This window comes from Pseudomonas sp. GM60 (genome assembly GCF_000282415.1).
Taxonomy (GTDB): domain Bacteria; phylum Pseudomonadota; class Gammaproteobacteria; order Pseudomonadales; family Pseudomonadaceae; genus Aquipseudomonas; species Aquipseudomonas migulae.
The window spans coordinates 1-57,671 of record NZ_AKJI01000008.1 but is presented as its reverse complement, the minus strand read 5'-3'; the positions used below and the strand labels follow the sequence as shown (position 1 = coordinate 57,671).

General features: G+C 59.1%; 43 protein-coding genes and 1 tRNA gene (1 of these 44 running past the window's edge). 22 read left to right on the top strand and 22 right to left on the bottom strand.

Annotated features, from left to right (window positions below; all coding sequences use genetic code 11):
* From nusA to PMI32_RS0128580, 7 genes are all read left to right on the top strand, one after another.
* Nucleotides 1–283 carry the 3' end of a transcription termination factor NusA gene (nusA, locus tag PMI32_RS27255; RefSeq protein ID WP_008024459.1) on the top strand. 1,199 nt of this gene lie to the left of the window's left edge, so only the last 283 of its 1,482 coding nucleotides appear in the window; its start codon lies beyond the left edge, outside the window; its stop codon occupies nucleotides 281–283.
* A gap of 27 nt (nucleotides 284–310) precedes the next feature.
* Nucleotides 311–2,839, top strand: a complete 2,529-nt coding sequence (gene infB, locus PMI32_RS27260; RefSeq protein WP_008024457.1) for a translation initiation factor IF-2 — start codon at nucleotides 311–313, stop codon at nucleotides 2,837–2,839.
* Between the two features lie 159 nt (nucleotides 2,840–2,998).
* The gene (gene rbfA / locus PMI32_RS27265) at nucleotides 2,999–3,400 is read left to right on the top strand and encodes a 30S ribosome-binding factor RbfA (protein WP_008024456.1); all 402 of its coding nucleotides are present in this window, start codon (nucleotides 2,999–3,001) and stop codon (nucleotides 3,398–3,400) included.
* 3 nt (nucleotides 3,401–3,403) lie between these two features.
* Complete coding sequence (gene truB / locus PMI32_RS27270) at nucleotides 3,404–4,321, top strand: tRNA pseudouridine(55) synthase TruB (protein ID WP_008024455.1); 918 nt, start codon at nucleotides 3,404–3,406, stop codon at nucleotides 4,319–4,321.
* A gap of 117 nt (nucleotides 4,322–4,438) precedes the next feature.
* Nucleotides 4,439–4,708, top strand: a complete 270-nt coding sequence (gene rpsO, locus PMI32_RS0128585) for a 30S ribosomal protein S15 (RefSeq protein WP_003177875.1) — start codon at nucleotides 4,439–4,441, stop codon at nucleotides 4,706–4,708.
* Between the two features lie 196 nt (nucleotides 4,709–4,904).
* A complete protein-coding gene (gene pnp, locus PMI32_RS27275; protein WP_008024453.1) occupies nucleotides 4,905–7,010 on the top strand; it encodes a polyribonucleotide nucleotidyltransferase in 2,106 nt (701 codons plus the stop codon).
* Nucleotides 7,011–7,149: 139 nt separating this feature from the next.
* Nucleotides 7,150–7,225, top strand: a tRNA-Thr gene (locus PMI32_RS0128580).
* 7 nt (nucleotides 7,226–7,232) lie between these two features.
* On the opposite strand, the gene PMI32_RS27280 is transcribed toward PMI32_RS0128580, so the two are convergent.
* Entirely contained in the window at nucleotides 7,233–8,270 is a 1,038-nt protein-coding gene (locus PMI32_RS27280) for a hypothetical protein (protein ID WP_008024452.1), read from the bottom strand.
* Nucleotides 8,271–8,586: 316 nt separating this feature from the next.
* Here PMI32_RS27280 and PMI32_RS27285 point away from each other — a divergent pair, with 316 nt between their 5' ends.
* Complete coding sequence (locus PMI32_RS27285; protein WP_008024451.1) at nucleotides 8,587–8,892, top strand: DUF6388 family protein; 306 nt, start codon at nucleotides 8,587–8,589, stop codon at nucleotides 8,890–8,892.
* Nucleotides 8,893–9,018: 126 nt separating this feature from the next.
* Here PMI32_RS27285 and nadC read toward each other — a convergent pair whose 3' ends face one another.
* Complete coding sequence (nadC, locus tag PMI32_RS27290; RefSeq protein ID WP_008024450.1) at nucleotides 9,019–9,867, bottom strand: carboxylating nicotinate-nucleotide diphosphorylase; 849 nt, start codon at nucleotides 9,865–9,867, stop codon at nucleotides 9,019–9,021.
* 360 nt (nucleotides 9,868–10,227) lie between these two features.
* Between nadC and PMI32_RS27295 the strand changes: the two genes are divergently transcribed.
* The 5 genes from PMI32_RS27295 (at nucleotide 10,228) to PMI32_RS27315 (ending at nucleotide 16,807) form a co-directional block, all read left to right on the top strand.
* On the top strand, nucleotides 10,228–12,438 hold the full coding sequence (locus tag PMI32_RS27295) for a DUF1631 domain-containing protein (RefSeq protein WP_008024448.1): 2,211 nt from the start codon (nucleotides 10,228–10,230) through the stop codon (nucleotides 12,436–12,438).
* A 64-nt stretch (nucleotides 12,439–12,502) separates the two neighbouring features.
* Nucleotides 12,503–13,063 carry a 1,6-anhydro-N-acetylmuramyl-L-alanine amidase AmpD gene (gene ampD / locus PMI32_RS27300; protein WP_008024447.1) on the top strand — a complete coding sequence of 187 codons (561 nt, stop codon included), beginning with the start codon at nucleotides 12,503–12,505 and terminating at the stop codon, nucleotides 13,061–13,063.
* The gene (ampE, locus tag PMI32_RS27305) at nucleotides 13,060–13,896 is read left to right on the top strand and encodes a regulatory signaling modulator protein AmpE (protein WP_008024446.1); all 837 of its coding nucleotides are present in this window, start codon (nucleotides 13,060–13,062) and stop codon (nucleotides 13,894–13,896) included. The genes ampD and ampE overlap by 4 nt, the downstream gene beginning before the upstream one ends.
* A gap of 250 nt (nucleotides 13,897–14,146) precedes the next feature.
* Complete coding sequence (locus PMI32_RS27310) at nucleotides 14,147–16,177, top strand: methyl-accepting chemotaxis protein (protein ID WP_008024444.1); 2,031 nt, start codon at nucleotides 14,147–14,149, stop codon at nucleotides 16,175–16,177.
* Nucleotides 16,178–16,417: 240 nt separating this feature from the next.
* Nucleotides 16,418–16,807, top strand: coding sequence for a hypothetical protein (locus PMI32_RS27315; RefSeq protein ID WP_008024442.1), 390 nt, complete (start codon nucleotides 16,418–16,420; stop codon nucleotides 16,805–16,807).
* Here PMI32_RS27315 and PMI32_RS27320 read toward each other — a convergent pair whose 3' ends face one another.
* Nucleotides 16,808–17,584, bottom strand: coding sequence for a TatD family hydrolase (locus PMI32_RS27320; protein WP_008024440.1), 777 nt, complete (start codon nucleotides 17,582–17,584; stop codon nucleotides 16,808–16,810).
* Between the two features lie 3 nt (nucleotides 17,585–17,587).
* Nucleotides 17,588–18,583 (bottom strand): catabolite repressor/activator, encoded by a 996-nt coding sequence (gene cra, locus PMI32_RS27325; protein WP_008024438.1) that lies wholly within the window; start codon nucleotides 18,581–18,583, stop codon nucleotides 17,588–17,590.
* Nucleotides 18,584–18,865: 282 nt separating this feature from the next.
* On the opposite strand from cra, the gene ptsP reads away from it, so the two are divergent.
* From ptsP to PMI32_RS27340, 3 genes are read left to right on the top strand one after another with little or no spacing between them, the layout of a single operon-like run.
* Nucleotides 18,866–21,727, top strand: a complete 2,862-nt coding sequence (gene ptsP, locus PMI32_RS27330) for a phosphoenolpyruvate--protein phosphotransferase (protein WP_008024437.1) — start codon at nucleotides 18,866–18,868, stop codon at nucleotides 21,725–21,727.
* A complete protein-coding gene (pfkB, locus tag PMI32_RS27335) occupies nucleotides 21,727–22,668 on the top strand; it encodes a 1-phosphofructokinase (RefSeq protein WP_008024435.1) in 942 nt (313 codons plus the stop codon). The genes ptsP and pfkB overlap by 1 nt, the downstream gene beginning before the upstream one ends.
* 11 nt (nucleotides 22,669–22,679) lie before the next feature.
* Complete coding sequence (locus PMI32_RS27340; protein WP_008024433.1) at nucleotides 22,680–24,419, top strand: PTS fructose-like transporter subunit IIB; 1,740 nt, start codon at nucleotides 22,680–22,682, stop codon at nucleotides 24,417–24,419.
* Nucleotides 24,420–24,640: 221 nt separating this feature from the next.
* Here PMI32_RS27340 and PMI32_RS27345 read toward each other — a convergent pair whose 3' ends face one another.
* On the bottom strand, nucleotides 24,641–24,892 hold the full coding sequence (locus tag PMI32_RS27345; protein WP_008024432.1) for a bacteriocin immunity protein: 252 nt from the start codon (nucleotides 24,890–24,892) through the stop codon (nucleotides 24,641–24,643).
* Nucleotides 24,889–26,223, bottom strand: coding sequence for a pyocin-S2/colicin E7-DNase domain-containing protein (locus PMI32_RS27350; protein ID WP_008024430.1), 1,335 nt, complete (start codon nucleotides 26,221–26,223; stop codon nucleotides 24,889–24,891). Before PMI32_RS27350 ends, PMI32_RS27345 begins: the two co-directional genes overlap by 4 nt.
* A 387-nt stretch (nucleotides 26,224–26,610) precedes the next feature.
* Here PMI32_RS27350 and PMI32_RS27355 point away from each other — a divergent pair, with 387 nt between their 5' ends.
* A complete protein-coding gene (locus tag PMI32_RS27355) occupies nucleotides 26,611–28,152 on the top strand; it encodes an alkaline phosphatase D family protein (RefSeq protein ID WP_008024429.1) in 1,542 nt (513 codons plus the stop codon).
* A gap of 80 nt (nucleotides 28,153–28,232) precedes the next feature.
* Here PMI32_RS27355 and PMI32_RS27360 read toward each other — a convergent pair whose 3' ends face one another.
* Nucleotides 28,233–30,758, bottom strand: coding sequence for a PepSY domain-containing protein (locus PMI32_RS27360; protein ID WP_008024427.1), 2,526 nt, complete (start codon nucleotides 30,756–30,758; stop codon nucleotides 28,233–28,235).
* A gap of 238 nt (nucleotides 30,759–30,996) precedes the next feature.
* The gene (locus PMI32_RS27365; RefSeq protein WP_008024426.1) at nucleotides 30,997–33,255 is read right to left on the bottom strand and encodes a TonB-dependent receptor; all 2,259 of its coding nucleotides are present in this window, start codon (nucleotides 33,253–33,255) and stop codon (nucleotides 30,997–30,999) included.
* Between the two features lie 205 nt (nucleotides 33,256–33,460).
* On the opposite strand from PMI32_RS27365, the gene PMI32_RS27370 reads away from it, so the two are divergent.
* On the top strand, nucleotides 33,461–34,141 hold the full coding sequence (locus tag PMI32_RS27370; protein WP_008024424.1) for a Fe2+-dependent dioxygenase: 681 nt from the start codon (nucleotides 33,461–33,463) through the stop codon (nucleotides 34,139–34,141).
* On the top strand, nucleotides 34,138–34,905 hold the full coding sequence (locus PMI32_RS27375; RefSeq protein ID WP_008024422.1) for a tetratricopeptide repeat protein: 768 nt from the start codon (nucleotides 34,138–34,140) through the stop codon (nucleotides 34,903–34,905). The genes PMI32_RS27370 and PMI32_RS27375 overlap by 4 nt, the downstream gene beginning before the upstream one ends.
* Before the next feature lie 169 nt (nucleotides 34,906–35,074).
* On the opposite strand, the gene PMI32_RS27380 is transcribed toward PMI32_RS27375, so the two are convergent.
* The 5 genes from PMI32_RS27380 to PMI32_RS27400 all read right to left on the bottom strand — a co-directional run bounded on the left by PMI32_RS27380 (nucleotide 35,075) and on the right by PMI32_RS27400 (nucleotide 40,332).
* Entirely contained in the window at nucleotides 35,075–36,238 is a 1,164-nt protein-coding gene (locus tag PMI32_RS27380; RefSeq protein ID WP_008024420.1) for a type III PLP-dependent enzyme, read from the bottom strand.
* A 646-nt stretch (nucleotides 36,239–36,884) separates the two neighbouring features.
* Complete coding sequence (locus tag PMI32_RS27385) at nucleotides 36,885–38,039, bottom strand: osmoprotectant ABC transporter ATP-binding protein OsmV (protein WP_008024418.1); 1,155 nt, start codon at nucleotides 38,037–38,039, stop codon at nucleotides 36,885–36,887.
* The gene (locus PMI32_RS27390) at nucleotides 38,036–38,689 is read right to left on the bottom strand and encodes an ABC transporter permease (RefSeq protein ID WP_007900392.1); all 654 of its coding nucleotides are present in this window, start codon (nucleotides 38,687–38,689) and stop codon (nucleotides 38,036–38,038) included. Before PMI32_RS27390 ends, PMI32_RS27385 begins: the two co-directional genes overlap by 4 nt.
* 12 nt (nucleotides 38,690–38,701) lie before the next feature.
* Nucleotides 38,702–39,595 carry a glycine betaine ABC transporter substrate-binding protein gene (locus PMI32_RS27395; protein ID WP_008024416.1) on the bottom strand — a complete coding sequence of 298 codons (894 nt, stop codon included), beginning with the start codon at nucleotides 39,593–39,595 and terminating at the stop codon, nucleotides 38,702–38,704.
* A 20-nt stretch (nucleotides 39,596–39,615) separates the two neighbouring features.
* Nucleotides 39,616–40,332 (bottom strand): ABC transporter permease, encoded by a 717-nt coding sequence (locus PMI32_RS27400; protein WP_008024415.1) that lies wholly within the window; start codon nucleotides 40,330–40,332, stop codon nucleotides 39,616–39,618.
* Nucleotides 40,333–40,912: 580 nt separating this feature from the next.
* Here PMI32_RS27400 and PMI32_RS27405 point away from each other — a divergent pair.
* From PMI32_RS27405 to PMI32_RS30205, 3 genes are all read left to right on the top strand, one after another.
* A complete protein-coding gene (locus tag PMI32_RS27405; protein WP_008024413.1) occupies nucleotides 40,913–42,496 on the top strand; it encodes a peptide chain release factor 3 in 1,584 nt (527 codons plus the stop codon).
* Between the two features lie 350 nt (nucleotides 42,497–42,846).
* Nucleotides 42,847–43,092 carry a hypothetical protein gene (locus tag PMI32_RS27410; RefSeq protein WP_008024411.1) on the top strand — a complete coding sequence of 82 codons (246 nt, stop codon included), beginning with the start codon at nucleotides 42,847–42,849 and terminating at the stop codon, nucleotides 43,090–43,092.
* Nucleotides 43,093–43,290: 198 nt separating this feature from the next.
* The gene (locus PMI32_RS30205; protein ID WP_008024410.1) at nucleotides 43,291–44,574 is read left to right on the top strand and encodes a hypothetical protein; all 1,284 of its coding nucleotides are present in this window, start codon (nucleotides 43,291–43,293) and stop codon (nucleotides 44,572–44,574) included.
* 228 nt (nucleotides 44,575–44,802) lie between these two features.
* Here PMI32_RS30205 and PMI32_RS27415 read toward each other — a convergent pair whose 3' ends face one another.
* The 9 genes from PMI32_RS27415 to PMI32_RS27455 all read right to left on the bottom strand — a co-directional run bounded on the left by PMI32_RS27415 (nucleotide 44,803) and on the right by PMI32_RS27455 (nucleotide 57,456).
* A complete protein-coding gene (locus PMI32_RS27415; protein WP_008024408.1) occupies nucleotides 44,803–45,783 on the bottom strand; it encodes a peptide ABC transporter ATP-binding protein in 981 nt (326 codons plus the stop codon).
* Complete coding sequence (locus PMI32_RS27420) at nucleotides 45,783–46,751, bottom strand: ABC transporter ATP-binding protein (RefSeq protein ID WP_008024406.1); 969 nt, start codon at nucleotides 46,749–46,751, stop codon at nucleotides 45,783–45,785. Before PMI32_RS27420 ends, PMI32_RS27415 begins: the two co-directional genes overlap by 1 nt.
* A 10-nt stretch (nucleotides 46,752–46,761) precedes the next feature.
* Nucleotides 46,762–47,685 carry an ABC transporter permease subunit gene (locus tag PMI32_RS27425; protein WP_008024403.1) on the bottom strand — a complete coding sequence of 308 codons (924 nt, stop codon included), beginning with the start codon at nucleotides 47,683–47,685 and terminating at the stop codon, nucleotides 46,762–46,764.
* A 10-nt stretch (nucleotides 47,686–47,695) separates the two neighbouring features.
* Nucleotides 47,696–48,706 (bottom strand): ABC transporter permease subunit, encoded by a 1,011-nt coding sequence (locus PMI32_RS27430; RefSeq protein ID WP_008024401.1) that lies wholly within the window; start codon nucleotides 48,704–48,706, stop codon nucleotides 47,696–47,698.
* Nucleotides 48,707–48,780: 74 nt separating this feature from the next.
* Nucleotides 48,781–50,376, bottom strand: coding sequence for an ABC transporter substrate-binding protein (locus PMI32_RS27435; protein ID WP_008024399.1), 1,596 nt, complete (start codon nucleotides 50,374–50,376; stop codon nucleotides 48,781–48,783).
* A gap of 77 nt (nucleotides 50,377–50,453) precedes the next feature.
* Nucleotides 50,454–51,887, bottom strand: a complete 1,434-nt coding sequence (locus PMI32_RS27440; RefSeq protein WP_008024397.1) for an OprD family porin — start codon at nucleotides 51,885–51,887, stop codon at nucleotides 50,454–50,456.
* 173 nt (nucleotides 51,888–52,060) lie between these two features.
* A complete protein-coding gene (locus PMI32_RS27445; RefSeq protein WP_008024394.1) occupies nucleotides 52,061–53,662 on the bottom strand; it encodes an ABC transporter substrate-binding protein in 1,602 nt (533 codons plus the stop codon).
* A gap of 308 nt (nucleotides 53,663–53,970) precedes the next feature.
* Nucleotides 53,971–55,596 (bottom strand): ABC transporter substrate-binding protein, encoded by a 1,626-nt coding sequence (locus PMI32_RS27450; RefSeq protein ID WP_008024393.1) that lies wholly within the window; start codon nucleotides 55,594–55,596, stop codon nucleotides 53,971–53,973.
* 258 nt (nucleotides 55,597–55,854) lie between these two features.
* Nucleotides 55,855–57,456, bottom strand: a complete 1,602-nt coding sequence (locus PMI32_RS27455) for an ABC transporter substrate-binding protein (protein ID WP_008024392.1) — start codon at nucleotides 57,454–57,456, stop codon at nucleotides 55,855–55,857.
* Nucleotides 57,457–57,671: the final 215 nt, after the last annotated feature.

Here is a 57,671-nt window from a genome sequence, read left to right as displayed (position 1 = left end):
TGACGAAGAAACCGTCAACGAGCTTCGCGCTCGTGCCAAGGATCGTTTGTTGACCAAAGCCATCGCTACTGAGGAAAAGCTGGCAGACGCCCATCCGGCCGAAGACCTGCTCTCGCTTGAGGGTATGGACAAGGATTTGGCGATGGAACTGGCGGTGCGCGGCGTAATTACCCGCGAAGACCTGGCCGAGCAGTCTATTGACGACCTGCTCGACATCGACGGCATTGACGATGATCGTGCCGGCAAGTTGATCATGGCCGCCCGAGCCCACTGGTTCGAGTAATTAGGCGCGGCCTGAGGAGAGAAGTGCATGACGCAAGTCACGGTGAAACAACTGGCCGATGAGGTCAAAACACCGGTAGAGCGCCTGTTGCAGCAGATGCGTGAGGCAGGTCTGCCGCACACCGCCGCCGAAGAACATGTGACTGACAGTGAGAAGCAATCTTTGCTGACTCACTTGAAAAGCAGCCACAAGGCGAAAGTGGAAGAACCACGCAAGATCACACTGCAGCGTAAAACCACCAGCACCCTGCGTGTTGCTGGCAGCAAAAGCATCAGTGTTGAAGTCCGTAAAAAGAAGGTTTTCGTACAACGCAGCCCGGAAGAAATCGAAGCCGAGCGCAAACGCGAACTGGATGAACGTCGCGCAGTAGAAAATGCTGCTCGTCAGAAGGCTGAAGAAGAAGCCAAGCGTCGCGCCGAAGAAGAAGCGCGTCGCCAGCCTGCTGCTGCGCAAACCGCTACCAACGACGCTGTTGCAGCGCCGGTTGCCGTTGCCGAGCCAGTGCGTGAAAGCGCTCCGGTGGTTGCAGCTGCTCCAGCTCCGTCTGCTGATGTTCGCAACAAGCAGAACGAACAGCGCCGTCCGGACAAACCACGTGCCGACGATAACAATCGTCGTGGCAGTGGCGATGGTGAGCGCAAAAACGCTCCGCATCGTGCTTCGGTTAAAGAGAAAGCGCCTGCTCCACGTGTTGCGCCACGTACTACCGACGAAGAAAGCGATGGCTTCCGTCGTGGTGGTCGCGGCAAGGCCAAGCTGAAGAAACGCAACGCTCACGGTTTCCAGAGCCCAACCGGCCCTGTAGTGCGCGAAGTGAAGATCGGCGAGACCATCACTGTTGGCGATCTTGCCCAGCAGATGTCGGTCAAGGCTGCTGAAATCATCAAGTTCATGTTCAAACTGGGTACCCCAGCGACCATCAACCAGGTACTGGATCAGGAAACTGCCCAACTGGTTGCCGAAGAGCTGGGCCACAAAGTGACCCTGGTCAGCGACACCGCCCTGGAAGATTCCCTGGCCGAGTCCCTGAAGTTTGAAGGTGAAGCGTTCTCCCGTGCTCCGGTCGTGACCGTAATGGGCCACGTTGACCACGGTAAGACCTCGCTGCTCGACTACATCCGTCGTGCCAAGGTTGCTGCTGGCGAAGCCGGCGGTATCACCCAGCACATCGGCGCGTACCACGTTGAAACCGAACGCGGCATGGTCACCTTCCTCGACACCCCTGGTCACGCCGCGTTTACCGCCATGCGTGCTCGTGGTGCCAAGGCGACCGACATCGTGATCCTGGTGGTTGCAGCGGACGACGGCGTGATGCCGCAGACCGTTGAAGCCGTTCAGCACGCCAAGGCTGCCGGTGTTCCGCTGGTTGTAGCTGTGAACAAAATCGACAAGCCGGGCGCCGATCTCGATCGCATCCGTAGCGAACTGTCGGTTCACGGCGTGACTTCGGAAGAGTGGGGCGGCGACACCCCGTTCGTATCGGTTTCGGCGAAAGTCGGTACTGGCGTGGACGAGTTGCTCGAAGCTGTTCTGCTGCAAGCTGAAGTTCTCGAACTGAAAGCAACTCCGTCGGCTCCGGGTCGTGGCGTTGTGGTTGAATCGCGTCTCGACAAAGGTCGTGGCCCGGTTGCAACCGTTCTGGTTCAAGACGGTACCCTGCGCCAAGGCGACATGGTCCTGGTCGGTTCGAACTATGGCCGTGTACGTGCCATGCTCGACGAGAACGGCAAGCCAATCAAAGAAGCCGGTCCTTCCATCCCTGTCGAGATCCTCGGCCTGGACGGTACGCCGGATGCTGGCGACGAGATGAGCGTGGTTGCCGACGAGAAGAAAGCCCGTGAAGTGGCTCTGTTCCGTCAAGGCAAGTTCCGCGAAGTCAAGCTGGCCCGTGCTCACGCCGGCAAGCTTGAAAACATCTTCGAGAACATGGGTCAGGAAGAGAAGAAGACGCTCAACATCGTCCTCAAATCCGACGTCCGTGGTTCGCTGGAAGCGTTGAACGGTGCCTTGAATGGCCTGGGTAACGACGAAGTGCAAGTGCGTGTTGTCGGTGGCGGTGTCGGTGGTATCACCGAGTCCGACGCCAACCTGGCACTGGCCTCCAACGCTGTACTGTTCGGCTTCAACGTGCGTGCCGATGCCGGCGCTCGCAAGATCGTCGAGCAGGAAGGTCTGGATATGCGTTACTACAACGTGATCTACGACATCATCGAAGACGTCAAGAAAGCCCTGACCGGTATGCTCGGCAGTGATGTTCGCGAGAACATCCTGGGTGTGGCCGAAGTGCGTGACGTGTTCCGTTCGCCGAAGTTTGGCGCGATCGCCGGTTGCATGGTTATCGAAGGTGTTGTTCACCGTAACCGTCCAATCCGTGTACTGCGTGAAGACATCGTTATCTTCGAAGGCGAGCTGGAATCCCTGCGCCGCTTCAAGGATGACGCTTCCGAAGTACGTGCCGGCATGGAATGCGGTATCGGCGTGAAGAGCTACAACGACGTCAAAGTCGGTGACAAGATCGAAGTCTTCGAGAAGGTTCAGGTTGCTCGCAGCCTCTAACTCGCGCACTTCAAGGGCCACGATGGGCCGCTGCATGCAAATGCGCGGCACAGCGTCAGGACTCTAAACGCAACGCCCGGTCTGGCTTTTGTCAGGCCGGGCGTTTGCCGCTTTCAGACCCCACGGGTTTCACCGTGAGGCAGTAACAGGTAACAAGACATGGCAAAAGAATATAGCCGTACCCAGCGTATCGGCGATCAGATGCAGCGTGAGCTGGCACAGCTGATCCGTCGTGAAGTCAAAGATCCGCGCGTAGGCCTGGTCACCATTACCGCTGTTGAAGTCAGTCGTGACGTCGGTCACGCCAAGATTTTCATCACCGTGATGGGCCAGGACAGCGCCGAAGATATCGCGCAAAGCATCAAGGTGCTCAACTCCGCCGCCGGTTTCCTGCGTATGCAGTTGGCCCGCGAAATGAAGTTGCGCAGCGTTCCGCAGTTGCACTTCCACTACGACGAAAGCGTCGTGCGTGGTGCGCATCTGTCGGCCCTGATCGAGCGTGCGGTGGCTGAAGACAATCAGCACCCGGTTGCGGCAGAAGTCGAAGACACCAAGGAGTAATCGGTGGCTCAGGTCAAACGTATCCGTCGTAACGTCAGCGGCATTATCCTGCTCGACAAACCGCTGGGGTTCACCTCCAACGCAGCGTTGCAGAAGGTTCGCTGGTTGCTGAACGCCGAGAAGGCCGGGCACACCGGCAGTCTTGATCCGCTGGCCACCGGCGTGTTGCCGTTGTGCTTCGGTGAGGCGACCAAGTTCTCGCAATACCTGCTCGATTCCGACAAGGGTTATGAAACCCTGGCGCAACTGGGCAAAACCACCACCACGGCGGATGCCGAAGGTGAAGTTTTGCAGGAGCGCCCGGTGACCGTTGGTCGATCCGATGTCGAAGCGGTACTGCCGAAATTTCGTGGGCAAATCAGTCAGATACCGCCGATGTACTCGGCGCTCAAGCGTGATGGCCAGCCGCTGTACAAGCTGGCACGTGCAGGCGAAGTAGTGGAGCGCGAACCGCGTTCTGTTACTATTGCGCGCTTGGAATTGCTGGCCTTTGAAGGTGATACTGCGCGGCTTGCGGTGGATTGCAGCAAAGGCACCTATATCCGCACCCTGGTGGAGGATATCGGTGAGCAACTCGGTTGTGGCGCTTACGTTGCTGAATTGCGACGTACCCAGGCCGGGCCTTTCACGCTGGCGCAGACTGTCACGCTTGAAGAGCTGGAAGCGGTACATGCCGAAGGCGGCAACGAAGCGGTCGACCGCTTCCTGATGCCATCGGACAGCGGCCTGCTGGATTGGCCACTGCTGCAGTTCTCGGAAGCGAGCGCGTTCTACTGGCTCAACGGCCAGCCGGTTCGCGCCCCGGATGCTCCGAAGTTCGGCATGGTACGGGTACAGGATCACAATGGTCGCTTCATCGGTATCGGTGAAGTGAGCGAAGACGGGCGCATCGCGCCGCGTCGACTGATTCGGTCAGAATGACCGGACGAGGGTGGCTGTTAACAGGCACGGTCACTACTCATTTTTAGATACAGGGATTTGTCCCTGGCCTGTTGAAACTGTTTCTTTGAAACAGTTTCCTGATAAAAGGATTGCCTCATGGCTCTCGACGTTCAAGAAAAAGCTCAAATCGTAGCTGACTACCAGCAAGCTGTTGGTGACACTGGTTCGCCAGAAGTGCAAGTTGCACTGCTGACCCACAACATCAACAAGCTGCAAGGTCACTTCAAGGCCAACGGTAAAGATCACCACTCCCGTCGTGGTCTGATCCGCATGGTAAACCAGCGTCGTAAGCTGCTGGACTACCTGAAAGGCAAGGATCTGGGTCGTTATCAGACTCTGATCGGTCGCCTGGGTCTGCGTCGCTAATAAGCGATTGCGCTAGAGGTTGGTTGTCTGCCGTGCATCAGTGGGTTTCCCGCTGGTGCATGGCAGGCTCCCAGCCTCAAGTTTTATCTGGATACACCGTTTTACCCTGGACAGGCGTTGGGCCGATTCCCGACATTGCCCAAGAATTTCGCAAGAAGACAAGTTCCCCAAGAGCCACAAAAGAAGGTAGGACACCGTGAACCCGGTAATCAAAAAATTCCAGTTCGGTCAGTCGACCGTTACCCTCGAGACTGGCCGTATCGCCCGTCAGGCCTCCGGCGCAGTATTGGTCACCGTTGACGACGACGTCAGCGTATTGGTGACCGTAGTCGGTGCCAAGCAAGCCGATCCAGGCAAGGGCTTCTTCCCTCTGTCCGTTCACTACCAGGAAAAGACTTACGCTGCCGGTAAGATCCCTGGCGGTTTCTTCAAGCGCGAAGGCCGTCCTTCCGAGAAAGAAACCCTGACTTCCCGACTGATCGACCGTCCGATCCGTCCGCTGTTCCCGGAAGGCTTCATGAACGAAGTGCAGGTTGTCTGCACCGTCGTTTCCACCAGCAAGAAGACCGATCCGGACATCGCTGCGATGATCGGTACCTCGGCTGCGCTGGCCATCTCCGGCATTCCTTTCGATGGCCCGATCGGCGCTGCCCGCGTTGCGTTCCACGAAAGCACCGGCTACCTGCTGAACCCGACTTACGAACAACTGAAAGCATCGAGCCTGGACATGGTCGTTGCCGGTACTTCGGAAGCCGTTCTGATGGTTGAATCGGAAGCCAAAGAGCTGACCGAAGACCAGATGCTGGGCGCGGTACTGTTTGCTCACGACGAGTTCCAGGTGGTGATCAACGCCGTCAAGGAACTGGCCGCCGAAGCTGCCAAGCCGACCTGGACCTGGGCTCCACAACCAGAAGCCACTGCTCTGCTGGGCGCTATCCGTGCCGAGTTCGGCGACGCGATCTCCCAGGCTTACACCATCACCATCAAGGCCGACCGTTACGCTCGCCTGGGTGAGCTGAAGGATCAGGTTGTTGCCAAGCTGTCCGGTGAAGAAGGCCAGCCTTCTTCCAGCGAAGTCAAAGCTGCTTTCGGCGAAATCGAATACCGCACCGTTCGCGAAAACATCGTTAACGGCAAGCCACGTATCGACGGCCGCGACACCAAGACCGTACGTCCTTTGAACATCGAAGTCGGTGTTCTGCCAAAGACCCACGGTTCGGCTCTGTTCACCCGTGGCGAAACCCAGGCTCTGGTCGTTGCAACACTGGGCACCGCCCGTGACGCACAACTGCTGGACACCCTGGAAGGCGAGAAAAAAGACCCGTTCATGCTGCACTACAACTTCCCTCCGTTCTCGGTAGGTGAGTGTGGTCGCATGGGTGGCGCTGGTCGTCGCGAAATCGGTCACGGCCGTCTGGCCCGCCGTTCGGTTCAGGCCATGCTGCCTGCTGCCGACGTGTTCCCGTACACCATCCGTGTTGTATCGGAAATCACCGAATCCAACGGTTCGAGCTCCATGGCTTCGGTCTGCGGCGCTTCCCTGGCCCTGATGGACGCTGGCGTTCCGATGAAGGCACCCGTTGCCGGTATCGCGATGGGTCTGGTTAAAGAAGGCGAGAAATTCGCTGTCCTGACCGACATCCTGGGTGACGAAGACCACCTCGGCGACATGGACTTCAAAGTAGCGGGTACCGCCAAAGGTGTTACCGCGCTGCAGATGGACATCAAGATCAAAGGCATCACGGAAGAAATCATGGAGATCGCTCTGGGCCAAGCCCTGGAAGCGCGCCTGAACATCCTCGGTCAGATGAACCAGATCATTGGCCAGTCGCGTACCGAGCTGTCGGAAAACGCTCCGACCATGATCGCGATGAAAATCGACACCGACAAAATCCGTGATGTCATCGGTAAAGGCGGCGCGACCATTCGTGCGATCTGTGAAGAGACCAAGGCTTCGATCGACATCGAAGACGACGGCTCGATCAAGATCTTCGGCGAAACCAAGGAAGCGGCTGAAGCAGCACGTCAGCGCGTTCTGGGCATCACCGCAGAAGCTGAAATCGGCAAGATCTACGTCGGTAAAGTTGAGCGCATCGTCGACTTCGGCGCATTCGTCAACATCCTGCCGGGCAAGGACGGTCTGGTTCACATCTCGATGCTGAGCGATGCTCGCGTTGAGAAAGTGACCGACATCCTGAAAGAAGGCCAGGAAGTGGAAGTGCTGGTACTGGACGTGGACAACCGCGGCCGTATCAAGCTCTCCATCAAAGACGTAGCAGCAGCCAAGGCTTCGGGCGTTTAATCACTCCCCACGCCTGACCGCTTCAACGTTATAAAAAATGCCCCGCAGTGAAAACTGCGGGGCATTTTTTTGTCTGCGAAAACTGGAAACGGTTTGTGGATTTGCCCGCTTCCAATCTCGATGCTAGGTTTAGCTCACCGCCCGTGTAGCTCAGCCGGTAGAGCAGCGCACTCGTAACGCGAAGGTCGCAGGTTCGATTCCTGTCTCGGGCACCATCCCCTGTTATTTCACCTTGCTTCTCAGATCATCCACGGCACGTTTCAGCTGATCCAGTTGGCTGTCCTGATTGCTAACGTCCCGCTTGAGGCTGGACAGGTCGCTGGAACTCGCGCTGGAGCTCGACCCGGCGCTACGTTTCAAGTCTTCCACCTGACTGGCGAGCCTTTTCAAGTCGTTGTCCTGTGCGCTGAGGGTGCGCTTGAGGTCGCTCACTTCGCTGGAGCTGGAGCTTGAACTGGAGTTCGAGCCGCTGCTGCGCTTGAGATCGTCCATTTGGCTGGCGAGCTTTTTCAGGCCGTTGTCCTGTTCACTGACCGTGCGCTTGAGGTCGCTCACTTCGCTGGAACTGGCGCTTGAACCGGAATTCGAGCTGCTGCTGCGCTTGAGATCGTCCACCGCTTTGGCGAGGTTTTTCAGGCCGTTGTCCTGTTCACTGACCGTGCGCTTGAGGTCGCTCACTTCGCTGGAGCTGGTGCTTGAACCGGAGTTCGAGCTGCTGTTGCGCTTGAGTTCGTCCACTGCTTTGGCGAGGTTTCTCAGGCCGGTTTCCTGTTCAGTGAGCGTGCGCTTGAGGTTGGCCACTTCGCTGGAACTGGAGCTGGAACTCGAACCGCTGTTGCGTTTGAACTCCTCCAATTGCTTGGTGAGTTCTTTCAGGTCCTTGTCCTGTTCGGTGGCAGTGCGTTTGAGGTTGGTTATCTCACTGGCACTCGAACTGGAGCTTGTTCCGTTGTTGCGCTTGAGTTCCTCGATGAGACGAGCCTGCGCTTCAAGGGCATTCTTGAGTTCCTTGATGTCATCCGCGTTGGTTTTAGCGGTGCGTTGCAGTGTTTCCACACCCTCGACGCTGAGATTGCTCCTGACCATGACGTCTTTACCGTACCGGTTGTTGAGGACGAGGAATCTGTCGGAGGACGAAGGGTTGTCAGAGGTGAACTCCAGACTGGCTTGGGCCGTATTGGCCAATGCCATGTTGCCAAGAAAAAGGGCGGCCATGCCGGTTGCCAACAGGGTAGACGGAAGCTTCTTGAAAATGCGCATCACCTGAGTTCCTTTTGAAGTGCCTAGATGGCACATCGCTATGACTTTGCTTTTTGAAGGTTGTTCCTGTGTGGCGAGGGAATATTTTCAGAAAAACCGCTCGGTATTTTTTTTGTAGATTTGATGTAAAAGTCCATATAAATCGTCTTCCAAACGTCCTATATTCGGACATTGCACGAGCATCACCCTGCAGTTTTCAAATGATCCACGAATGGTTCTGAAGGCCAGACAAACCGGGCTTCACACGGTTTTTTGCGTCAGAGAGATCCTTGATGATCCAGATCCATCTTCCATTCCCCCGATCAGCGAGAACGAAATGACCGTTAAAGAATTGACCCAGGAAGCCAGGCACGAAGAAGCGCTGAAGAAGTACGTGCTGGACGCGCCCCAACTGCTGGAAGAGATCAAGGACTTGCCCGCCGACGATCAGAAAGACCAGATTCAATGGGCGTTCGAGGATGAAGCAGAAGCCCAGGGCCTGCAGCCGTGGGAGCTGACGCTCAAGTACACCTCGAGCCCGGAAGAGTTTGAAGCGGCGCGACTGGTGCTGCACAAAGAGGCGGCCGAGGTATTGGGCGTCGAGTGGGAAGAGTACTGCGAGATGAATAATCTGGTGGTCTGACCAAGCATGTAGGAGCGAGCTTGCTCGCGATGGACTTAAGAGCGCCGCGTTTAGCCAGTAAACACGCGTTATCGTTAACGACCATCGCGAGCAAGCTCGCTCCTACAGTTTTTTCTTTTCGTGTGATCAGAGGCTGAGCCGCATCGACAGATCGACAGCCTTCACGTCCTTGGTCATCGCACCAATCGAAATGTAATCCACCCCGGTTTCGGCGATTGGCAGCAGCGTGCTTTCGTTGATGCCGCCGCTGGCTTCCAGTTTTGCCTTGCCGCCATTCAGGCGCACGGCCTCGCGCATGTCATCCAGGCTCAACTCGTCGAGCATGATGATGTCGGCACCCGCTGCAAGCGCTTCCTTCAGCTCTGCCAGGCTTTCCACTTCGATCTCCACCGGTTTGCCCGGGGCGATCTTGTGCGCGGCGTTGATCGCTTCAGGGATGCCACCGCTGGCAGCAATGTGGTTTTCCTTGATCAGGAAGGCGTCGTACAGGCCGATGCGGTGGTTGTGGCAGCCGCCGCAGGTCACGGCGTACTTTTGCGCCAGGCGCAGCCCCGGCAGGGTTTTGCGGGTGTCGAGCAGCTTCACTTGCGTCTCGGCGACGAAATCCGCCAGGTATTGCGCACGAGTGGCCACACCGGAAAGCAATTGCAGGAAGTTCAGCGCACTGCGCTCGCCTGTGAGCAGGGAGCGGGCAGGGCCTTCGAGGTGGAACAGCACTTGATTGGGCTTCACCCGTTCGCCATCGGCCACCTGCCAATGCACGGCAACTCGTGGGTCCAGTTGCCGGAAAACCGCGTCAACCCAAGCGGTGCCGGCGATGACCGCGGCGTCGCGCGTGATGATGGTGGCTTTGGCCAGGCGTTCGGCCGGGATCAGCTGCGCGGTGATGTCGCCGCTGCCGATGTCTTCGCGCAACGCACGGCGTACGTTGGCTTCGATTTCGGCGGTCAGATCGGCGAGACGTAGATTCGGCATAACGGACTCCACAAACAAAGTGGCTCGATTATAGGGCCATGGCGCGGGGCAACCCAAGGCGCGCGAGACCTTCCAGTCGTTCTGAAACCTGCATTTGGTCGATTCTCTTGAGCCAGCGAGGTTCAGCAGCGGTCCTTTGCAGGCACCTATTTCAAAGAGAAGCGCAGAGTCTGCTGGCATACGGGACATCTTTTGCAAGATAATGCGCCTTGCATTTGACGTCATGACTTTGACGTGTCTTTGGTTCGCCGATTATTGAATGACAGCGGGCGGGCATTGTCTTCTGTTGCGCGCGGCTGTGAGGCTGGCGTACTCGATCTTTCCAACCGAACCGAAGCATCACCGTTTCAGGAGGCCAGGATGCACAACGACGGGAATGTAGTGCCTTTGCACAAGGCAACTACCGATCAGGCGAGTCACTCGCCGCTCGCCCGCCTGCCTGTGATTCTGCTTCAGGTTCGCGACAAGGCTGCTCAACAGCTCCGGCATGCTCTGCAGGAACTGTTCGATAACGCCGACGACACGCTGTTCGAAATGGCAGACCGGGCCCGCAATGACGTCGAGCAGAACATCTTTTTTGAAGCCATGCGCGACTTGCGCCTCAAGCGCAAAAATATCGAGCGGGCGTTTCTCGAACAGTTCTTCGAAGCGTTTGTCGGTCTCGCAGGCAGTATTCAGACGACCTTGCCGCCGGCATTGACCCTCGATATCCAGGCGCAACAGTCCGGTGATGAGCTGGAACGTCGCGTGGCAGTGGAGGCCATGGTCAATAAAGTGCTGAGCCGCGACGGTTTTGCACTTGATCAATTGACCGCCCGGCTCAGCACGTTGCTGGGCAAGCAGCTGGTGACTACGCGCAATCCCCTGGGCCCGGCGATGCTCTGTGAGTATTTCATGCAGGCCGGGCGCAACCTGGGGGTCGAGATCAAGGTCAAGTTGATCATCCTCAAGCTTTTCGAGCGTTATGTGCTCAGTGATGCCGATCAGCTCTACACCGAAGCCAATCAGATATTGATCGCCACCGGCATATTGCCCGACCTGAAGCCGGCCCCGAATCGGCGTGCCATTGATCGTGCGCAGGCCAGTGTTCGTGCCGAGCCCGACGAGGCTGGCAACCGTTACGACAGCACGCCAATCGATGACAGCGTGCAGGAAGTGTTCGCGGCATTGCAGGAGTTGCTGCTCCACGTGCGTGGCAGTGTCGCGCCAACGCTGGAAACCAGTGCTCAGACGCAACCGATATCCACCCGCGACCTGCTGCGACTGCTCTCGCACTTGCAGCAGTACGTGCCGGTTCCGGCGGTCCAGGACGACTTCGACCTGCGAAACCAGCTTGAGCAACTGCTGACCCGGGTCAGCGTCAAAAGTGGCAAGTCGCGTGTGGTCGGCGTCGCTGACGAAGATGTGATCAACCTGATCGCCATGCTCTTCGAATGCATCCTCGATGACCGCAATCTGCCGGATTCTCTCAAGGCGCTGATCGGGCGCTTGCAGATCCCGATGCTGAAAGTGGCCGTGATCGACAAGAGTTTCTTCAGCCGCAGCAGCCACCCGGCCCGCCGTCTGCTCAACGAAATCGCCGCCGCGGCCCTGGGCTGGGGCGAGTGCGATGACCATGAGCGCGACAGCCTGTACCTGCGCATCGAGCAAGTGGTGCAGCGTTTGTTGAACGACTTTGTCGACGATCCGGCGATCTTCTCCGAATTGCTGGCGGATTTTCTGGCGTTCACCAGCGACGAGCGTCGTCGCAGCGATTTGTTGGAGCAGCGTACCCGCGACGCCGAAGAGGGCCGCGCCAAAACCGAACTGGCCCGGCAACGCGTCGAGCTGGCGTTGAATCAGGCGTTGTTGGGCAAAGTGCTGCCGCAACGGGTGGTGTCGTTTGTTCAGGACGCCTGGAGCCAGGTGCTGCTGCTGACCTGCCTCAAGCACGGCGATCAGTCCGCCGAGTGGCATGCGGATGTGCAAACCATGGAGCAATTGATCTGGAGCGTGCAGCGCCATGACGACGCTGACGCAAGCCTGCGTCTGTTGGCGCTGGTGCCGGGGTTGCTCAAGTCCTTGCGCGACGGGTTGAGCAGTTCGGCGTTCGATCCGTTCGCCACAGGAGAGTTTTTCAGTGAGCTGGAAGGCTTGCACGTTCAACTGTTCGAACGAGCGGACCTGGCACCGGCCGCCACCCGTCCTGCCGATGCGCCGCTGATGGTTGAAGTGCGCGAAGAAATCGTGCTGCTCACCGCCGACGAAGGGCCAGTCGAAACGGCCTCGGTGCGCTTGCCGGCGGATGATCCGGGCCTGCTTCAAGTCGATCAGTTGCACGCGGGTTGCTGGGTCGAGTTTCAGGAAGATGAGGAAAACACCCTGCGCTGCAAGCTCGCCGCGATCATCGAAGCCACGGGCAAGTACATTTTCGTCAACCGCACCGGCATGAAAGTGCTGGAGCGCAGCCGTACCGGGCTGGCGCTGGATTTCCGTCGTGGCGCGGTGCGCACCCTCGACGACACCTTGCTGTTCGATCGGGCCCTGGAGTCGGTGGTCGGCAACCTGCGGCGGCTCAATCGCGGCAAGTGATCGCGCGCCGAGGGTCTATCACGGCATACTGGGCACCAACACAGTCGTCGTTGAAGGAACCTGTATGCAGTTGGACCCCGCGAGCGGTTGGTGTCAGGGCGTGAACGTTTGCCCTTCACCCAACTTCAATGCGCGCCCCACGGGCGAAATTTCCCTGCTGGTGATCCACAACATCAGTCTGCCGCCGGCGCAGTTTGCCACTGGCAAGGTGCAGGAATTTTTCCAGAACCGGCTGGATGTCACAGAGCATCCCTACTTTGAAGGGATCGCTGACCTAAGGGTGTCTGCGCATTTTCTGATTGAGCGTGACGGCACCGTCACTCAGTTTGTCTCTTGTCTTGAACGCGCCTGGCATGCCGGTGTGTCGTGTTTCGACGGCCGGGAAACCTGTAACGATTTTTCCGTGGGCATCGAGCTTGAAGGCACGGATGATCTGCCGTTCACCGATGCTCAATATGACGCGTTGACGGCCCTGACCTTGCAACTGCAAAGCGCTTTTACGGGCATCACCGCGCAGCGCATCTGTGGGCATAGCGACATCGCGCCGGGGCGCAAGACGGATCCCGGACCTGCGTTCGACTGGGCGCGTTATCGCGCGGCCCTGGCTAAAGAGGAACCACAATGAGTTTTCTGGTGTTGCTGTTTGCGGTCTGGATCGAGAAGTTCTCGGCCCTGCGCCATCGGGTTCAACGTGATGGCGGTTGGGTGGGCGAGTTGCACAAGCTTGAAGCCAACCCGCGTATGGTCAAGCGCCCGTGGTTGATTTTGCTGATTCTGGTGCTGCTGCCGGTGGCACTGCTGGGGTTGCTGCTGGTGGTACTGGAGCCGGTCGCTTACGGTCTGTTGGCGCTGCCGGTGCATTTGCTGGTGGTGATTTACAGCCTGGGGCGCGGTGATCTGCTGGCCGATCTCGGACCGTTTCGCGATGCCTGGCGCCGGGAAGACCTGCAAGCTGCCGCTCATGTGGCGAAACGTGACCTGGACATTTGTGCCGAAAACGGCGAGCAACTGCTGGAACGGGTTGAGGGGCATCTGCTCTGGGAGGCGTACCAGAGTTTTTTTGCGGTGATTTTCTGGTATTTCCTGCTGGGTCCGGTGGCGGCGCTGAGCTATCGACTGCTGGCCCTCGCCGAAGAACACGGGCAGAACCCGGCCGTCGTCGAGCGCGCCGCACAACTGCGTCACGCCTTCGACTGGGTGCCGGTGCGTCTGTTGGCGGCGAGTTTTGCACTGGTCGGCAACTTTGTCGCCGTCAGTCGGGTGATGTTGAGCGAACTGCTGAACTGGAACATCAGCGCCGCCCAATTGATCGAGAAGGTCGGGCTGGTGGCCGGTGAAATTCCTGCGCCGGTGGTCGGGCCCGATGGCATCAACAGCCTCGACCGGATCTGGGAGCTGCTGCTGCGTGCGGCGGTGCTCTGGTACGCCGGTTTCGCGCTGTGGACAGTCCTCCCCTAAACACCACCCCCCTGTAGGAGCCGGCTTGCTGGCGATAGCATCGACGCGGTGTTCCTGAGACACCGAGGTGCAACCATCGCCAGCAAGCCGGCTCCTACACGGGCGTTAGCGGCAAGGCGATTTGTGCCGTTAACCTTAAGTTACAAAACCTCCCGTCGATTTAAGCTATACAGAGATAGCACTCAATAGTGGCTATCTGCTGCTTGTCTGTGCCTGCCAATAAAAATAAGAAACCCAAGGGAGACTTCCAGTGAAGAGCTTGCTCTATCCCGCCGTCGCGCTAATGAATCGCCTGAGCTTCGGCATGAAGTTCAGCCTGATCAGCGTTCTGTTCCTGGTGCCCATGCTGGTGACCAACTTTTATCTGGTGCGTGATTCCTATCGCGAATTCCAGGGCACCCGGGTGGAACTGCAGAGCCTCGACCTGCTGGGCAGCAGCCTGTCGCTTCGACGCGACCTGGAAACCCTGAACAACCTGGTGCAGATCAACGTCATCCTTGGGCAGTCCGGCAAGGCCGGTAATCTCGAATCCCAGATCACATCCCTGGAGCAAAGCGTTCTGACTCGCCTGCAAGGGTTGACTGCGATGACCACCGATCCGGAACTGATCACCGTTTTCGATGGCAAACGCGACGAAATGATCACCGCGTTCAAGGCCCAGCAAACGGAAAACTCCCTGCAAAGTAAAAGTGCGCTGATCGGCAAGTTGCTCGGCAATGCACAGATTTTCAGCCAGATCATCGCCAGCCAGGCGGGTTTGAGCCGTGACAATCAGAGTGACATGCGTCAGCTCACCGAACTCATCACCAACGTTACGCCGCCCGTCACCCAGACGTTGGGCGATGGTCGCGCCATGGGTTCTTACTCGCTGGGTCAGGGTTTTCTCAATTCGTCTTCGAGCACCCGCTTCGATGAATTGCTGGTGCAGATTGAAAAGCTGCAAGCCGAGTACGGTCTGAAGTTGCAGGATGCGCTGGGGTCGAGCAAGGCGGCACGTGAAACCTTGGCGGCGCAGGCCGAGAGCAGCAAGGCGTCGCTGAAAAAGGCCAGTGAACTGTTCGAAGAGCAGGTGGTGATGGCCGACACCCTCGATGCGCCGTGGCTGGCCTTCTACGATCAGGTCAGCGGCCTGATGGACCAGACTTACCAACTCAACGAAGCCACCCTGAAATTCCTCGACACCCAATTGCAACAACGACTGAGCCAGAACCGCACGCACATGGTCTTGCAGGCCGTGGCGCTGTCGGTGGTGTTTGTGCTGATTTTTTACCTCTACGGCGGCTTCTACGCCTCGACCCGCACCACCCTCAAGCGCCTTGGCGCGATGATGGACAAGGTCGCGGCCGGCGACATGACCGTGACCTTCAACGCCAACAGCCGTGATGAGCTGGGTGAGTTGGGCGAGGTGTTCAACGGCACGGTGAAGAAAATCCATGACTTGATCGAGCGTGTCGGCCAAACGGTCGGGGAAGTCGAGCGTCAGGCCGGTCAGGTCGAGAACGTGTCCGCCCAGAGCAACCAGGCTGTCGCGGGGCAGCGCACGCAGATCGAGCAAGTCGCCACGGCGATGAACCAAATGTCGGCCACCTCACTGGAGGTGGCCCGCAGCGCCGCCGCGGCGGTCAGCAGTGCCCACAGCGTCAATGACGAAACCATCAGCGGTCGCGGGTTGGTGGAGTCTCAGCAGGGCAGCATTGCTGCGCTGGCCAGCGAGATCGATCAGTCGGTGCTGGTGATCAATCAACTGGCCAGCGACAGCCAGTCCATCAGCCGCGTGCTGGAAGTGATCAAAAGCATCGCCGAACAGACCAACCTGCTGGCGCTCAACGCCGCTATCGAAGCAGCGAGGGCAGGCGAGCAGGGGCGTGGTTTTGCGGTGGTGGCGGACGAGGTCCGGACCCTGGCCAAACGCACCCAGCAATCGACCGAAGAAATCGAACAGATGATCGCCAAACTGCACAGCGGTGTCGGCGCCGCGGTGAAGGCCATGGGCACCAGTCATCAAATGGCCAACGGCACGGTAGGGCAGTCGGAAAAGGTCCAGCAGGCGCTGGAAAACATCCTTGGCGCTGTCGGCATGATCGTCGATCAGAACCAGCAGATTGCAGCCGCCGTAGAGCAGCAGACCGCCGTGGCTCACGACATTGACCAGAACATCGTCGAGATCAACCGGGCTGGCGAACGTACCGCCGAAGGTGCGCACCAGACCGAGGACGCCAGCCGGGCGCTGTCGGCGCAGGTGGTGGAGCTCAAGCAGTTGATCAGCGCGTTCCGGGTTTGATGGCATAAACCGGATCAAATGTGGGAGCGGGCTTGCTCGCGAAAGCGGTGTGTCAGTCGCCATTGATGTTGTCTGACAGGACGTTTTCGCGAGCAAGCCCGCTCCCACAAGATTTGGATGGGGTCTGTAAGAACTGTTGCCTCTCAACGTCAGGATTTTCCTGTTTCTCTCCGTAGTCTGGTTTTTGGTCTTCAATGAGGGATGATCCACAACCCTGACCTACTCTGAGGAGGCTCGGTTATGTCCTTCGCTACAACTGGAATCCAGGGCCATTGTGCTCATTGCGGATGCACACTCCTGCTCGAACCCTGGCAACTCAACGCCATTGCCATCCATGAAGCCTTCGCCTGTTCCCACTGTCACAAAGCCTTGCAACTGAGCGACCCGAAACAGATCAGGCGCATCAAATCCCTCGACTCGCTTGCGATGCTACGTGCGAGTACGTTGGTGATGGTCTGCACCGCGTTGCTGGTGGCGTTGGTGATGGAATGGGTGGGGCTACTCAGCGTGGTCGAGCAGCTGAATTTTTCGTTGATCGCGATTCTGGTCTACTTCGCGGTTATCCGGTTCGCCCGGCACCGGCAACACATGACGCTGATTCTGGAAGCTGCCAAGGCTCACGCCGACTGATTACCAGTTGAACAACTCACACGCATTGGCCGTGCTCGCGGCGGCCAACTGCTCGGGGCTGATCGCCATGATGTCAGCCAGTGCCGAACAGATCGCCGGCAAATGCGCCGGGCTGTTGCGTTGACCGGGAAACATGGCGGGGGCCATGTCCGGTGAGTCGGTTTCCAGCACCACAGAGTCCAACGGCAACTCGGCGAGCACCCGGTGCATGCGCAACGCCTGCGGCCAGGTCGCCGCCCCGCCCAGGCCCAGTTTGAAGCCGAGCCTGATGTACTCGCGGGCCTCTTCCTTGCTGCCGGCGAAGGCGTGAATAATCCCCGCGCGTTTCAACTTGAAGCGCTTGAGCGTGGCAATCACCGCCGCATGGCTGCGCCGCACGTGAATCAGCGCCGGCAGATTAAAGTCCGCCGCCAGTTGCAGTTGCGCATCGAACAACGTCTGCTGGCGTTCGCGGTCGAGGGTTTCGATGAAGTAATCCAGGCCGATCTCGCCCACCGCGCACAGCTGTCGGTGACCGGCCAGGCGGGTCAGCCACTCGGCGAGTTCGCGTAGGTCCTCAGGCCGATGCTCGTCCAGATACACCGGGTGCAAACCGAACGCCGCGTGCAGATCGGGATCGCTTTGCACCAGGTCCCAGACCCGCTGCCAATTGGCCTGATAAACCCCCAGCACCACCATCCGCCGCACGCCGAGGGCGCGGCTCTCGGCGAGCAGCGCCTGACGATCCTCGTCGAAGTCCGGAAAATCCAGATGAGTGTGGCTGTCGATCAGCTCCACGGTTCAGTCCTGGCGAATACGCTGCTTGAAGGTCCGCGCAATGGCTTGCACGCCGGGCTGGTAATCGGACTGCTCGATGGCGGCCAGGGCCAGTTCCAGCGCTTTGTCGGCGATCAACTGGTGTTGCTGGGCCATGGCGTTGACCGGCAGCGGCAGAAAATCCAGCAACTGCGTGTCGCCGAATGTGCCGAGGCGCAGCGGGCGGTTTTTCAACGGGAAGTCGTGCAAGGCGTCGAACACACCCTGGAGCAGCACGTAGGAAGTGGTCACCAGCGCGTCCGGCAAATGCCCCAGGCGCTGAAGCATTTCTTCCATCAGTTGCTTGCCGCACTCACGGCTGAACGATTCGCCGTGTTCGATCAGGATCTCGCCCTTGAACCCGGCCAGCGCTTCCTTGAACCCAGCGGCCCGCTCCTGGCTGATGCTCAGTTCGGGGCGCGCGCCGATCAGGGCGATCTGCTTGGGTAACGGATCGAGCAGGCTGCGGGTCAGTTGCAGGCTGGCTTCACGATCATCACTGATCACCGAGCAAAAATGCTCGGGCTCCATGACCCGGTCGATGGCGATGATTGGGATGCCTTTGGCTTGCAACTGGCGGTAACTGTCGTCGCCGGACGGCAGGCAACTGGCGACGATCAACGCGTCGCAGCGTCGGGCGCGGAACAGTTGCAGCAGTTGCCGTTCGCTGTCCGGCGCATCGTCGGAACTGGCGATCAGCAACTGATAACCGCGGGCCCGGGCACCTTGCTCCAGCAGCTTGGCGATACGTGCGTAACTGGGGTTTTCCAGGTCCGGCAGAATGAAACCCAGCGTGCGGGTGTGCCGACTGCGCAGCCCGGCCGCTTGCGGATTGGGCGTAAAGCCATGTTCTTCAACAACCGCGCGCACGCGCTCGACGGTGGCACTGCTGATGCGTTGCTGTTCCGCCTTGCCGTTGATGACATAACTGGCGGTGGTCACGGACACACCGGCCAGTTGGGCGATATCACTGAGTTTCAACTCGGGATTTCCTTGTTTTTCGGCCGATACTTTCGCCAATCCTACCCGATTCAGGCAGGGGACTATTGTCGCAACATATCCGACAAGTTGGACTTCAAGGATGGGACATTATCGAGTAACGTGCCAATCATTCTAGATTAAACGTTTCAGCAAGCGTATTTTCTACGCATCAGGTGCATTTGGCCGGTTCTGCCGCGAAACCGCCAAAAGTGATGATTAAGCGCCTAAGCTGACTCATTCAAAACAATACCTGGCACCTCAAGGTGCCAAAAAGGAGAAAGCATGCTCGAGCTCACTCTAGAGCAGATTTCCATGGGCCAGTCGGCCGTGGACAAGTCCGCAGCACTGCATTTGTTGGCGCAGCATCTGGTCAACGACGGCCTGGTCGCCGAAGGTTATCTCGCCGGTTTGCAGGCGCGCGAAGCCCAGGGCTCGACCTTTCTCGGTCAAGGTATTGCCATTCCCCACGGTACGCCGCAAACCCGCGACCAGGTGTTTTCCACTGGCGTGCGGCTGATGCAGTTTCCCGACGGTGTGGATTGGGGCGACGGTCAGATCGTCTACCTGGCGATCGGCATTGCGGCCAAATCCGATGAACATTTGCGCCTGTTGCAATTGCTGACCCGCGCCCTCGGCGAAACCGATCTGGGCCAGGCCCTGCGTCGCGCCAGTTCTGCCGAAGCCTTGCTGAAACTGCTGCAAGGCGCGCCGCAGGAACTGGCGCTGGATGCGCAGATGATCGGCCTCGGGGTGTCGGCCGATGACTTCGAAGAACTGGTCTGGCGCGGTGCCCGTTTGCTGCGTCAGGCAGATTGTGTGAGCAATGGTTTTTCTGCGGTTTTGCAGCAAGTCGACGCGTTGCCGCTGGGCGACGGTTTGTGGTGGTTGCACAGCGAGCAAACGGTGAAGCGTCCGGGCCTGGCGTTTGTCACGCCGGACAAACCGATGCGCTACCTCGGCCAGCCGCTCAGCGGTCTGTTCTGTCTGGCCAGCTTGGGCGAGGCGCACCAGGCGTTGCTCGAACGCCTTTGCGCGTTGCTGATCGAAGGCCGTGGCCATGAGCTGGGACGCGCCACCAGCAGCCGTAAAGTCCTCGAAGTGCTCGGCGGTGAACTGCCGGCGGACTGGCCAAGCGCACGCATTGCGCTGGCCAATGCCCATGGATTGCATGCGCGTCCGGCGAAGATCCTCGCGCAACTGGCGAAGAGTTTTGAAGGCGAGATTCGCGTACGCATCGTCGATGGCCAAGACAGCGCGGTGTCGGTGAAAAGCTTGAGCAAACTGCTCAGCCTCGGCGCCCGTCGCGGTCAGGTGCTGGAATTCATCGCCGAGCCGAGCATCGCCGCCGATGCCTTGCCAGCGTTGTTGGCGGCAATCGAAGAGGGGCTGGGTGAAGAAGTCGAGCCTTTGCCTGCCGTGAGCCAGCAGCGCGAAGTGATCACCGAGGTGGCCGAAGTGCTGTTCGCCCCGGCGTCTGGCAGCCTGGTTCAGGCCATCCCCGCCGCACCGGGCATCGCCATCGGCCCGGCGCATATTCAAGTGCTGCAAACCATCGAATACCCGCTGCGTGGCGAGTCCGCCGCCATTGAGCGCGAGCGTCTTAAGCAAGCGCTGGCGCACGTGCGTCACGACATCGAAGGCTTGATCGAGCGCAGCAAATCCAAAGCCATTCGCGAAATTTTCATCACCCATCAGGAAATGCTCGACGACCCGGAACTGACCGATGAAGTCGAGACCCGCCTCAAGCAGGGCGAAAGCGCCGAAGCGGCGTGGATGGCGGTGATCGAAGCGGCGGCGAAACAACAGGAATCGCTGCAGGACGCATTGCTTGCCGAGCGTGCGGCGGACTTGCGCGATATCGGCCGTCGCGTGTTGGCGCAACTGAGCGGCGTCGAAACCCCGAGTGAACCTGATCAACCGTACATTCTGGTGATGGACGAAGTCGGTCCTTCCGACGTCGCACGTCTCGATCCGACCCGTGTCGCCGGCATTCTCACCGCCCGTGGTGGCGCCACCGCGCACAGCGCCATCGTCGCCCGTGCGCTGGGTATTCCGGCATTGGTCGGCGCAGGTGCGGCAGTGTTGCTGCTGGCGCCGGGCACGCCGTTGCTGCTCGATGGCCAGCGCGGTCGCCTGCACGTGGACGCCGATGCGGCGACCTTGCAGCGCGCCACCGAAGAGCGTGACACCCGCGAGCAACGCTTGAAAGCCGCGGCCGAACAACGTCATCAACCGGCGCTGACCACCGACGGCCATGCGGTCGAAGTGTTCGCCAACATCGGCGAAAGCGCGGGCGTCACCAGCGCGGTGGAGCAGGGTGCCGAAGGCATTGGCCTGCTGCGCACCGAACTGATTTTCATGGCCCACTCGCAAGCGCCGGACGAAGCGACTCAGGAAGTCGAATACCGCCGCGTGCTCGATGGCCTCGCCGGTCGGCCACTGGTGGTGCGCACCCTCGACGTTGGCGGCGACAAGCCGCTGCCGTATTGGCCGATTGCGAAAGAAGAAAACCCATTCCTCGGCGTGCGCGGCATTCGCCTGACCTTGCAGCGTCCGCACATCATGGAAGCGCAATTGCGCGCCTTGCTGCGGGCCGCTGACAACCGCCCGCTGCGCATCATGTTCCCGATGGTCGGCAGCGTGGATGAATGGCGTCAGGCGCGGGACATGACCGAGCGCTTGCGCCTGGAAATCCCGGTGGCGGACCTGCAACTGGGGATCATGATCGAAGTGCCCTCGGCCGCACTGCTGGCGCCGGTGTTGGCCAAAGAGGTCGATTTCTTCAGCGTCGGCACCAACGATCTCACGCAATACACCCTGGCCATCGACCGTGGTCATCCGACCTTGTCGGCCCAGGCTGACGGCTTGCACCCGGCGGTACTGCAACTGATCGACATCACCGTGCGCGCGGCCCATGCCCATGGCAAATGGGTCGGTGTGTGCGGCGAACTGGCTGCCGATCCGCTGGCGGTGCCGGTGCTGGTCGGCCTCGGTGTGGATGAGTTGAGCGTGTCGGGCCGCAGCATTGCCGAGGTCAAGGCGCGCATCCGCGAACTCAGCCTGACCCAGACTCAAACCCTTGCCCGACAGGCGCTGGCCGTGGGCAGCGCCAATGAAGTGCGCGCATTAGTGGAGGCCCTGTAATGGCCAAGATCCTGACCCTGACACTCAACCCGGCGCTGGACCTGACGGTGCAGTTGCCGCGCCTTGAGCCCGGCCAGGTCAATCGCAGCGACGAGATGCACACCCACGCCGCCGGTAAAGGCGTGAACGTGGCGCAGGTGCTGGCAGACCTCGGGCATTCGCTCACCGTCAGCGGTTTTCTCGGCGAGGACAACCTTCAGGCGTTCGAAACCCTGTTCGCCAAGCGCGGTTTTGTCGACGCGTTTATCCGCGTTCCCGGTGAGACCCGCAGCAACCTCAAACTGGCGGAAAGCGACGGGCGCATCACCGACATCAACGGTCCCGGACCCAAGGTCAGTGAAGCGGCGCAGCAGGCGTTGCTCGATCGACTGGAACAGATTGCCCCGGGGCATGATGCGGTGGTCGTGGCCGGCAGCTTGCCGCAAGGTGTCAGTCCTGAATGGTTGCAGGCGTTGGTACAGCGCTTGAAAAACCTCGGGTTGAACGTCGCGCTCGATACCAGTGGCGAAGCATTGCGGGCGGCGCTCAAGGCCGGTCCGTGGCTGATCAAACCGAACACCGAAGAGCTGGCCGAAGTGCTCGGCTGCGAGGTTGTTTCGGTTGCGGCTCAAGCCGAAGCAGCGAGCCGTTTGCATGCCCAAGGCATCGAGCACGTGGTGATTTCCCACGGTGCCGACGGTGTGAACTGGTTCAGTGTCGGCTCGGCGCTGCACGCCACGCCGCCCAAGGTCAGCGTTGCCAGTACGGTAGGCGCAGGGGATTCGTTGCTGGCCGGCATGCTTCACGGTTTGCTTAAGCCCGATACGCCGGAACAGACCCTGCGCACCGCCACGGCGATTGCGGCGATGGCGGTCACGCAGATCGGTTTCGGTATCGGCGATGCGGCGCAGTTGGCGCGGCTCGAACAGGGTGTGCGCGTGCGCCCCCTGACAGAACAATAAGAGGGTTTGTCATGAAGTTAGCCATCGTTACGGCTTGCCCCAACGGCATGGTCACCAGCGTGCTGTGCGCCCGTTTGCTCGATGCCGCGGCGCAGCGTCAGGGCTGGAGCACCAGTGTCGAAGTGGTGGATGTGGCGCACCCGGAACGCCAGTTGTCGGCGGCCACGATCGAGGCCGCCGAGTGGGTGTTGCTGGTCACCAGCGCGCCGGTGGATATGTCGCGATTCGTCGGCAAGCGAGTGTTCCAAAGCACTCCGGCACACGCCCTGCAAGATGTCGAAGCGGTGCTGCGACGCGGTGCCGAAGAAGCTGAAGTTTACGCCGCAGCCGAAACCATCGTCGAACCTACAGCCGTTACCAAAAGCGCCCCGCGCCTGGTCGCGATCACCGCGTGCCCGACCGGCGTTGCTCATACTTTCATGGCCGCTGAAGCCTTGCAGCAGGCGGCCAAGCGATTGGGCTATGACCTGCAAATCGAAACCCAGGGCTCGGTCGGTGCGCGCAATCCGTTGAGCGCGGCAGCGATTGCCGACGCGGACGTGGTGCTGCTGGCCTGTGATATCGAAGTCGCGACCGAGCGTTTTGCCGGCAAGAAAATCTACCGTTGCGGCACGGGCATCGCCTTGAAGCAAGCCGAAGCGACGCTGAACAAAGCGCTGGCCGAAGGCAAGCAGGAAAGTGCCGCGACCGGCGCCAAAGGCCCGGCCAAACAAGAGAAGACCGGCGTTTACAAACACCTGCTGACCGGCGTGTCGTTCATGCTGCCGATGGTGGTGGCGGGCGGTCTGATGATTGCCTTGTCGTTCGTGTTCGGCATCACCGCGTTCAAGGAAGAAGGCACACTCGCCGCCGCGCTGATGCAGATCGGCGGCGAGACCGCGTTCAAGCTGATGGTGCCGCTGCTGGCGGGCTACATCGCCTACTCGATTGCCGACCGTCCGGGCCTGGCCCCGGGGATGATTGGCGGCTTGCTGGCGAGCACGTTGGGCGCCGGTTTCATCGGCGGGATCATTGCCGGTTTCATCGCCGGTTACGCGGCGCAGGCGATCAACCGTTACGCGCGATTGCCGCAAAGCCTTGAAGCGTTGAAACCGATCCTGATCATCCCGTTGCTGGCGAGTCTGTTCACCGGGTTGGTGATGATCTACGTGGTCGGCAAACCGGTGGCCGGGATGCTCACCGGGCTCACGCATTTCCTCGACAGCATGGGCACCACCAACGCGATTCTGCTCGGCGTGTTGCTGGGCGGGATGATGTGCGTCGACTTGGGCGGGCCGATCAACAAAGCCGCTTATGCCTTCTCGGTGGGGCTGTTGGCGTCCCAGAGTTACGCGCCGATGGCCGCGACCATGGCCGCCGGAATGGTGCCGCCGATTGGCCTGGGTATTGCCACGTTCATTGCCCGGCGCAAGTTTGCCCAGACTGAACGCGAGGCGGGTAAAGCGGCGTTGGTGCTGGGACTGTGCTTCATCTCCGAAGGCGCGATTCCGTTTGCCGCCAAGGACCCGCTGCGGGTGATTCCGGCAAGCATTGCCGGTGGTGCGCTGACCGGTGCGCTGTCGATGTATTTCGGCTGCAAACTGATGGCGCCGCACGGTGGATTGTTCGTGTTGGCGATCCCGAATGCGATCAACCATGCGTTGCTGTACTTGCTGGCGATTGTGGCCGGGAGTCTGCTGACGGCGGTGGTGTATGCGGTGGTCAAGCGGCCTGAGGTTGTCGAGTTGGCAATAGAACCCGTCAACGCATAATCCACCCTTGTAGGAGCCAGCTTGCTGGCGATATCGGTTTTGAAATCGCCATCGCCAGCAAGCCGGCTCCTACAGGTGTGAGTCGATCACAAAATGCATGAACGACACGGACCTGTAGGAGCAAGCTTGCTCGCGATAGCGGTTTCCCAGCCAACATTGTTCCTGAATGCTAAACCGATCTCGCTCCCACAGTGGGGCTGGTTTGTTTTCGGAGTCATGCCTCATTTCTCCTTGAACCCCGGCAAACCTTGAGTGGCGCGCCATTCCTTGAGTGTGCGAGTGATACCTTCTGCCGAGTCGTCAGCGCCGTCTTCCGGGTAAAAAATCAGATCTGACCCTGATGGATGTTCACTGATTTTTTCAAAGTGGAACACCAACGTGTCAATCTCTTTTTCCGTTCCGTCGTGGCTGATGATGCTCTGAAGCAAAGCCACGAACTCGCTCTCTGTGTATTCACCGATTTTGTTTTTCATGGTTTCTGCCGGTCTTCCTTGTGGGTTGTTGCGTGTTGTTTGGGTGTCATTACGCGAAGGTTATCAATATCGAAAACAGCACCTCCATGCTGGATCTGTTCAATGTGATGCAGTTCATAACGAGCGTTTCCTCCGTTACGCCCGGTCTTGGGGGCAAACGGGGAGTTGCCACCCAGAACGAAACTTTGGTTGCTGGCCTTGAACTGGCCAAGTAGCTCGGCATCATTTCCCACCGCAGTCCAAAACGCCTTCCTGAACGCATCAAAGTCTCTGAATTTTTGCCCCCGAAGCACATCCGCAATGCGCGTTGGAATGGGCGAACCCTGCCCAGTACTGGCCCCCGCCAGCCAAACCCCCACAACATCTTCACCCACCCCCGTGACACCGCCCGGCTCATACCGAGCATTGAGCACAATGTAGATTGGCTCAAGCCCGGCATCCGCCGGAAACCAGATAATCGCATCCTGATATTCGGGCGGATGCTGCGGGTTCACCAGTATCTTGTCGGCCTGTTCCGTGGGCGGGTACACCCATACGGTGGGCAACTGCGGGGCGCCTTCCAGCGCCGGGATACTCGGTGCGTCGTCGGGATTCGCGACGGGTGTCCAGGTCAGGCCAATGCCGTTGCCGAGGTCGGCGATGAACTGCTCGCCGTCCTTTCGGGCCTTGATGACGGGGACAAACTCCCAGTCTTTTTTTCCGCCGGTGTAGAAGCCGTAAGCGCTGATGGCGTTGTCCGGCAAGACCTTTACGTTGACGCGCACACGGGTGCGTCCCGCCTCCAGTGCCGCGTACTGTTCGTTTTTGTAGAAAGCGCTGTCGGGCGAAAGGCGGGTGTTGGGCATTAGCAGCGCCACTGTCCCGACCGCTGCCCCGGTCGCTACCACTGAACCCGTCAGCGATAGTGCGAGCGAACCACCGAGGCGTTGGGCCAAGGCGTTGCCCGTCGACGAGCCGGCTACCCATTCAAGCGGTGTGCCTTCGGCGGTAATCGCCGCGCCGGTGCCCAGTACAGCCCACAACCCGTAGTCAGCCAGTTTCTCGACGGGGACATAACCGGCGTGGTTGTTGTGATTGATGACACCGTCCGGGAGGTTGCAGCTTTTGGCGAACACGCAACCTTTGAATTGCGAATCGGACGTTGTGTCGAGAGCGTTTTGTCGTGTTTTTCGACGGACCTCCCAACGGGCATTGGCGTCCAGTTCATGCCGTTCGTTCTTGGCGGATACCGCTGCGCCAGCATCCTGGAAGGCTTGCACTTCTTCCCGCGTGGGGAGTTGTGTTGGGGCGGGCAGATAGTCCGGGGATTCCGGGAAACCGAGCTTTTTCATCAGCGCTTTTTTTCGTCCTTGGACAATCCCGGCATGTAGTCGGGTTTGCCTCAACCCTATCCGGGACGCTCAGGCGTAGGCGTTAGGACGTTTCCTAAAAGCGGTGCTGAAATTTCCTATTTCATGGTGTTGCAGATGAGGGGCGAGTCGGTAAGACCGCGTTATCGTTCATCGCGAGCAGGCTCGCTCCCACAATGACCGCGTCCGTCCGGGCAACTCGGTCACCTGCTCGCGATGAACGATTTAAGATTCAACGAAAATGGTGACGGTTAACCCGTAGTCGAGGGCAAGCCCGCTCCCACAGGGGATCTGCGACGTTGGCAGGTTTTGTGTCATGCCCGGTTCACACGGCCATGTTTTAGTTTTTCCTTTTTCAGGGAGAACACCATGAGCGAATTCAACCTCGGTCGCCGTCGTGTCATGCAAGCGGTCGGCGCCGGGATTCTGCTTCCCGGTCTTGCGCCGGCGGTGATTGCCTCGGTCAAGGATCGGCCGCAACTCACCGATGGCGTGCAGTCCGGCGACGTGCTGGGCGACCGGGCGATGGTCTGGAGCCGCAGCGATCGTGCGGCGCGGATGGTGGTGGAATGGGACACCCGTAGCCTGTTCACCAACCCTCGGCGTTTTGTCTCGCCACTGGCTGATGCCCGCAGCGATTTCACCGCGCGGGTCGAGTTCACCGGACTGCCCGCCGACCAGGCAATTTTCTATCGCGTGCATTTCGAAGACGCCCATAGCGGTGTCACCAGCGAACCCTGGTTTGGCCACTTGCGCAGCGTGCCGCAAACCCGGCGCGACATCCGTTTCGTCTGGAGCGGCGATACCGTTGGCCAGGGCTACGGCATCAACCCGGACATCGGTGGCATGCGCATCTACGAAGCCATGCGTTTGCGCCTGCCGGACTTCTTTATCCACAGCGGCGACACCATCTACGCCGACGGCCCGGTGCCGGCACAACTTGTGACTGAAAGTGGCCGCGTGTGGCGCAACATCACCAGCGACGCCAAGAGCAAAGTCGCCGAAACCCTCGACGAGTATCGCGGCAATTACCGCTACAACCTGATGGATGAAAACGTCCGTCGCTTCAACGCCGAAGTGCCGCAGATCTGGCAGTGGGACGACCACGAAGTGGTCAACAACTGGTCGCCGGGCAAGCAACTGGATGAGCGTTACCAGAGCAAGGATATCCACAGCCTGGTAGGCCGCGCACGTCAGGCGTGGCTGGAATATGCGCCTATGCGGTTGCAGAGCGCGGATAACGGCGGGCGCATCTATCGCCAGATCGGTTATGGGCCGATGCTGGATGTGTTTGTGCTCGACATGCGCAGTTATCGCGAGGCCAATGATGACAACCTCGGTGCAGCCAAACCCTTTCTCGGGCGTGAACAGCTGGACTGGCTCAAGCGTGAATTGAAAGCCTCCAGCGCCCAGTGGAAAGTCATTGCCGCCGACATGCCGATCGGCCTCGGCGTACCCGACGGTGAAGTCAGCCCCGGTGTGGCGCGCTGGGAAGCGGTGGCCAACGGTGATCCGGGCGCGGCCCAGGGACGTGAGCTGGAAATCGCCGAACTGCTTGGTTTTCTGCGGTCGCAACAGGTGCGCAATTTCGTGTTCCTGACGGCGGATGTGCATTACTGCGCGGCGCATCACTACCATCCGGATCGTGCGGCGTTTCAGGACTTTGAACCGTTCTGGGAGTTTGTTGCCGGACCGTTGAACGCGGGGAGCTTCGGGCCTAATCCGCTGGATAAAACCTTCGGGCCTGAAGTGGTGTTCGAGAAAGCACCGTCGGCGCAGAACATGTCGCCGTTTGCCGGGTTTCAGTTTTTTGGCGAGGTGAATATTGAGGGGGCGACGGGGGAGATGAGTGTGGTGTTGCGGGATCTGGATGGGGTCAGCGTGTTTGAGCAGAAGTTGCAGCCACAATGACCTGTAGGAGCCAGCTTGCTGGCGATGGCGGTTTTGATATCGCCATCGCCAGCAAGCTGGCTCCTACAGGGGGGAGGGGGTCAGTAGACGTCGCGGCGGTAGCGGCCTTGCTCGATCAAGCGCTCGACTGCTTCAACCCCGAGCACTTCGTTGAGCACCTGATCCACCCCCGAAGCCATTCCCTGCAAGCTGCCGCAGATGTAAATGACGGCACCGTCATCCAGCCATTGCTTGAGCAAACTGGCGGATTCACGCAGGCGATCCTGCACGTAGATCTTCTCGGCCTGATCCCGTGAAAACGCCAGGTCCAGCCGTTCGATATCCCCTGAAATCAACCACTCTTCAAGTTCGTCGCGGCACAGGTAGTCGTGCTCGCGATTGCGCTCGCCAAACAACAGCCAGTGACGTTGCTGCCCATCGGCGATCCGCGCCTTGAGCAAACTGCGCAGCCCGGCCAGGCCGGTGCCGTTGCCCAGCAGGATCATCGGCAGCGGTTCGACCGGCAGATGGAAACCGCTGTTGCGGCGCACCCGCAGGCTGATGGTGCTGCCCACCGGGGCGTGTTCGGTCAGCCATCCGGAGCCGATACCCAGGCTGCCGTCGGGGTGCAGTTCCTGGCGCACGATCAGTTCCAGCACACCGTCGGCGGCAATCGAGGCGATGGAGTATTCGCGCATGGCCAACGGCACCAAAGCATCCACCAGCGCTTGTGCGTGCAAGCCGACAAGGTGCGTGCGGTTCTCGGGCAATTGTCGAGTCGCGAGTGCTTGCTCCAGCGCTTGCGACAGGCCATCGAGTATCACCGAGGCGCGACCGTCGATCCCGAGACCATCGAGGAAATGCTCGATCGCCCACGGGCAGTTTCGCGGCAACACTTCCACCAGATCACCGGCCAGCCAACTGCTGGTGGTCGGTGCGCTGAGGCCCAGCAGGTACACCGGCGAGCCGCTGCTGTCCGGGTTCATCACGTCGCGGCGGCTCAGCGTCCAGTTGTCGTAGCTCGGCGCTTGCCAGGTGTCCACGGGCGCTTGTCCGGTCAGCAGACCAAGTTGCTGCTGCCAGTGACGCAAGGCGTAAGGGTCGCCGCAGTCGACTTCCACCGGCGCGAACAAATGCTTGCCGCCGTGCTCGCCGAGCCAGGCATGCAAGCGTCGGGCGAAACCGCAGAAGTGTTGATATTGCCGGTCACCCAATCCAAGCACCGCATAATTCAGGCTCCCCAGGCTCAATGCCCGGCCCAGCACTTTGCGTTCGAAACCACGGGCGCTGTCCGGCGCTTCGCCGTCGCCGAAGGTGCTGACGACGAACAGCGCATTGCCGGAGTTCCGCAGGTCATGCTCGCTGACGCTGGCCAGTGGCTGAACCTTTACCGGCAGGCCTGCTGCCTGCAGTTGGCCGGCGGTCTGCCACGCCAGTTGTTCGGCGAACCCGCTTTGGCTGGCGAAGCCGATCAGCCACGCCGGAGCATCGCTGTCCGGTTGTTCGAGGCCTTTGCGGGCGTCCTTGATCTGCTTTTTCTTGCGTCGACGATCGAGGTACAGCAACCAGCCCGTGACGAAAAACAGTGGCATGGTCAGCGCGCTGAGCGTCAGGACGATCCGCCCGACAATCCCGAAGTAACTACCGACGTGCAGCGCGTAGATGCTCGTCAGCAGTTGAGCCTTGAAGCTTTTGTCGCTGTAGCGGTCATGGCGTTTGACGACGCCGGTGGCCGGATCGAGGGTGATCTGGTTCAGCGCGCGGTCGTGGGGCGAGGTGGTCAACAGGTAGAACACCGTCGCGGGTTGCCCGGCCACGGGCGGCATACGAATGTTGTAGGCACTCAATGCCGGGCCGGCAGCGCTGTAAATGCTGCTCCACATCGATGCGTAATCGGCCGTCGGTGCCGGGCCTTCCGGTGCCGGGCCACGATTGCGAACGCGTTCATTCTGCGGCGCATCGGACAGCAATCGGGTCAGGCCCTTGTTGTACCACTCATAGGACCAGGACAACCCGGTCAGCGCTGCCAACAGGTAAAACACCAGGCACCAGGTGCCGGCCACCGAGTGCAAATCCCAGTTGAAGCTGCGGCCTGTTTTCTTCCAGTCGAGGGTCAGCCAGGCGCGCCAGCTTTTCCATTGACGCGGCCAACGCAGGTACAGGCCGGACAGGCAGAAGAACAGCAGAATCAGCGTGCACGCGCCAGTGATCTGCCGACCGGTATCGCCCATGGCGAGGAAGCGGTGCAGTTTCAGCATCAGGTCGAAGAAACCCTGGCCGGTGGCGTCGCCCATGAATTCGGCGGTGTACGGGTCGAAGTAGCGCATCTCCCCGCGACGCTCACCCGGTGGCGGGGTGAAGTTCACCCGTGCGGCGTTACCGCTGTCGGTGTCGACCCAGAGCATCGAGACTTTCTTGCCCGCTGCACCCTCGATTTTTTCCACCAGTTCAGCGGGCGGCAGCACACCGGCGACCTGTTTCTCGACCTGCAACACCGACGGGTTGAGTGCGCGCAGGATTTCATCCTCAAACGACACTATCGCCCCGGTGATGCCCATGAGGGCCAGGACCAGCCCGGCACTGATACCGAAAAACCAGTGCAACTGGAACAGGGTTTTCTTCAACACGTCACTCGCCTTGTTCGTTCGAAATTGTCATCACGGCGCGCATTATGCCGTGGGCTGTCGAGAAGCATTCTTTTTTACACACAAAAGCCCCGTTCATGGAGATGAACGGGGCTTTGCGCGTCCCTGTAGGAGCGAGCTTGCTCGCGATGGTCGTTAACGATAACGCGTACTGACTGGATCAACGCGTTGTCCAGACGTTTTTCGCCGGCAAGCCGGTCTCGCTCCTACAGGGGTTAGGTTAGAAGTGGAAGTTGGCGCTCAGCAGGGCGGTACGACCGGCCGCCACGTGGGCGTAGTGGTTCTGCAGTATCTGGTCGAAGTAACGCTTGTCGGTCAGGTTCTGCACGTTGAGTTGCAGGTCGACGTTTTTGGTCAGACGGTAGCTGGCCATCGCGTCGTAACGCCAGTAGGACGGGATCTCCACCGAGTTGGCGATGTTGCCGAACTGCGAGTCAACAAAAGTGGCACCCGCACCCACGGTAAGCTTGTCCGGTACCACGTCGTAAGTCGTCCACAGGGTGAAGTTGTTCCGCGGGGTGCTCGGCATGTGGTTGCCTTCATCGGCGGCGAGGGTGGTTTTGACCACTTCGCTTTCCATGTAGGTGTAGCCGCCGAAGACCCTCCAGTTGCGGGTCAGCTTACCGGTGTACGACAGTTCGAGGCCGTTGACGGTTTGCTCGCCGTCCAGCACTTGCGAGGTGGCACCATCCGGATCGTTCATACGTGCGTTGGTTTTCTCGGTGCGGAACAGTGCAGCGGTCAGCGACAGGTCGTCACCGAAGAAGTCCCATTTGGTGCCAATCTCGTAGTTGCGGTTCTTTTCCGGGTCCAGATCGGTGTTGTTCGCCGCCAGATCCAGGCCACCGTTGCCGCTGGTTTCACCGGACGGGTTGCTGGAGGTGGAGTAGGCCGCGTAGATGCTGCCGTTAGGCAGCGGGTTGTAGACCACGCCGATCTGGTAGTTGACCAGGTCGCTGGTGTTCTCGCGGGAGAAGTCGTTCGCCGGCGCTGTGCTGCTAGCGTTGGCGTGGCCGCTGGATTCGACCTGGTAGTTGTCATAACGCAGGCCCAGGTTCAGGGACCATTGATCGTTGAACTTCAGCGTGTCGAACACGTAGGCCGCGGCGGTTTTGGTGTCGGTGTCGGTGAACGCGGCGCTGTCGGTAATCGTGCCGTTCCAGTTATCCCCAGGTGTCGGGTTGTACAGGCTGGTGCAGTCGCCGGAGCGGAAGAGAGCAGGGTTGCACGTCGTGCCGCCGGCGGCCGAAGTCAGGATGTACGGGCGGTTGTGGGTGTCTTGATAAGAGAACTCAATACCGGTCACCAGGCTGTGTGCGATGGTGCCAGTGTCGAACTTGGCGCTCAGGTCGGTCTGGTTGATCCAGCCGCTGGACGTCGAATTACGGCTCTTGGCGCCACGGTACACATTGCCCTTGGCGACGTTGCCCTTGCTGTCGTCCGGGTTGGTGACGATGTAGTCCAGCGTCGAACGGGACATGCGGAAGCTGTTGGACACGGTCAGGTCTTCATTCAGATCGTGCTCGATCTTGAAGGTGCCGCTGTCATTGGTGGTTTCGCGAAAGTCGCGACTGGTGATGCCGTAGAAATTGTCGCGGTCGACATGCACCGGTTTGTCGACGTTGTACTTGCTGCGAGCCGGGTTCAGGGTCAGCGGAATGCCGTAGTCCGGCATGTCGTCGGTTTCAACGTGGTAGTAACCGAGGGTCATGCGGGTATCGGTGCCCAGGCCGAAGGCGAACGTCGGCGCGACACCCCAGCGGCTGACGTCCACGGTGTCACGACCGGCGACATTGGCTTCGTGTTTCATCAGGTTCAGGCGGAAGGCCGAGGTGTCGGTCATCTGCTGGTTCAGGTCGAGTGTGGTGCGCTTGGTCTGATCCGAGCCCCAGGTGAAGCCGCCATTGTAGAAACTGCCCAGTTTGGCGGTCTTGCTCACCAGGTTCAGGCTGCCACCGGTGGAGCCGGCGCCGGTGTAGGCCGACCCCGGGCCTTTGCTGACTTCGATCGATTCTACGTTGAAGATTTCGCGGCTCTGGGACGCCGGATCGCGCATGCCGTCGACGAACGTGTCGCTTTCAGCGTTGAAGCCACGAATGATCGGACGGTCGCCCGCCGGGTTACCGCCTTCGCCAGCGCCGAAGGTGATGCCGGGGGTCGTGCGCAAGGCGTCGACCAGGCTGGTAGCGCCCGTGTCGCGGATCACCTGTTGCGGAATCACGGTGACACTTTTCGGTGTTTCACGCAGCGGTGCGGTGTATTTCTTGTTGGCCGAGGTATCGGTCTTGTAGGAGGTATCGTCCTGTGTTTCGCCGGTGATGGCCGTGGCGTCCAGGGAAATCGCATTGTTCGGCGCTTTTTCGGTCTTTTCAGCCGCGAAAACCATATGCCCCGCAGAGCCGGCGGTGATTGCCACGCCAATCGCAGAAGCGAGCAAACGCGGTGAATTGACAGGTAATTGTGGTTGTTGGCGTGACATGTGAATTCCCCTCCCCAAGGATTTGAGGCCGCGGAATATAGGGTAGACGCGTCTATGTATCAATTGCGAAACGTTTCTATTCGCACTGAATTTACATTCTTTACAATTTACCCTTACGGTTTTTGCTGTTTCATTCGTCATAGGGGTTTTACAGCGTCAATAAGAATCAATATCATTGGCGCCCCTTTGCCTTCAGGTGGTCCTCATGCTGCTGCACATTCCCGGCTTGTTCACTAAAGAAGAAGTGCAGCGCATCCGCGAGGCTCTGGAACAGGCGGATTGGGCCGACGGCAAGATCACCGCCGGCTACCAGTCGGCCAAGGCCAAACACAACCTGCAACTGCCGGAAGGTCATCCACTGGCCAAGGAAGTCGGCGCGGCGATGCTGGAACGGTTGTGGAAAAACCCGCAGTTCATGTCAGCGGCGTTACCGCACAAGGTCTTTCCTCCGTTGCTGAACTGTTACACAGCGGGCGGCAGTTTCGACTTTCATATCGACAACGCCGTGCGCCAGCCCAAAGGCAGCATCGAGCGCGTGCGCACGGATTTGTCGGCGACCCTGTTCTTCAGTGAGCCGGACGACTACGACGGCGGCGAACTGGAAATCCAGGACACCTACGGCACCCAGCGCGTGAAGTTGCCGGCCGGCGACATGGTCTTGTACCCCGGCACCAGCCTGCACAAGGTCAATGCCGTCACCCGTGGTACACGGTTCGCCTCATTCTTCTGGACCCAAAGCCTGGTCCGCGAAGACAGTCAGCGCGCCCTGCTGTTCGAGATGGACGGTGCGATCCAGCAACTGACGCAGGACATGCCCGACCACCCTTCACTGATCCGCCTGACCGGCACGTATCACAACCTGTTGCGTCGCTGGGTCGAGGTATGAGTTTTCAACTGCGCCGCGAGGAAGTGCTCGACGGCGATCACCTCAAAGCCATGCTTGAGGAAAGTCCTGCGCGTGCTGCTCAGGCAATCCTGATCGCTGCCCGTGAAGGTGTGCTCGACGCGCAAGCCTTGCTCGGCCAGATTCTGCTGGACGGACAGGGCATCGCGCTGGATCAACCGCTGGCGCTGCGCTGGTTCGAGATAGCCGCTCAGCGCGGGCACCTGATGGCGCGCAACATGCTCGGTCGCTGTCATGAACATGGCTGGGGTTGTGCGGCAGATGCTTCAGTTGCAGCACAGCATTATCGCGTCGGTGCTGAAGCCGGACTGGATTGGGCGATGTACAACTACGCCAACCTTCTGGCCACCGGGCGCGGCGTGGGGGAGGATCAGGTACAGGCGCTGAACCTCTATCGCCGCGCTGCGGAGCTGGGCCATGCGAAGTCGATGAACCTGCTTGGACGCTATCTGGAAGAGGGCAAGGTTTGCCCGCAGGATACGGCTGCTGCTCGCGACTGGTATCGACGCTCCGCCGCTGGCGGGGATTTTCGCGGGCAGTTCAGTTATGCCGCGGTGCTGGCGGCTGAAGATAACATCGACGAGGCGCTGGCCTGGCTGCGCAAGGCACTGGCTGGCGGGAATCTGAATTTTCTGCGGGTGGCGAGTAAAGCGTTGTTGAACGCGACCGATCCACAGATTCGCGCCCTTGCATCAGCGTATGCCGAGCGGTACGCCGAACTCGAACAGACGCTCGTCCCCCTGTAGGAGCGAGCTTGCTCGCGATGAACTGGAGAGCGCCGTATTTATCCAGACAACGCGCGTTATCGTTGACGACCATCGCCAGCAAGCTGGCTCCTACAAGGGGGAGCGGTGTTTTTCGGATACAAAAAAGCCCATGACGCGTCATGGGCTTTTTGATTTCTGCGTGCAGCGCTTACACGTAGAACGATTTCAGCGGCGGGAAGCCATTGAACTCGACGGCGCTGTAGCTGGTGGTGTACGCACCGGTCGACAGCCAGTACAAACGATCACCGATCGCCAGGTTCAGCGGCAAACCGTACTTGTAGTTTTCGTACATGATGTCGGCGCTGTCGCAGGTCGGGCCGGCGATAACCACTTCTTCCACTTCGCCTTTCTTTTCGGTCCAGATCGGGAACTTGATGGCTTCGTCCATGGTTTCGATCAGGCCGGAGAACTTGCCCACATCCGTGTACACCCAGCGCTCGACGGCGGTGCGGGATTTGCGTGCAACCAACACCACTTCACTGACCAGGATGCCGGCGTTGGCGATCAACGAACGGCCCGGTTCCAGGATGATTTCCGGAAGATCGTCGCCGAAGTCTTCCTTGAGGAAACGGATGATTTCTTCAGCGTAGGTTTCCAGGCTGTTGGTGCGGGTGATGTAGTTGGCCGGGAAGCCGCCGCCCATGTTGATCAGCTTCAGGTGGATGCCGTCTTCTTCTTTCAGGCGCTCGAAGATCACTTTGACCTTGGCGATCGCTGCGTCCCAGACGCTGATGTCGCGCTGTTGCGAGCCGACGTGGAACGAGATGCCGTAAGGCACCAGGCCCAGGTCACGGGCGAGGATCAGCAGGTCCATGGCCATGTCGGTCTGGCAGCCGAATTTGCGCGACAAAGGCCAATCGGCAGTGGTCGAGCCTTCGGTGAGGATGCGCACGTAGACTTTCGAGCCCGGTGCTGCCTTGGCGATGTTGCGCAGGTCGGCTTCGGAGTCGGTGGCATACAGACGCACGCCCTTCTCGTAGAAGTAGCGGATGTCCTTGGATTTCTTGATGGTGTTGCCGTAGCTGATGCGATCCGGGCCGACGCCCTGGTTCATCACTTTATCGAGCTCGTAGATCGAGGCGATGTCGAAGTTCGAGCCTTTCTCTTTGAGCAGGTCGATGATTTCGACGGCCGGGTTGGCCTTGACGGCGTAGTAGACCTTGGCGAATTCGAAACCGGCGCGCAGGTCGTCATAGGCCTGGCTGATCATCGCGGTGTCGATTACCACGAACGGGGTTTCTTGTTTGTCGGCGAATGCCTTCATTTTCTGAAAGGTATCGCGCGCGAAATAGTCTTCGACGTTGATCGACATGCTGGGAACTCCTACTGGCAAACTAGATTAATCAATGGGTGCAAATGAACGTCCTCCGTATCCCCACTTTGGTTCGCCTACTTCCCAAGGCATGTCGCCGAAAGCAAAAAGGCCATGGGAAGCGGTGCTTTCCCTTGGCCTTGCTGTCTCGTCGTCAGTACTTGAGCCGGATGGATCGTTTCCAGCATGGACGTTCGGCGCGAACTTTAGGGCGTGAGGGGCTTTAGATCAACAAAAAATGTCGCGTTTTTGCACTTGTCTGACGCACGTTGCCGCCAGCTCTCCTTGTACTCGACACAGATGACAGGCCGATGTTCCCGAGGAATTCTGAAGTGTTAAAAATACCTGCACGTTCGACGCTTATGTCTGCCAACTCAAAGACAACTGCGATGGCGTCAACATCGGCGACGATAGCTGCGAAAAGGTCGGTTGAGCGATTTTTTGACTGTTTCGGCGGACTTTTTTAGAGACCGCTTGCCGAGGCAGGTGTTGATATTTTTTTCCGGTCACAGGCTGTACGGTTTTTGTGGGAGTGAGCCTGCTCGCGATGGCAATTTCAAATTCAACATCTTCGTTGGCTGACAAGGTGCTATCGCGAGCAGGCTCGCTCCCACAGGTTTTGCATGTTTACCCAGCTATATAGATGTCAGGCAACAGCCTCGGCTGGCGAAACAATGCTGGTCTTGCCGCCTCGGGATTTGCCGGAGCTCAGGTACTCGGCAATCGATTCCTGCGTTACTTCGCCGAGGAACACTCGCTCGGCATCCATCACCGGCAACCAGGCGCGGTTGAACTCGTACATCCGCGACAACAGGATGCGCAAATGCTCGTCGTACGCCGCCGTGGCATTGAACTCACGCAGGTACTGCGCGCAAGCCCCGGTCTGACGGTGCAGGTCGCGACGTCGTACATAACCGAGCGCCTTGTTCTCACCGTCCGTGACCACGACATAACGACGGTCATGTTCATCCATCAACTCCAGCGCTTCAGTCACCGGCGTTTCCGGGCTGACGGACGGTGCGTTGTCCGCCGCGTCTTCGGCCTTCACCAGCAGCAGACGCTTGAGCGTGCTGTCCTGGCCGACGAAGTTGCTGACAAAGTCGTCCGCCGGGTGCGCCAGCAGCGTGTCCGGGTGATCGATCTGCAACAGCTTGCCGGCGCGGAAGATTGCAATCTTGTCGCCCAGCTTGATCGCTTCGTCGATATCGTGGCTGACCATGATCACGGTCTTGTTCAGCGCCCGTTGCATCTCGAAGAACTCGTTCTGGATCATCTCGCGGTTGATCGGGTCGACCGCGCCGAACGGTTCATCCATCAACAGCAACGGCGCATCCGCCGCCAGTGCGCGAATCACGCCGATCCGTTGCTGCTGACCACCGGACAATTCGCGCGGATAACGATTCAAATACTGCTTGGGCTCAAGCTTGATCATGCTCATCAACTCGCGGGCGCGGTCGTGGCACTTCTGTTTGTCCCAGCCCAGCAGGCGCGGAACGATGGTGATGTTTTCCTCGATGGTCATGTTCGGGAACAGACCGATCTGCTGGATCACGTAACCGATGTTGCGACGCAGGGTCACTTCGTCGAGACCGGTGGTGTCTTCGCCGTTGATCAGGATCTTGCCCGAGGTCGGCTTGATCAGGCGGTTGATCATCTTCAGCGTGGTGCTTTTGCCGCAGCCCGATGGCCCGAGGAACACACAGATTTCGCCTTCATTGACGGTCAGGCTGACCGAGTCCACGGCTTTCACATCTTTGCCGTTGCTTTGGAAAGTCTTGCTGAGGTTTTGAAGTTCGATCATTTGAGCAGTCCTTTTGGAGTCAGCGTGCGTTGCAGCCATTGCAGAAGCAGGTCGGCGAAGATGGCCAGCAGGCTGACCAGCACGGCGCCGACGATCAGCATCGACATGTCGCTGCGGCTGATGGAAGCGAGAATGAGGACACCGAGGCCACCGGCGCCGATGGTCGCGGCGATGGTCATGACACCGATGTTCATGACCACGGCGGTGCGCACGCCGGCGAGGATCACCGGCACGGCGATGGGCAGTTCGACCATACGCAGGCGCTGGCCGAAGGTCATGCCGATGCCGCGTGCGGCTTCGCGAATGCCCGGTTCGACGCCGGTCAGGGCGAGGTAGGTGTTACGCATGATCGGCAGCAGCGAGTACAGAAACACTGCGGTGATCGCCGGCATCGGCCCCAGGCCCTGGCCGAATTTGGAGTAGAACGGCAGCAGCAGGCCGAACAGTGCAATCGACGGCACGGTCAGCAGCACCGTGGCGCTGGCTTGCAAGGGGCCGGCGAGCGTCGGGAAACGCGTCATCAGAATGCCCAGCGGCACGCCGACCAGAATCGCCAGGGTCACGGCGATGCCGACCAGGGTGATGTGCTGCCACGTCAGGTGCAGCACCTGCGGCCAGTCAAGATGGGAAAAGGCGTTGAGAAATTCCATGACTTTTCCTCCTTAGTTGATGGGGTGCTGGCGCAGGAAATCGGCGGCAACGGATGAAGGGCTTTCGTGATCGACATCGACCCGTGCGTTGAGCTGGCGCATGGTTTCGTCATCGAACAGCTCGGCCAGCGGCTTGATCTCTTGCGCCAGTTGCGGGTGGGCATCGAGGTAAACCTGACGCACCACCGGCGCGGCGGTGTAGTCCGGGAAGTAGTGCTTGTCGTCTTCAAGCAGTTTCAACTTGAAGGCGTTCAAGCGACCGTCGGTGGTGTAGACCAGACCGGCGAACACCTGGCCATTGCGCAGGGCGGTGTAGACCAGGCCTGCATCCATCTGGCGGATGTTTTTGCGTGTCAGGTTCATGCTGTAGAGGTCGACCATGCCGTCCAGACCGTCGGAGCGGTTGGCGAACTCGGTGTCCAGCGCGATCAGGTGATTAGTCTTCGCCTCAGCCTGCATTACCGTGTTCAGCTCGCTGATGGTGTTGATCTGCGGGTAGGCCTTTGCGGTTTTTTCCGGCAGGGCCAGGGCGTAGGTGTTGCTGAACTTCGACGGGGTCAGCCAGACCAGGCCTTTTTTCGCGTCGAGTTCTTTCACCTTGGCGTAGGACTGAGCGCTGTCGAGTTTTTCGGTGACATGGTTGTAGGCCACCAGTGAGACGCCGGTGTATTCCCACATCAGGTCCAGTTGGCCACTTTCGTGGGCACTGCGAGCGAGGTTGCTGCCCAGACCGCCAGTCACCTGGGTGTCATAACCCTTGGTGCGCAGGTACTGGGAGGTGATTTCCGCGAGCAGGGTTTGTTCGGTGAACACCCGGGCGCCGATGCGGATCACCGGTTTTTCAGCGGCTTGGGCGATTCCCGAGAACAGCAGAACGCAGCCTAGTAAAAAGCTTGATGTCTTCATGATTATTCCTTTGCCGAGGCTTAAGACGGGCGCAAGCCGCGTTCGAGCCAGAGGCGGCTGGCGAGTGTCACCAGTCCGTCGAGCAGCAAGGCCAGCAGGGCGGTGCAGGCCGCGCCGAGCAGTAGTTGCGGCTGATTGTTCAGGGCGATTCCGGGGAAAATCAGGCTGCCCAGACTGTTGGCGCCGATCAGGAACGCCAGCGGTGCAGTACCGACGTTGATCGCCAGCGCCACACGCACACCGCCGATGATGATCGGCACGGCGTTCGGCAGTTCGACCTGCCACAGCACTTGAGTCGGCGTCATGCCGATGCCGACGGCCGCTTCTTTCAAAGAACCCTGGACGTTTTTCAGACCTTCATAGGTATTGCGCACGATCGGCAACAGCGAGGCGAGGAACAGGGCGAAGATCGCGGGGCCGCTGCCGATGCCCAGAATCCCCAGAGCAATGGCCAGTACGGCGAGAGGCGGCACGGTGTTGCCGATGTTGAAGAGCTGCATGAAGCGTTCGGCGCGTCCCACCATGGTCGGACGGCTGAGGAAAATACCGGCGGGTATGCCCACAACAAGGGCCGCCAGCATGGAGGCGAGGACGAGAATCAGATGAGCTTGCAGGTAAAACAACAAATCGTCGCGGTACTGTTCGATCGTGTTGATGCCAATCCAGTGGACCAGCAGGGCCAGAAGGGCGACGACAACCGCACCTCCTGTCAGCCCTTTGCCATAGCGAATAGCCACAGGCGGACTCCTTTTTTCTTTGTCGGCGAACGCAGCTTCGTGTGGCAATGCCAGTCCTGGCTGCCGAAGTAAGCGTTCGCGAGAAGCAGCTCTTCATGCACCGAATGCGCTCTTCTGTAGGAGCGAGCCTGCTCGCGAAAAAAGTCCAGACAACGCGTTGATTCAGACCACACGCGTTATTGTTGACGCTCATCGTGAGCAAGCTCGCCCTACAGGGGAGGGCGTACGGCTTTTCGAGCCATAAGCGCAGCCTCGTCAGGCTAACTTGCTGATTTTTCAGCCCCTGGTACGAGTGCCGTAACAGGGGAGTGGACGCCTCCACCTTTTAAAAGGTTCCATAATTGGCAGCAGATAGCCACCCTTGATGACCGAACACGCCCCCGCTCGATGCCATAACGCAACCCTGTAGGAGCCGGCTTGCCGGCGATGAGGGCCGAGAGATCACCGCAAGGCGTACGGCCCCAATCGCCGGCAAGCCGGCTCCTACAAAAGTCCGCGCGTCCGGGCGGGCGGTGGTCCGTGGCGGTCGGTTTGCGCTATACTCGCCGCCCTTTTTTGAATCACCGCCAGGCGATTTCCCATGACCAAACAGGCCGCCGAAGTCGCGAAACGCCGCACTTTCGCCATTATTTCCCACCCCGATGCCGGTAAAACCACCATCACCGAGAAGCTCTTGCTGATGGGCAAGGCGATTGCGGTTGCCGGCACGGTGAAGTCTCGCAAGTCCGACCGCCATGCCACCTCCGACTGGATGGAAATGGAAAAGCAGCGGGGTATCTCGATTACCACGTCGGTCATGCAGTTCCCGTATCGCGATCACATGATCAACCTGCTCGACACCCCGGGCCACGAAGACTTCTCCGAAGATACCTACCGCACCCTGACGGCGGTGGACTCGGCATTGATGGTCCTCGATGGCGGTAAGGGTGTAGAGCCACGGACCATCGCGCTGATGGACGTCTGCCGTCTGCGTGACACGCCGATCGTCAGCTTCATCAACAAACTCGACCGTGACATCCGCGACCCGATCGAACTGCTCGACGAAATCGAAGCGGTCCTGAAGATCAAGGCTGCGCCGATCACCTGGCCGATCGGTTGCTACCGCGATTTCAAAGGCGTTTATCACCTCGCTGACGACTACATCATCGTGTACACCGCCGGCCACGGCCACGAGCGCACCGATGTGAAAATCATCGAAAAGCTCGACTCCGATGAAGCCCGCGCGCACTTGGGCGACGAGTACGATCGCTTCGTTGATCAACTGGAACTGGTTCAGGGCGCCTGCCACGAATTCAACCAGCAGGAATTCCTCGACGGCCAACTGACTCCGGTGTTCTTCGGTACCGCACTGGGCAACTTCGGTGTCGATCACGTGCTCGACGCCGTGGTCAACTGGGCGCCGAAACCGCTGGCCCGTGTCGCCAACGAGCGCACCGTGGAGCCGGTCGAAGAGAAATTCAGTGGCTTCGTGTTCAAGATCCAGGCGAACATGGACCCGAAACACCGCGATCGTATCGCCTTCATGCGCATTTGCTCCGGCAAGTACGAAAAAGGCATGAAGATGCGCCACGTGCGCACCGGCAAGGACGTGCGGATCGGCGATGCCCTGACGTTCTTCTCCTCCGAGCGTGAGCAACTGGAAGAAGCGTTTGCCGGCGACATCATCGGCCTGCACAACCACGGCACAATCCAGATCGGCGACACTTTCACCGAAGGCGAAGTCCTGGGCTTCACCGGTATCCCGCACTTCGCCCCGGAACTGTTCCGTCGCGTGCGTCTGCGTGATCCGCTGAAATCCAAGCAACTGCGCCAAGGCTTGCAGCAATTGGCGGAAGAGGGCGCGACCCAGGTGTTCTTCCCTGAGCGCAGCAACGACATCATCCTCGGCGCCGTCGGTGTGCTGCAGTTCGACGTGGTCGCCAGCCGCTTGAAAGAGGAATACAAGGTTGAGTGCTCCTACGAGCCGATCACCGTGTACTCCGCGCGCTGGATCGATTGCGACGATAAGAAGAAGTTCGAGGAGTTCCGGGTCAAGGCCGTGGAAAACCTCGCGGTCGACGGCGGTGGTCACCTGACCTACCTGGCGCCGACCCGCGTCAACCTGGCGCTGATGGAAGAGCGCTGGCCGGACGTGAAATTCCGTGCGACGCGTGAGCACCACTAATCGCTGAGCTGCAAAACCAGAAGCCCCGGTAGCGAAAGCACCGGGGTTTTTTAATGCCTGTCACAAATCCCCCCTGTAGGAGCCAGCTTGCTGGCGATGGACCAAAGAACGCCGCGTTAATCCTGACAGCACGCGTTATCGTTTACGACCATCGCCAGCAAGCTGGCTCCTACAGAAAAGCATCGTGTTAGCGGGTTTGGTTATAGGCCATATTCACAACCAATCTCTAAAGCCAGCGCATTCCGTCTCTTCGTTAGCGTCCTATCTGGAGAACCCGGCTGATCGGAACTAGATTTCAAAGAGCGCCAGCCAGGTACAGATGTTTCACCTGCAAAAGGATGGAATCGACTATGAACAGGTTGCTACGCGTTGTGCTGCTGTTGAAGGTTTTGCTGATGCTGGCCCTCGGCAGTTCGGCGGTCTGGGCCGAGTGTGAGGATCACGAAAGCCAGGCATCGAGCGGGCAGGCAACGCACACCGGCATGATGATCGCCAAGTCCGAATCAGAGCCCGGTGATCAGGGGCAGGGCGGCAGCGCGGACGATGATGATACGACCACTGACGAGCCGGACAGTGACGAGGAAGAAGGGGCCTGAACGACCGTTGTAGCCCCCGACCAAGGAGTCGAAACCCGCTCTGAAGTTTTAACGGATCATTACCGCTCGTCCAGTTGTTAGCGATAGAGGCCGTCTACTGTCAATTCTGACAGTAGACGGTTTTTTATTTCGCAGCTTATAAGTTGATGCGTCCACGGGTTCGTTTTACACAATGCATCAGCAAGGGAAGTCGACGACATGACCGAGCAATATAAGGTAATTACCACTGGTGAGCTCAACGCTTCTATTGAAGGTTTTGGTGAGTTCACGACTAAGGAAGTGGAATTCATTGGTTCAGACGATGATCCAGATTTTCTATTACAGGGGACGAATTCCGGAAGAGGATTTATTTTTTATCTTCCGAAGTACGAGAGTGAAAAGTACAGTTTGCATCCAGGCAGTGCAGCCAAGGTGTTTTACGAGGTCGGAGGGCGGCTGTACGGGGAGGTCGAAGAAGGATTTATTAAAGTAACAGTTACTAAGCCAGAGACTGTGGTCATTGAATTCGATGTTTCGGTAAAAGAAAGTGCCGGAGAGACCACTATTCGCTTAATCGGGAGTGGCACTTTTAAAGGTAGGGTTCCTTGGGCGAACAGGCACAGGGAGTTGTTGAATGTTGTGCAAGGAGGCGCTCCTTTGTTGTTTGAGGGCCCTGATATTGTTAAGCCCAAACCTGGAGAGGTTTCACCTGGTTTTGAAATTGTCGGAAGAACTGATACTGTGGCTGCTCCAAGTGACTGGGAGCTGCAGATTATCATAGGTTCCACTGTGGTACTCCAGAACACGGGGCAGTCTGGTCGTGAGTTTTCATATGATGTCCCCGCGAATCTAATCCCGCTGAACACAAAGTTTTATTTTAGACTCGACTATTATATCTGGCCGATTTGGAGTAGGTGGACATATTCTGGCGATATGATAATGGGAATGAGTCCGCCCGAAGTTCTCTTTCCAAAAAAAGATTCTGCACTATCTCCAAGATCAAGGATCTTTGGTAAAGGGGCTCCTGGGGCTACAGTTCGCCTATATGAAGCAGGCAGTGGTGCTATTCTCTACGGCACTGCCACGGTGGGTGTTGACGGAAGTTGGGAGTGTATACCCGACCTGAATTTGCCAACTAAGTACTTTCCTCTCACAGTAGATCAAGTTTTGAACGGTGTGGCTTCTGGTTATTCAGACCCTGTCTATTGTCACGTTAGCCCTTTATCCAAACCTGTTATTGAGCTTCCTCAACAAGGTGGAACAGTGGGGTCACCGCCTACGATCTCGGGGAGAGGAGGACTGCCTGGCGCTTCAGTCCAATTGCATCAGCATAACGATCCTTTAAATGTTTACAGCCGCGCTGATGTAAATGCTCAAGGTCGATGGGCAATGAGATCCTGGTCGAAAGTGCCTCCAAAAGGGAGTTTTCGCATGACGGCTCGCCAAGTTAACGGCGTGGATGTCTCTGATTGGGCTGAAGGAGTAGATGTAATCATCGTGTAAGTTATCGTTGACCTTCTCCTCAGCTCCGTTAAATAACAACGACCACCGCGCAGGCGGCAGCGAGGCGTAGTTCGCAGACAAAGAATCCTTCTACAGGGCTGATGCGCAGTCCTGTAGAAGGAAACGATTGAAACTGTGCAGGTGCCTGTTCACGAAGGCGGTACGTCAGTCGACATTTATGTTGACCTGGTATATCGCCTTCGCGAGCAAAATCACCCCCCACATTTTTTACGCCGCGCCGTCGAGGAATTGCTCGGCGTAGTGGCAAGCCACCTGGCGGTTATCGAGAGGGCGCAGGGCTGGCTCTTCGGTTTTGCAACGGTCGGTCGCGTACGGGCAACGCTTGTGGAAAGCGCAGCCCGACGGCGGGTTCAGCGGGTTGGGCAACTCGCCGACGATCTTGATCTTCGGCTTGTTCGGGTCCGGGTGAATGGTCGGTGTGGCCGACAGCAACGCCTGGGTGTACGGGTGCAGCGGACGCTCGTAGATGTCGTTCTTCGGGCCCATTTCCACCGGGCGACCGAGGTACATCACCATCACGTCATCGGCAACGTGTTGCACCACGGCCAGGTTGTGCGAGATGAACACGTAGGCGGTGTTGAACTCTTGCTGCAGATCCATGAACAGGTTCAGCACCTGCGCCTGGATCGACACGTCCAGCGCCGAGGTCGGTTCGTCCGCGACCAGCACTTTTGGTTGCAGCATCATGGCGCGGGCGAGGGCGATCCGCTGGCGCTGACCGCCGGAGAACATGTGCGGATAGCGCTGGTAATGCTCAGGGCGCAAACCCACCTGCTTCATCATCGCCTGCACTTTCTCGCGACGCTCGGCGGCGCTGAGGCTGGTGTTGATCAGCAGCGGCTCGGCGAGTTGATCACCGACTTTCTGCCGAGGGTTCAACGAGGCGTACGGGCTCTGGAACACCATCTGCACGTCTTTGCGCAGTTGTTTGCGTTGAGCCTTGTCAGCACCGGCGACTTCCTGCCCGGCGATTTTCAAGGAGCCGGAAGACGGCTCTTCGATCAGCGTCAGGGCACGGGCCAGGGTGGATTTGCCGCAACCGGATTCGCCCACGACAGCGAGGGTCTTGCCGGCTTCCAGTTCAAACGACACACCGTTCAGGGCGCGTACGGTCGCATGGCCCTTGAACAGGCCGCGGGACACTTCGTAGTGACGGGTGAGGTCGCGGGCGGTAAGTACGACGGCCATTACGCCACCTCCTGGTTCAGCGGGTAGAAGCAGCGGGCGAGGCTGTTGCTTTTCGGGTCAAGGGCCGGACGCTGCGCACGGCAGCTGTCCTGCACATACGGGCAGCGCGGCGACAGCAGGCAGCCTTGCGGACGGTCGTAACGACCGGGAACGATGCCCGGCAATGTCGACAGGCGTGAGGCGCCGAGGCTGTGTTCCGGAATCGCCTTGAGCAGCGCTTCGCTGTACGGGTGCGCCGGAATGTCGAACAGTTGTGGCACCTGACCAACCTCTACGGCCTGGCCGGCGTACATCACGCACACACGCTGGGCCGTTTCGGCCACGACCGCGAGGTCGTGAGTGATCAGCACCAGGCCCATGTTCTGCTCTTTCTGCAACGCCAGGAGCAGGTCCATGATCTGCGCCTGAATCGTCACGTCCAAAGCTGTGGTCGGTTCGTCGGCGATCAGCAGTTTCGGCTCACCGGCAATCGCCATGGCGATTGCAACACGCTGGCTCATACCGCCCGACAGTTGATGCGGGTAGGCCTCCATACGGCTGGCGGCGCCCGGGATTTCCACTTTTTCCAGCAGTTCGATGGCGCGTTTGCGCGCTTGCTTGCCGGACATTTTCAGGTGCAGGCGCAGCACTTCTTCGATCTGGAAACCGACGGTGTAGCTCGGGTTCAGCGCGGTCATCGGGTCCTGGAAGACCATGGCCAGGTCTTTGCCGACGATTTGCCGACGCTGACGGTTGCTGAGCTTGAGCATGTTCTTGCCGTCGAAATTCAGGGCGTCGGCGGTGACGATCCCCGGATGCTCGATCAGGCCCATCAGCGCCATCATGGTCACGGATTTACCCGAACCCGACTCGCCAACGATGGCCAGCACTTCGCCCTTGTCCACGGAAATGTCGAGCCCGTCGACCACCGGAACGGCGTTCTTGTCGCCGAAGCGAACGTTGAGATTCTTGATTTCTAACAGTGACATTTGAATCTCCTCAGGCGGCGTTCTTGAGTTTCGGGTCCAGCGCATCGCGCAGGCCGTCGCCCATCAAGTTGATTGCCAGCACGCTGAGCAAAATGGTCAAACCAGGCAGACTTACTACCCACCAGGCGCGTTCGATGTAGTCGCGAGCCGAAGCCAGCATGGTGCCCCACTCAGGGGTTGGCGGTTGTACGCCAAGGCCCAGGAAGCCAAGGGCTGCGGCATCGAGAATCGCCGAGGAGAAACTCAGGGTGGCCTGAACGATCAGCGGCGCCATGCAGTTGGGCAGCACGGTGACGAACATCAGGCGTGGCAGACCGGCACCGGCCAGGCGCGCGGCGGTCACGTAGTCGCGGTTCAGCTCGCCCATCACCGCGGCGCGGGTCAGACGAACATAGGACGGCAACGAAACCACGGCGATGGCAATGATGGTGTTGATCAGGCCAGGGCCGAGGATGGCGACAATCGCCACGGCCAGCAGCAGCGAGGGCAGGGCCAGCATGATGTCCATCAGACGCATGATGGTCGGGCCAAGGATGCGCGGGAAGAAGCCGGCGAACAGACCGAGCAGGATGCCCGGGATCAGCGACATCACCACCGACGACAAGCCGATCAGCAGGGACAGGCGCGAACCGTTGATCAGGCGCGACAGCAGGTCGCGGCCCAGCTCATCGGTGCCGAGCAGGAACTGGATTTGCCCACCTTCCAGCCAGGACGGCGGGGTCAGCAGGAAGTCACGGTATTGCTCACTCGGGTTATGTGGCGAGACCCACGGCGCGAAGATCGCGCAGAAGATCACCAGCAACATGAACATCAGGCCGGCGACGGCGCCTTTGTTCTTGGAGAACGCTTGCCAGAATTCTTTGTACGGGGACGGGTACAGCAGGCTTTGATCGACTGTTACCGCTTGATTTGTAGTTGAAGCTGGAGTGGTCATGGTCATGATCTCAGCGCTGGTGACGGATGCGTGGGTTGGCGAAGCCGTAGAGGATATCCACGATGAAGTTCACCAGAATCACCAGGCAGGCGATTAACAGGATGCCGTTTTGCACCACGGGATAATCCCGTGCGCCAATGGCTTCGATCAGCCATTTGCCGATGCCGGGCCACGAGAAGATGGTTTCGGTCAGGACCGCACCGGCCAGCAGTGTGCCGACTTGCAGGCCGACCACGGTCAGTACCGGAATCAGTGCGTTGCGCAGGCCGTGTACGAACACTACGCGCGACGGCGACAGGCCTTTGGCCTTGGCGGTCCGGATGTAGTCTTCGCGCAGCACTTCGAGCATCGAAGAACGGGTCATCCGCGCAATCACCGCCAGCGGGATGGTGCCGAGCACGATGGCCGGCAGGATCAGGTGATGCAGGGCATCGAGGAACGCACCGACGTCATCGGCCAGCAGCGTGTCGATGAGCATGAAGCCGGTGCGCGGCTCGATGTCATAGAGCAGGTCGATCCGCCCGGACACCGGGGTCCAGCCCAGGGACACCGAGAAGAACATGATCAGGATCAGGCCCCACCAGAAGATCGGCATCGAATATCCCGCCAGGGAGATGCCCATCACCCCGTGGTCGAACAGGGATCCTCGCTTGAGTGCCGCGATCACCCCGGCCAGAAGGCCCAGGATGCCGGCGAACAACAGGGCGGCCATGGACAGTTCCAGGGTCGCGGGGAATAGAGAGCTGAACTCGCTCCACACGCTTTCACGGGTACGCAGGGATTCGCCGAGATCGCCATGAGCCAGTTTGCCGATGTAGTCCAGGTATTGGGCATACAGCGGTTTGTTCAGACCTAGGCGTTCCATTGCCTGAGCATGCATTTCGGGGTCGACTCGTCGTTCGCCCATCATTACTTCCACGGGGTCGCCTGGAATCATGCGAATCAACGCGAAAGTCAGCAAGGTGATGCCGAAGAACGTGGGGATCAATAACCCCAATCGGCGGGCAATAAAACTAAACATCTTCTGGTGTACCTCATCAGCCGGTTAGGCGTGCCTGGTGTCCCTGGAGTCAGGGACACCGGGAGTTTTCTTATCTACTTCACCTGGGTGGTGGCGAAGTTATTAGTGGTGAGGGGGCTAATGTGATAGCCCTCTACGTTGTTGCGCATAGCGGTGAACATTCTAGTGTGCGCCATGCTGATCCATGGCTGGTCCTGGTTAAAAATAACCTGGGCCTGCTCGTACAGCGCTGCCCGCTCGGCCGGATCGGTTTTTTCGCGAGCCTGGTCGATCAGCGCCTGGAACTTGTCATTGCACCAGCGTGCATAGTTTTCGCCGTTCTTCGCGGCTTCGCAACTGAGCATAGGCGTCAGGAAGTTATCCGGGTCGCCGTTATCACCCGCCCATCCGGCGGAAACCATGTCGTGCTCGCCGTTTTTCGCGCGTTTGAGCATTTCGCCCCATTCCATCACGCGAATGTCGATCTTGATCCCGACCTTGGCCAGGTCAGCCTGCATCATCTGCGCGCCGAGCATCGGGTTCGGGTTGGTCGGGCCGCCACCGTTGCGGGTGAACAGGGTGAAGGTGGTGCCTTCCGATACGCCGGCTTCCTTGAGCAGGGCGCGGGCCCTGTCCAGATCGCGGGCCGGGTTTTTCAGGCTGTGGTTGTAGCCCAGCAGCGTGTCCGGGAACGGGTTGACCGCCACTGTCGCATTGCCTTTACCAAACAGCGCGTTGACATAAGCCTCTTTATCGAAGGCGATGTCGATGGCTTTGCGCACACGCACGTCGCTCATGTACTTGTGCGTGGTGTTCATGGCGATGTACGAAACGGTCATCGCGTTCAGTTCATCGACGCTCAGTTTGGCGTCTTTCTTGATGCTCGGGATGTCATCCGGCTTTGGATACAGCGCAACCTGGCACTCGTTGGCCTTGAGCTTCTGCAGGCGCACGTTGTTGTCGGTGGCGATGGCCAGGATCAACGAGTCAGCCGGCGGCTTGCCACGGAAGTAGTCCGGGTTGGCCTTGAAGCGAACCTGGGCGTCCTTGGCGTAACGCTGGAAAACGAACGGGCCGGTGCCGACCGGTTTGTTGTTGAGTTCGCCGGTCTTGTTCGCCTTGAGCAGCTGGTCGGCGTACTCGGCAGGGTAAATCGAGGAGAACGCCATGGCGATGTCGGCCAGGAACGGCGCTTCGCGGCGGGTCAGGGTGAATTTGACCGTGTTGTCGTCAACTTTCTCGACGCTTTTCAGCAGTTCCTTGAAGCCCATGCTTTCAAAGTACGGGAAGCCCACGCTCGACAGTTTGTGCCACGGGTGATTCGGGTCCAGTTGACGCTGGAAGCTCCAGACCACGTCGTCGGCGTTCATGTCGCGGGTCGGCTTGAAGTATTCGGTGGTGTGAAACTTGACACCTTTGCGCAGGTGGAACGTGTAGGTCAGGCCGTCTTCGCTGATGTCCCAGGACTCGGCCAGTGCCGGAATCACTTCGGTGGTACCGGGCTTGAAGTCCGCCAGGCGGTTGAAGATGGTTTCGGCCACCGCATCGGCTGTGACTGCAGTCGTGTATTGAACCATGTCGAAGCCTTCCGGACTGGCTTCGGTGCAAACCACCAAGGGTTTGGCCGAGACGCCAACGGCAACACTCAGCAACGCGGCAGCGATGGCCGCACGTAGGGGAAGCATTTTCATCAAGAGCCCTCTGCAATCAGTTAAGGACAAAAGCCGAACGGTAGATTCGTCACTGAATCAGCCGTTCGGCGGGTGCATTACAGAACGTTGAACGGGATGGTGGTCACGAGACGGAACTCGTTGATGCTGCCGTCAGCCTGGTTTTCGCTGGCGCGATGCGTGGTGTAAGTCGCACGAATAGCGGTGGCTTTGAGCGGGCCGCTTTGTACGGCGTACGACGCACCGATACCGTATTCATAGTGGTGTTCGCCATCCTGGGCCTGGATGCCGTCGTAGCCTTTGTCTTTGACGCCGCCGTTGCCGTTGTAGTGAGTGCCGTCAATGCCCCAGCCGCGAGCCTGGTAGATGTTGAACTTCAGGCCTGGCACGCCGTATTCAGCCATGTTCAGGCCGTAGGCGATCTGGAAGGATTTCTCGTTCGGGCCGTTGAAGTCCGACAGCAGGGAGTTGGCCAGGTAGATGCCGTTGGTTTCGTGCAGGTAGTCGAAGTACTCGTTACCGTTCACTTCCTGGTAGGAGAAGGTCAGGGAGTGAGCCTGGTGAGTCAGGCCGAACGACAGGGAATAGGTGTCGTTGTCGATGTCGCCGATCAGGGCTTTACCTTCGTCCTGGGTTTTGTAGTAGTTCAGGCCGGTGGTCAGGCTCAGCACCGAGCTGTCGCCCAGTACGTGGGACGCGCCGACGTAGTACTGGTTCCAGATGTCTTCGGCCTGGGTTGCCCAGAGGCTGGTGGTCAGGCTGGCGAACGGCGTGTAGGTGATACCGCCGGTGTAGATGTGATCGGATTCAACGATGCCGTTGGCGTATTCGGTGCGGAATTTACGCTGGCTTTGTTCGGTACGCGGAGAGTTGCGGTCGAAGGTGCCGACGTCGAAGGTCAGGTTTTCCAACTCTTCGCTGTGCAGCGTCACACCTTCGAAGCTCGAAGGCAGTGGACGGTTACCGATGACGTCCACTTGCGGGCTGCTGAAGTTCTGGCGACCGGCCGTCAGCGTGGTGTTGGAGAAACGGGCCTTGACGTTGGCCAGGCCCAGTTTGCTCCACTGGTCTACGGCATCGCCACCTTCTTCGGTCAGCGTACGGTTATACCCCGCCTTTGGACGATCACCCGGTGCACCACCGAAGCGAGAGGCCAAGTCTTCGCGATCACGATTCAGGGCGATGGCATTGTAGGCCGCGACCTCGGTGCTGAAACCGACAGTACCTTCGGTAAAGCCCGAGTTGTACTTGATGATGGTGCCCTGGACCCAGTTGATACGGCGGTCTGTGTCGGTCAATACGCCACTTTTGTTGTACTGGAACTTGGCGCCGCGCTTCAGCTGCTCATTCGCATACCAGTTGCGCGTGGAACCGGTGACCGATTGCCCTTCAACAAAGCCGGTGGCTTCGCTTTGGGCGCTCTTTTCCTTGACGGTGACCGGTGTGAAAGCCTGACTCTGGGACTCAGCGTAGGCCGTGGCGGTAACGCTGCTGATGGCCAGGGCCAATAACGCGGTGCTGCTCAGTTTCATGGGTGAAGCTCCTTTCTTTCTTTTTTTATACCGGTCTTTTTTTGTGATCCGGCTATTGGTTTTGGAACTCATACAAGGCTTCGCAAACGTTTGCTGTCGGCCTGATCGGCAAATAACGGCAATACGCTTGCGTGAGGGCGGAATCCGCCCCCAGCGTTTTTTTGGCTAATCGGTTATTTGTCGATACTGACGCCCGAGAACACGTTGCGGCCGAAAGGACTTACCTTGAATCCTTCGACTTTGGCGCTTAACGGCTGGTTGACCGTCGAGTGAGCGACAGGCGTGATCGGCACTTGCTGCTTGAGCAACTGCTGAGCCTGTTTGTAAAGCACGGTGCGCTGGTCACGGTCGGTGACGACCTTGGCCTGCTTGATCAGCTTGTCGTAAGCCGGATCACACCATTGGGAGTAGTTGTTGCCGCCAATGGCGTCGCAGCTGTAAAGCGTGCCGAGCCAGTTGTCCGGGTCCCCATTGTCACCGGTCCAGCCAATCAGGCTGACGTCGTGCTCGCCATTCTTGGTGCGCTTGATGTACTCGCCCCATTCGTAGCTGACGATCTTCACTTTGAGACCGATCTTCGCCCAGTCTGCCTGGAGCATCTCGGCCATCAACTTGGCGTTGGGGTTGTAGGGACGCTGAACCGGCATCGCCCACAGGGTAATTTCGGTGCCTTCTTTCACGCCGGCAGCCTTGAGCAGTTCCTTGGCTTTTTCCGGGTTGTAGGCGGCGTCTTTAATGGTCTCGTCGTAGGACCATTGGGTCGGCGGCATGGCGTTTTGCGCCAGTTGACCGGCGCCTTGGTAAACGGCGTTGAGAATGCTTTGCTTGTTCACCGCCATGTCCAGCGCCTGGCGCACTTCGAGCTGGTCGAATGGCTTGTGGCGCACGTTGTAGGCGATGTAACCGAGGTTGAAGCCAGGCTTTTCGATGAGCTTGAGATTCGCGTCGTTCTTCAGCGCTTCGACATCGGCAGGACGTGGGTGCAGGGTGATCTGGCACTCGTTGGCCTTGAGTTTCTGCACCCGCACCGACGCGTCGGTGTTGATGGCGAAAATCAGGTTGTCGAGCTTGACCCGGCTCGGGTCCCAGTACTGCTTGTTGCCGCTGTAACGGATGTTGGAGTCTTTCTGGTAGCTCTTGAACACGAACGGCCCGGTGCCGATCGGCTTCTGGTTGATGTCGCTCGGCTTGCCTTCGGCCAGCAGCTTGTCGGCGTATTCGGCGGACAGGATGGCAGCGAAGCTCATGGCGATGTTCTGGATGAACGCGGCGTCCACGCTGTTGAGCGTCATGACCACGGTCAGCGGCCCGGTCTTTTCGACCTTGGCGATGTTCTTGTTCAGGCTCATCCCGTTGAAATAGGGGAACTCGGTTGGATAAGCCTTACGGAAAGGTTGCTGCGGATCGAGCATGCGATTGAAGGTGAACAGCACGTCATCGGCGTTGAAATCACGGCTCGGCGTGAAGTACTTGGTCGTATGAAATTTCACCCCTTCGCGCAGGTGAAAGGTGTACTTGAGGCCGTCTTCGGAAATATCCCAGCTCTTTGCCAGGCCTGGTACGACGTTGGTGGCGCCTTTTTCGAACTCTGCCAATCGGTTGTACAACGGCTCGGCGGCGTCGTTATCGGTCGCGGTCGTGTACTGCGCGGTGTCGAAGCCAGCCGGGCTGCCTTCGGAGCAGAACACCAGGCTGTTGTTGGCGGCCTGGCTGATGGAAGTGGCGGCCAGCAGGCCGGTGCCCAGCAATGCGGATAAAACCAAGGTATGGCGCATGACGCTCCCTTTTCTCTTTCGCTAAGTGTTTTCAATGCGCCGCTGTCCCGTCCGGGGACGTGGAGGCGTCACTGATCTCAAGCCATGATGTGCAGCAATAACCGAGAACCCACGCGTGCACTGGTCAGAACCCGACGGTAAGAGCCGCGAGTCTGGCAGTAAATGCGTAGAGTCCTAAAGACTCGTAGGAAAGGGCAACGCGTCCGACGCCGCAGCTGTAATGCTCAGCGGAATAGGATGTAGGTTGTTTCCTGCTTTCTCGGTAGAAAAAGCAACGGCGACGTCAAAAACGTCGCCGTTGCCAAATCTTATTTGCTGACGCTAACGCCGTAGAAGGAGTTCAAGCCGAATGGGCTGATCTTGAAATCCTGCACTTCGTTGCGCATGGGTTGGAACACCGTCGAGTGAGCGATAGGTGTCATTGGAACAGCGTCTTTGAGGACGTGTTGCGCCTGCTTGTACAGTTCGGTGCGCTTGCCCTGGTCGGTCGTGCGCTTGGCTTCTTTGACGATGCCGTCGAACTTCTTGTCGCACCACTTGGAGAAGTTGTTGCCTTGCAGCGAGTCGCAGCCGAACAGCACGTTCAGCCAGTTGTCCGGGTCACCGTTGTCGCCGCTCCAGCCAATCAGCATCGCGCCGTTTTCGCCGCCTTTGGAGCGCTTGATGTACTCGCCCCATTCGTAGCTCTGGATTTTGGCCTTGATACCGATCTTCGCCCAGTCTGCCTGGAGCATCTCGGCCATCAGCTTGGCGTTCGGATTGTACGGACGCTGCACCGGCATTGCCCATAGAACGATTTCGGTGCCTTCCTTCACACCGGCTTCCTTGAGCAGCTCCTTGGCTTTCTCAGGGTTGTACGGAGCATCCACGATGGTGGTGTCGTAAGACCACTGGGTCGGTGGCATGGCGTTGACGGCCTTTTGACCTGCACCCTGGTAAACCGAGTCGATGATCTGTTGTTTGTTGACGGCCATGTCCAGTGCCTGACGCACTTTCAGTTGGGCCATCGGGTTCGGCTTGTCGTCACCCTTGATCTTGTCCATCACGTTGTAGGCGATGTAACCCAGGTTGAAACCGGCCTGGTCAGGCACTTTCAGGGTTTTGTCTTCTTTCAGCGCCTTCAGGTCGGCCGGACGCGGGAACAGAGTGATCTGGCACTCGCCCTTTTTCAGCTTCTGGATACGCACCGACGGGTCGGTGGTGATGGCGAAGATCAGGTTGTCGATCTTGACGTCGTCAGGCTTCCAGTAGTCCTTGTTCCCGGTGTAGCGGATGTTGGAGTCTTTCTGGTAGCTCTTGAACACGAACGGACCAGTGCCGACCGGCTTCTGGTTGATGTCGGCGGCTTTGCCTTCCTTGAGCAGCTGGGCTGCGTACTCGGCGGACTGCACCGAGGCGAAGCTCATGGCCATGTTCTGGATGAACGCGGCATCTACTTCTTTGAGGGTGAACTTGACGGTGTGGTCGTCGACTTTATCGATCTTGGTGATGTTGGTGTCCATCCCCATGTCGGTGAAGTACGGGAATTCGGTCGGGTACGCCTTACGGAACGGATCATCCTTGTTAATCATGCGATTAAAGGTGAACAGCACGTCGTCGGCGTTGAACTCGCGAGTCGGCTTGAAGTACGGGGTAGTGTGGAACTTGACGCCTTCACGCAGGTGGAAGGTGTAAGTCAGGCCATCATCGGAGATGTCCCACTTGGTCGCCAGACCAGGAATAACGGCGGTGCCGCCGCGCTCGAACTGAGTCAGACGGTTGAACATGGTTTCGGCAGAGGCGTCGAAGTCGGTTCCGGTGGTGTACTGACCAGGATCAAAACCGGCCGGGCTCCCTTCGGAGCAGAACACCAGGTTAGTCGCCGCTTGGGCGAAAGGTGCGGCAGCTAACAAGCTGGCGCCGACTAAAAACGGAATGACCGCGTGTTTAAGCATGGTGGCCTCATGATTTGTTGTCATTTTTGAATTTGAGGACGACCTCGTGAGTCGTGCCTGCGGATACTTATGCAGGGGCCATACCCAATGCAAGATGTTGAATGGCCACAAGCCTTAAACAGTGGCACGAACGTACCTTAATGTCGCATATGTATAAATTGACGCGCATTTGACCGTTTGCGTGTATTTTTTTCGGTGCAAACCACGCACTGACGAAGGGCAACCGGGGCGCTGGGCGCACCCGGTTGGCGCGCGGTGTTACTTATTTATACCCACACCATAGAAGGGTGTGAGGCCGAACGGGCTGATCTTGAAGTCGGTGACTTCCTTGCGCAGCGGCTGGAACACCGTCGAGTTGGCGATTGGCGTGATAGGCACCTGTTGCTTAAGGATTTGTTGGGCCTGTTGATACAGTTTCACCCGCTGCTGTTTGTCCGTGGACACCTTGGCTTGCTGGACGAGTTTGTCGTAGGCCGGGTCGCACCACTTGGCGTAGTTGCTGCCCTTCACGGCCGCGCAGCTGTAGAGCACGCCGAGCCAGTTGTCGGGGTCGCCGTTGTCGCCGGTCCAGCCGTAGATCATCGCGTCGTGTTCACCGTTCTTGGCGCGCTTGATGTACTCGCCCCATTCATAGCTGACGATGTTGGCCTTGATGCCGACCTTCTCCCAATCCTGTTGGATCATCTGCGCCGACATCCGCGCATTGGGGTTGGAGGCACGCTGCACGGTCATGGCCCACAAATTAATGGTGGTACCGGGTGCAACCCCTGCTTCTTTCAGTAGCGCCCGGGCTTTTGTCGGGTCGTGGGGGGCATCCTTGATGCTCGGGTCATACGACCATTGCGCGGGTGGCAAGGCGTTTTGCGCCAGTTGCCCGGCACTCTGGTAGACAGCCTTGATGATCGCCGGTTTGTCGATCGCCATGTCCAGGGCCTGACGCACCTTGAGCTGGTCAAGCGGCGGGTGTGTCACGTTGTAGGCCAGGAAGCCGAGGTTGAACCCGGCCTGCTTGAGCACGCGCAGGTTCGGGTCTTTATCCATCACCTCGATGTCGGCCGGGCGCGGGTAACCGCTGACCTGGCACTCGCCGGCCTTGAGTTTCTGCAAGCGCACGGCGGCGTCCGGGGTGATCGAGAACACCAGGTTGTCGATTTTCACGTCCTCGGGTTTCCAGTACGCCTTGTTGGCGACGTAGCGGATCTGCGAGTCCTTTTGATAGCGCTTGAACACGAACGGGCCGGTGCCGACGGGTTTCTGGTTGATGTCGGCCGCTTTGCCTTCCTTTAACAATTGCGCGCCGTACTCGGCGGATTGCACTGAAGCAAAACTCATCGCCAGGTTCTGGATGAAGGCGGCGTCGATGTTGTTCAGGCTGAAGCGCACGGTGTGTTCGTCGATTTTGTCGACGCTCTTGATCGTTTTGTTCAGGTCCATGTCGGTGAAGTACGGGGACTCGGCGGGATAGGCCTTGCGGAACGCATTCTCCGGGTCGAGCAGGCGCTGGAAGGTGAACAGCACGTCGTCGGCGTTGAAGTCGCGGGTCGGGGTGAAATAGTCGGTGGTGTGGAATTTCACGCCGTCGCGCAGGTGGAAGGTGTAGGTGAGGCCGTCTTTTGATACGTCCCAGTTTGTCGCCAGCCCGGGTTCGACTTCGGTGCCGCCGCGTTTGAATTGGGTGAGGCGGTTGAAGACGGTTTCGGCCGAGGCGTCGAAGTCGGTGCCGCTGGTGTATTGGCTGGGGTCGAAGCCGGCGGGGCTGGCTTCGGAGCAGTAGACCAGGGTGGTGGCGGCTTGTGCGAATGGGGCGGTTGTTGCGAGGGCTAGGGCGAGCAGGAGTGGTTTGACGGTGGTTCTTTCCATGGAGTCCCCGGGGGTTTGGGTCGCTGTGTTTTCCTCAGGGTAGCGTCGTAGATGGGGTGGGCGGAAATATCCGTTTGTGAGGGGGACCCCTCTATCTCGGTATATTCAGGCTGGTTGCCTGTTGTGTGCACGTTCAAAATGTAGGAGCCGGCTTGCTGGCGATGGCGGCCTTATGGCCGACCATTTTCTTCCAGGTGTACATATCCATTCCTGCG

Excerpts from the sequence above, each read along its gene's own strand:
- rbfA (WP_008024456.1), top strand. The coding sequence starts at position 2,999 with ATGGCAAAAGAATATAGCCGTACCCAGCGTATCGGCGATCAGATGCAG.
- PMI32_RS27395 (WP_008024416.1), bottom strand. The coding sequence starts at position 39,595 with ATGAAGACATCAAGCTTTTTACTAGGCTGCGTTCTGCTGTTCTCGGGA.
- nadC (WP_008024450.1), bottom strand. The coding sequence starts at position 9,867 with ATGCCGAATCTACGTCTCGCCGATCTGACCGCCGAAATCGAAGCCAAC.
- PMI32_RS27285 (WP_008024451.1), top strand. The coding sequence starts at position 8,587 with ATGACCGTTAAAGAATTGACCCAGGAAGCCAGGCACGAAGAAGCGCTG.
- PMI32_RS27420 (WP_008024406.1), bottom strand. The coding sequence starts at position 46,751 with ATGTCACTGTTAGAAATCAAGAATCTCAACGTTCGCTTCGGCGACAAG.
- PMI32_RS27350 (WP_008024430.1), bottom strand. The coding sequence starts at position 26,223 with ATGAAAAAGCTCGGTTTCCCGGAATCCCCGGACTATCTGCCCGCCCCA.
- ampD (WP_008024447.1), top strand. The coding sequence starts at position 12,503 with ATGCAGTTGGACCCCGCGAGCGGTTGGTGTCAGGGCGTGAACGTTTGC.
- PMI32_RS27410 (WP_008024411.1), top strand. The coding sequence starts at position 42,847 with ATGAACAGGTTGCTACGCGTTGTGCTGCTGTTGAAGGTTTTGCTGATG.
- PMI32_RS27415 (WP_008024408.1), bottom strand. The coding sequence starts at position 45,783 with ATGGCCGTCGTACTTACCGCCCGCGACCTCACCCGTCACTACGAAGTG.
- PMI32_RS27455 (WP_008024392.1), bottom strand. The coding sequence starts at position 57,456 with ATGGAAAGAACCACCGTCAAACCACTCCTGCTCGCCCTAGCCCTCGCA.
- PMI32_RS27280 (WP_008024452.1), bottom strand. The coding sequence starts at position 8,270 with ATGCGCATTTTCAAGAAGCTTCCGTCTACCCTGTTGGCAACCGGCATG.
- PMI32_RS27440 (WP_008024397.1), bottom strand. The coding sequence starts at position 51,887 with ATGAAACTGAGCAGCACCGCGTTATTGGCCCTGGCCATCAGCAGCGTT.
- PMI32_RS27370 (WP_008024424.1), top strand. The coding sequence starts at position 33,461 with ATGCTGCTGCACATTCCCGGCTTGTTCACTAAAGAAGAAGTGCAGCGC.
- PMI32_RS27375 (WP_008024422.1), top strand. The coding sequence starts at position 34,138 with ATGAGTTTTCAACTGCGCCGCGAGGAAGTGCTCGACGGCGATCACCTC.
- ampE (WP_008024446.1), top strand. The coding sequence starts at position 13,060 with ATGAGTTTTCTGGTGTTGCTGTTTGCGGTCTGGATCGAGAAGTTCTCG.
- PMI32_RS27355 (WP_008024429.1), top strand. The coding sequence starts at position 26,611 with ATGAGCGAATTCAACCTCGGTCGCCGTCGTGTCATGCAAGCGGTCGGC.
- PMI32_RS27430 (WP_008024401.1), bottom strand. The coding sequence starts at position 48,706 with ATGTTTAGTTTTATTGCCCGCCGATTGGGGTTATTGATCCCCACGTTC.
- PMI32_RS27405 (WP_008024413.1), top strand. The coding sequence starts at position 40,913 with ATGACCAAACAGGCCGCCGAAGTCGCGAAACGCCGCACTTTCGCCATT.
- rpsO (WP_003177875.1), top strand. The coding sequence starts at position 4,439 with ATGGCTCTCGACGTTCAAGAAAAAGCTCAAATCGTAGCTGACTACCAG.
- PMI32_RS27425 (WP_008024403.1), bottom strand. The coding sequence starts at position 47,685 with ATGACCACTCCAGCTTCAACTACAAATCAAGCGGTAACAGTCGATCAA.
- ptsP (WP_008024437.1), top strand. The coding sequence starts at position 18,866 with ATGCTCGAGCTCACTCTAGAGCAGATTTCCATGGGCCAGTCGGCCGTG.
- PMI32_RS27390 (WP_007900392.1), bottom strand. The coding sequence starts at position 38,689 with ATGGAATTTCTCAACGCCTTTTCCCATCTTGACTGGCCGCAGGTGCTG.
- PMI32_RS27365 (WP_008024426.1), bottom strand. The coding sequence starts at position 33,255 with ATGTCACGCCAACAACCACAATTACCTGTCAATTCACCGCGTTTGCTC.
- PMI32_RS27380 (WP_008024420.1), bottom strand. The coding sequence starts at position 36,238 with ATGTCGATCAACGTCGAAGACTATTTCGCGCGCGATACCTTTCAGAAA.
- pfkB (WP_008024435.1), top strand. The coding sequence starts at position 21,727 with ATGGCCAAGATCCTGACCCTGACACTCAACCCGGCGCTGGACCTGACG.
- PMI32_RS27445 (WP_008024394.1), bottom strand. The coding sequence starts at position 53,662 with ATGCGCCATACCTTGGTTTTATCCGCATTGCTGGGCACCGGCCTGCTG.
- PMI32_RS27315 (WP_008024442.1), top strand. The coding sequence starts at position 16,418 with ATGTCCTTCGCTACAACTGGAATCCAGGGCCATTGTGCTCATTGCGGA.
- PMI32_RS27435 (WP_008024399.1), bottom strand. The coding sequence starts at position 50,376 with ATGAAAATGCTTCCCCTACGTGCGGCCATCGCTGCCGCGTTGCTGAGT.
- PMI32_RS30205 (WP_008024410.1), top strand. The coding sequence starts at position 43,291 with ATGACCGAGCAATATAAGGTAATTACCACTGGTGAGCTCAACGCTTCT.
- PMI32_RS27385 (WP_008024418.1), bottom strand. The coding sequence starts at position 38,039 with ATGATCGAACTTCAAAACCTCAGCAAGACTTTCCAAAGCAACGGCAAA.
- PMI32_RS27450 (WP_008024393.1), bottom strand. The coding sequence starts at position 55,596 with ATGCTTAAACACGCGGTCATTCCGTTTTTAGTCGGCGCCAGCTTGTTA.
- PMI32_RS27345 (WP_008024432.1), bottom strand. The coding sequence starts at position 24,892 with ATGAAAAACAAAATCGGTGAATACACAGAGAGCGAGTTCGTGGCTTTG.
- PMI32_RS27340 (WP_008024433.1), top strand. The coding sequence starts at position 22,680 with ATGAAGTTAGCCATCGTTACGGCTTGCCCCAACGGCATGGTCACCAGC.
- infB (WP_008024457.1), top strand. The coding sequence starts at position 311 with ATGACGCAAGTCACGGTGAAACAACTGGCCGATGAGGTCAAAACACCG.
- PMI32_RS27295 (WP_008024448.1), top strand. The coding sequence starts at position 10,228 with ATGCACAACGACGGGAATGTAGTGCCTTTGCACAAGGCAACTACCGAT.